Annotated in this window: 53 protein-coding genes and 2 pseudogenes (2 of these 55 running past the window's edge); 26 read left to right on the forward strand and 29 right to left on the reverse strand. The window is 73.3% G+C overall.

Going from position 1 to position 55236, the window contains the following annotated elements:
* Positions 1 to 1275 carry the 3' portion of a GntP family permease gene (locus AY578_RS06285; RefSeq protein ID WP_019522734.1) on the forward strand. 123 nt of this gene lie to the left of the window's left edge, so 1275 of the gene's 1398 nt are visible here — the last part of the coding sequence; its start codon lies beyond the left edge, outside the window; its stop codon occupies positions 1273 to 1275.
* A 110-nt stretch (positions 1276 to 1385) separates the two neighbouring features.
* Here AY578_RS06285 and AY578_RS06290 read toward each other — a convergent pair whose 3' ends face one another.
* The 4 genes from AY578_RS06290 to AY578_RS06305 form a co-directional block, all read right to left on the reverse strand.
* Positions 1386 to 2009 (reverse strand): cytochrome b/b6 domain-containing protein, encoded by a 624-nt coding sequence (locus tag AY578_RS06290; protein ID WP_215189320.1) that lies wholly within the window; start codon positions 2007 to 2009, stop codon positions 1386 to 1388.
* Positions 1993 to 2754, reverse strand: coding sequence for a molybdopterin-dependent oxidoreductase (locus AY578_RS06295; RefSeq protein WP_258902156.1), 762 nt, complete (start codon positions 2752 to 2754; stop codon positions 1993 to 1995). The genes AY578_RS06290 and AY578_RS06295 overlap by 17 nt, the downstream gene beginning before the upstream one ends.
* A gap of 82 nt (positions 2755 to 2836) precedes the next feature.
* Positions 2837 to 4378: an APC family permease gene (locus AY578_RS06300; protein WP_019522737.1), complete on the reverse strand. Its 1542-nt coding sequence runs from the start codon at positions 4376 to 4378 to the stop codon at positions 2837 to 2839.
* 53 nt (positions 4379 to 4431) lie between these two features.
* Positions 4432 to 5382, reverse strand: coding sequence for an amino acid adenylation domain-containing protein (locus AY578_RS06305; protein ID WP_019522738.1), 951 nt, complete (start codon positions 5380 to 5382; stop codon positions 4432 to 4434).
* A gap of 290 nt (positions 5383 to 5672) precedes the next feature.
* On the opposite strand from AY578_RS06305, the gene AY578_RS06310 reads away from it, so the two are divergent.
* Genes AY578_RS06310 through AY578_RS06320 form a run of 3 tightly spaced genes read left to right on the forward strand, consistent with a single transcriptional unit; the run spans position 5673 to position 6987 of the window.
* Positions 5673 to 6242 (forward strand): NUDIX hydrolase, encoded by a 570-nt coding sequence (locus tag AY578_RS06310; RefSeq protein WP_258902157.1) that lies wholly within the window; start codon positions 5673 to 5675, stop codon positions 6240 to 6242.
* A gap of 17 nt (positions 6243 to 6259) precedes the next feature.
* Positions 6260 to 6652 carry a YidH family protein gene (locus tag AY578_RS06315; RefSeq protein ID WP_026243498.1) on the forward strand — a complete coding sequence of 131 codons (393 nt, stop codon included), beginning with the start codon at positions 6260 to 6262 and terminating at the stop codon, positions 6650 to 6652.
* A complete protein-coding gene (locus AY578_RS06320) occupies positions 6649 to 6987 on the forward strand; it encodes a DUF202 domain-containing protein (protein WP_019522741.1) in 339 nt (112 codons plus the stop codon). Before AY578_RS06315 ends, AY578_RS06320 begins: the two co-directional genes overlap by 4 nt.
* Before the next feature lie 206 nt (positions 6988 to 7193).
* On the opposite strand, the gene AY578_RS06325 is transcribed toward AY578_RS06320, so the two are convergent.
* A complete protein-coding gene (locus AY578_RS06325) occupies positions 7194 to 8123 on the reverse strand; it encodes an NADP-dependent oxidoreductase (protein ID WP_019522742.1) in 930 nt (309 codons plus the stop codon).
* Between the two features lie 231 nt (positions 8124 to 8354).
* Between AY578_RS06325 and AY578_RS06330 the strand changes: the two genes are divergently transcribed.
* Both AY578_RS06330 and AY578_RS06335 read left to right on the forward strand, forming a co-directional pair.
* Positions 8355 to 9377 carry a phosphotransferase family protein gene (locus tag AY578_RS06330; protein ID WP_028961857.1) on the forward strand — a complete coding sequence of 341 codons (1023 nt, stop codon included), beginning with the start codon at positions 8355 to 8357 and terminating at the stop codon, positions 9375 to 9377.
* A gap of 6 nt (positions 9378 to 9383) precedes the next feature.
* Positions 9384 to 10598: an acyl-CoA dehydrogenase family protein gene (locus AY578_RS06335; protein WP_019522744.1), complete on the forward strand. Its 1215-nt coding sequence runs from the start codon at positions 9384 to 9386 to the stop codon at positions 10596 to 10598.
* A 55-nt stretch (positions 10599 to 10653) separates the two neighbouring features.
* On the opposite strand, the gene AY578_RS06340 is transcribed toward AY578_RS06335, so the two are convergent.
* The gene (locus AY578_RS06340; protein WP_019522745.1) at positions 10654 to 11247 is read right to left on the reverse strand and encodes a TetR/AcrR family transcriptional regulator; all 594 of its coding nucleotides are present in this window, start codon (positions 11245 to 11247) and stop codon (positions 10654 to 10656) included.
* Between the two features lie 212 nt (positions 11248 to 11459).
* Positions 11460 to 12233 (reverse strand): SDR family oxidoreductase, encoded by a 774-nt coding sequence (locus AY578_RS06345; RefSeq protein WP_019522746.1) that lies wholly within the window; start codon positions 12231 to 12233, stop codon positions 11460 to 11462.
* Positions 12234 to 12402: 169 nt separating this feature from the next.
* Between AY578_RS06345 and AY578_RS06350 the strand changes: the two genes are divergently transcribed.
* From AY578_RS06350 to AY578_RS06360, 3 genes are all read left to right on the forward strand, one after another.
* Complete coding sequence (locus AY578_RS06350; protein ID WP_258902159.1) at positions 12403 to 13656, forward strand: exo-beta-N-acetylmuramidase NamZ family protein; 1254 nt, start codon at positions 12403 to 12405, stop codon at positions 13654 to 13656.
* A gap of 463 nt (positions 13657 to 14119) precedes the next feature.
* Entirely contained in the window at positions 14120 to 14722 is a 603-nt protein-coding gene (locus tag AY578_RS06355) for a hypothetical protein (protein WP_019522748.1), read from the forward strand.
* Positions 14723 to 15005: 283 nt separating this feature from the next.
* Positions 15006 to 15653 carry a hypothetical protein gene (locus tag AY578_RS06360; RefSeq protein ID WP_234008193.1) on the forward strand — a complete coding sequence of 216 codons (648 nt, stop codon included), beginning with the start codon at positions 15006 to 15008 and terminating at the stop codon, positions 15651 to 15653.
* Positions 15654 to 15801: 148 nt separating this feature from the next.
* On the opposite strand, the gene soxR is transcribed toward AY578_RS06360, so the two are convergent.
* Positions 15802 to 16278, reverse strand: coding sequence for a redox-sensitive transcriptional activator SoxR (soxR, locus tag AY578_RS06365; protein WP_019522750.1), 477 nt, complete (start codon positions 16276 to 16278; stop codon positions 15802 to 15804).
* Between the two features lie 131 nt (positions 16279 to 16409).
* On the opposite strand from soxR, the gene AY578_RS06370 reads away from it, so the two are divergent.
* Positions 16410 to 16871 (forward strand): MaoC family dehydratase, encoded by a 462-nt coding sequence (locus tag AY578_RS06370; protein ID WP_028961860.1) that lies wholly within the window; start codon positions 16410 to 16412, stop codon positions 16869 to 16871.
* Here the strand turns inward: AY578_RS06370 and AY578_RS06375 are convergent.
* The 4 genes from AY578_RS06375 to AY578_RS06390 all read right to left on the reverse strand — a co-directional run bounded on the left by AY578_RS06375 (position 16868) and on the right by AY578_RS06390 (position 20284).
* Complete coding sequence (locus AY578_RS06375; protein ID WP_019522752.1) at positions 16868 to 17524, reverse strand: TetR/AcrR family transcriptional regulator; 657 nt, start codon at positions 17522 to 17524, stop codon at positions 16868 to 16870. The genes AY578_RS06370 and AY578_RS06375 overlap by 4 nt on opposite strands.
* Before the next feature lie 366 nt (positions 17525 to 17890).
* Positions 17891 to 18178 carry a YiaA/YiaB family inner membrane protein gene (locus AY578_RS06380; protein WP_028961862.1) on the reverse strand — a complete coding sequence of 96 codons (288 nt, stop codon included), beginning with the start codon at positions 18176 to 18178 and terminating at the stop codon, positions 17891 to 17893.
* A gap of 64 nt (positions 18179 to 18242) precedes the next feature.
* Entirely contained in the window at positions 18243 to 19013 is a 771-nt protein-coding gene (locus tag AY578_RS06385; RefSeq protein WP_215048621.1) for a maleylpyruvate isomerase family mycothiol-dependent enzyme, read from the reverse strand.
* A 119-nt stretch (positions 19014 to 19132) separates the two neighbouring features.
* The gene (locus AY578_RS06390) at positions 19133 to 20284 is read right to left on the reverse strand and encodes an acyl-CoA dehydrogenase family protein (RefSeq protein WP_028961864.1); all 1152 of its coding nucleotides are present in this window, start codon (positions 20282 to 20284) and stop codon (positions 19133 to 19135) included.
* A gap of 109 nt (positions 20285 to 20393) precedes the next feature.
* On the opposite strand from AY578_RS06390, the gene AY578_RS06395 reads away from it, so the two are divergent.
* On the forward strand, positions 20394 to 21035 hold the full coding sequence (locus tag AY578_RS06395) for a TetR/AcrR family transcriptional regulator (protein WP_019522756.1): 642 nt from the start codon (positions 20394 to 20396) through the stop codon (positions 21033 to 21035).
* Positions 21036 to 21239: 204 nt separating this feature from the next.
* Positions 21240 to 21950, forward strand: a complete 711-nt coding sequence (locus tag AY578_RS06400) for an ArsR/SmtB family transcription factor (protein WP_037778246.1) — start codon at positions 21240 to 21242, stop codon at positions 21948 to 21950.
* A 491-nt stretch (positions 21951 to 22441) separates the two neighbouring features.
* On the opposite strand, the gene AY578_RS06405 is transcribed toward AY578_RS06400, so the two are convergent.
* From AY578_RS06405 to AY578_RS06450, 9 genes and pseudogenes are all read right to left on the reverse strand, one after another.
* Entirely contained in the window at positions 22442 to 23527 is a 1086-nt protein-coding gene (locus AY578_RS06405; RefSeq protein WP_019522758.1) for a Zn-dependent alcohol dehydrogenase, read from the reverse strand.
* 16 nt (positions 23528 to 23543) lie between these two features.
* Positions 23544 to 24932, reverse strand: coding sequence for an aldehyde dehydrogenase family protein (locus tag AY578_RS06410; protein WP_258902160.1), 1389 nt, complete (start codon positions 24930 to 24932; stop codon positions 23544 to 23546).
* A gap of 91 nt (positions 24933 to 25023) precedes the next feature.
* Positions 25024 to 26413: pseudogene (locus AY578_RS06420) on the reverse strand (ABC transporter ATP-binding protein).
* Between the two features lie 221 nt (positions 26414 to 26634).
* Positions 26635 to 26841: a hypothetical protein gene (locus AY578_RS06425; protein WP_037954744.1), complete on the reverse strand. Its 207-nt coding sequence runs from the start codon at positions 26839 to 26841 to the stop codon at positions 26635 to 26637.
* Positions 26842 to 26905: 64 nt separating this feature from the next.
* On the reverse strand, positions 26906 to 28144 hold the full coding sequence (locus AY578_RS06430) for an MFS transporter (protein ID WP_028961867.1): 1239 nt from the start codon (positions 28142 to 28144) through the stop codon (positions 26906 to 26908).
* Positions 28145 to 28180: 36 nt separating this feature from the next.
* Entirely contained in the window at positions 28181 to 29617 is a 1437-nt protein-coding gene (locus tag AY578_RS06435; protein WP_028961868.1) for a CitMHS family transporter, read from the reverse strand.
* Between the two features lie 136 nt (positions 29618 to 29753).
* Positions 29754 to 32018: a molybdopterin oxidoreductase family protein gene (locus tag AY578_RS06440; RefSeq protein ID WP_258902163.1), complete on the reverse strand. Its 2265-nt coding sequence runs from the start codon at positions 32016 to 32018 to the stop codon at positions 29754 to 29756.
* A 105-nt stretch (positions 32019 to 32123) separates the two neighbouring features.
* On the reverse strand, positions 32124 to 32741 hold the full coding sequence (locus AY578_RS06445) for a TetR/AcrR family transcriptional regulator (RefSeq protein ID WP_020700013.1): 618 nt from the start codon (positions 32739 to 32741) through the stop codon (positions 32124 to 32126).
* Positions 32741 to 33313 (reverse strand): hypothetical protein, encoded by a 573-nt coding sequence (locus AY578_RS06450; protein ID WP_168713379.1) that lies wholly within the window; start codon positions 33311 to 33313, stop codon positions 32741 to 32743. The genes AY578_RS06445 and AY578_RS06450 overlap by 1 nt, the downstream gene beginning before the upstream one ends.
* Positions 33314 to 33494: 181 nt before the next feature.
* On the opposite strand from AY578_RS06450, the gene hmgA reads away from it, so the two are divergent.
* From hmgA to AY578_RS06470, 4 genes and pseudogenes are all read left to right on the forward strand, one after another.
* Positions 33495 to 34856 (forward strand): homogentisate 1,2-dioxygenase, encoded by a 1362-nt coding sequence (gene hmgA, locus AY578_RS06455; protein ID WP_161108369.1) that lies wholly within the window; start codon positions 33495 to 33497, stop codon positions 34854 to 34856.
* 27 nt (positions 34857 to 34883) lie between these two features.
* A complete protein-coding gene (locus tag AY578_RS06460; RefSeq protein ID WP_019522768.1) occupies positions 34884 to 35633 on the forward strand; it encodes a GntR family transcriptional regulator in 750 nt (249 codons plus the stop codon).
* 25 nt (positions 35634 to 35658) lie between these two features.
* On the forward strand, positions 35659 to 36828 hold the full coding sequence (locus tag AY578_RS06465; protein ID WP_258902164.1) for a type ISP restriction/modification enzyme: 1170 nt from the start codon (positions 35659 to 35661) through the stop codon (positions 36826 to 36828).
* A gap of 387 nt (positions 36829 to 37215) precedes the next feature.
* A pseudogene (locus AY578_RS06470) lies at positions 37216 to 37800 on the forward strand (ABC transporter permease); the annotation flags it as partial.
* A 179-nt stretch (positions 37801 to 37979) separates the two neighbouring features.
* Here AY578_RS06470 and AY578_RS06475 read toward each other — a convergent pair.
* The 3 genes from AY578_RS06475 to AY578_RS06485 all read right to left on the reverse strand — a co-directional run bounded on the left by AY578_RS06475 (position 37980) and on the right by AY578_RS06485 (position 39736).
* Positions 37980 to 38252 (reverse strand): hypothetical protein, encoded by a 273-nt coding sequence (locus AY578_RS06475; RefSeq protein WP_026243501.1) that lies wholly within the window; start codon positions 38250 to 38252, stop codon positions 37980 to 37982.
* A gap of 126 nt (positions 38253 to 38378) precedes the next feature.
* A complete protein-coding gene (locus tag AY578_RS06480; protein ID WP_028961873.1) occupies positions 38379 to 39197 on the reverse strand; it encodes an anti-sigma factor in 819 nt (272 codons plus the stop codon).
* Positions 39194 to 39736: a sigma-70 family RNA polymerase sigma factor gene (locus AY578_RS06485; RefSeq protein WP_028961874.1), complete on the reverse strand. Its 543-nt coding sequence runs from the start codon at positions 39734 to 39736 to the stop codon at positions 39194 to 39196. The genes AY578_RS06480 and AY578_RS06485 overlap by 4 nt, the downstream gene beginning before the upstream one ends.
* A gap of 281 nt (positions 39737 to 40017) precedes the next feature.
* On the opposite strand from AY578_RS06485, the gene AY578_RS06490 reads away from it, so the two are divergent.
* From AY578_RS06490 to AY578_RS06505, 4 genes are all read left to right on the forward strand, one after another.
* The gene (locus AY578_RS06490) at positions 40018 to 41550 is read left to right on the forward strand and encodes a DUF4331 domain-containing protein (RefSeq protein WP_258902165.1); all 1533 of its coding nucleotides are present in this window, start codon (positions 40018 to 40020) and stop codon (positions 41548 to 41550) included.
* Positions 41551 to 42305: 755 nt separating this feature from the next.
* Positions 42306 to 43739 (forward strand): tetratricopeptide repeat protein, encoded by a 1434-nt coding sequence (locus AY578_RS06495; RefSeq protein WP_258902166.1) that lies wholly within the window; start codon positions 42306 to 42308, stop codon positions 43737 to 43739.
* Positions 43736 to 45274, forward strand: a complete 1539-nt coding sequence (locus AY578_RS06500) for a HoxN/HupN/NixA family nickel/cobalt transporter (protein WP_258902167.1) — start codon at positions 43736 to 43738, stop codon at positions 45272 to 45274. Before AY578_RS06495 ends, AY578_RS06500 begins: the two co-directional genes overlap by 4 nt.
* Positions 45275 to 45313: 39 nt before the next feature.
* Complete coding sequence (locus AY578_RS06505) at positions 45314 to 46975, forward strand: protein kinase domain-containing protein (protein ID WP_019522777.1); 1662 nt, start codon at positions 45314 to 45316, stop codon at positions 46973 to 46975.
* 10 nt (positions 46976 to 46985) lie between these two features.
* On the opposite strand, the gene AY578_RS06510 is transcribed toward AY578_RS06505, so the two are convergent.
* Positions 46986 to 47792: an SGNH/GDSL hydrolase family protein gene (locus AY578_RS06510; protein ID WP_019522778.1), complete on the reverse strand. Its 807-nt coding sequence runs from the start codon at positions 47790 to 47792 to the stop codon at positions 46986 to 46988.
* Positions 47793 to 48019: 227 nt separating this feature from the next.
* On the opposite strand from AY578_RS06510, the gene AY578_RS06515 reads away from it, so the two are divergent.
* Both AY578_RS06515 and AY578_RS06520 read left to right on the forward strand, forming a co-directional pair.
* Positions 48020 to 49114, forward strand: coding sequence for a DUF5925 domain-containing protein (locus AY578_RS06515; protein ID WP_136237690.1), 1095 nt, complete (start codon positions 48020 to 48022; stop codon positions 49112 to 49114).
* A 16-nt stretch (positions 49115 to 49130) separates the two neighbouring features.
* Positions 49131 to 49931, forward strand: a complete 801-nt coding sequence (locus AY578_RS06520) for a DUF72 domain-containing protein (RefSeq protein ID WP_258902168.1) — start codon at positions 49131 to 49133, stop codon at positions 49929 to 49931.
* Between the two features lie 3 nt (positions 49932 to 49934).
* Here AY578_RS06520 and AY578_RS06525 read toward each other — a convergent pair whose 3' ends face one another.
* The gene (locus AY578_RS06525) at positions 49935 to 50303 is read right to left on the reverse strand and encodes a GntR family transcriptional regulator (protein WP_020700014.1); all 369 of its coding nucleotides are present in this window, start codon (positions 50301 to 50303) and stop codon (positions 49935 to 49937) included.
* Positions 50304 to 50399: 96 nt separating this feature from the next.
* Between AY578_RS06525 and AY578_RS06530 the strand changes: the two genes are divergently transcribed.
* Positions 50400 to 51332: a GNAT family N-acetyltransferase gene (locus AY578_RS06530; protein WP_020700015.1), complete on the forward strand. Its 933-nt coding sequence runs from the start codon at positions 50400 to 50402 to the stop codon at positions 51330 to 51332.
* Positions 51313 to 51813, forward strand: a complete 501-nt coding sequence (locus tag AY578_RS06535) for a ribonuclease FAU-1 family protein (protein ID WP_019522783.1) — start codon at positions 51313 to 51315, stop codon at positions 51811 to 51813. Before AY578_RS06530 ends, AY578_RS06535 begins: the two co-directional genes overlap by 20 nt.
* 24 nt (positions 51814 to 51837) lie before the next feature.
* Here the strand turns inward: AY578_RS06535 and AY578_RS06540 are convergent, their stop codons facing one another.
* Positions 51838 to 52458 (reverse strand): class I SAM-dependent methyltransferase, encoded by a 621-nt coding sequence (locus AY578_RS06540; protein WP_258902169.1) that lies wholly within the window; start codon positions 52456 to 52458, stop codon positions 51838 to 51840.
* Positions 52459 to 52596: 138 nt separating this feature from the next.
* On the opposite strand from AY578_RS06540, the gene AY578_RS06545 reads away from it, so the two are divergent.
* The gene (locus AY578_RS06545) at positions 52597 to 52731 is read left to right on the forward strand and encodes a hypothetical protein (protein ID WP_086020113.1); all 135 of its coding nucleotides are present in this window, start codon (positions 52597 to 52599) and stop codon (positions 52729 to 52731) included.
* A gap of 16 nt (positions 52732 to 52747) precedes the next feature.
* Here the strand turns inward: AY578_RS06545 and AY578_RS06550 are convergent, their stop codons facing one another.
* Positions 52748 to 53224 carry a GNAT family N-acetyltransferase gene (locus AY578_RS06550; RefSeq protein ID WP_019522786.1) on the reverse strand — a complete coding sequence of 159 codons (477 nt, stop codon included), beginning with the start codon at positions 53222 to 53224 and terminating at the stop codon, positions 52748 to 52750.
* A gap of 183 nt (positions 53225 to 53407) precedes the next feature.
* Here AY578_RS06550 and AY578_RS06555 point away from each other — a divergent pair, with 183 nt between their 5' ends.
* On the forward strand, positions 53408 to 54430 hold the full coding sequence (locus AY578_RS06555; protein ID WP_136237694.1) for a lytic polysaccharide monooxygenase auxiliary activity family 9 protein: 1023 nt from the start codon (positions 53408 to 53410) through the stop codon (positions 54428 to 54430).
* Positions 54431 to 54504: 74 nt separating this feature from the next.
* Here the strand turns inward: AY578_RS06555 and AY578_RS06560 are convergent, their stop codons facing one another.
* Positions 54505 to 55236, reverse strand: partial view of a lipase family alpha/beta hydrolase gene (locus tag AY578_RS06560; RefSeq protein ID WP_136237695.1) — the 3' portion only. It continues 132 nt past the right edge of the window; the window shows 732 of its 864 coding nt (coding positions 133–864); its start codon lies off the right edge, out of view; the stop codon is at positions 54505 to 54507.

A 55236-nucleotide genomic window follows, 5' to 3' on the forward strand; every position in this document is an offset into this window, starting at 1 on the left:
AAGTTCAAGCTGCACGCCTTCCTGTCGTTGACCATCGGGTCACTGGCGCTCGGCGCCTTCGCCGGAGCGCCGCTGGACAAGGTCATCACCAGCTTCAGCACCGGGCTCGGCTCCACCGTCGCCGGTGTGGGCGTGCTGATCGCCCTGGGCGCGATCCTCGGCAAGATGCTCGCCGACTCGGGCGGCGCCGACCAGATCGTCGACACCATCCTCGCCAAGGCCGGCGGCCGTTCCCTGCCGTGGGCCATGGTGCTGATCGCCTCGGTCATCGGCCTGCCGCTGTTCTTCGAGGTCGGCGTGGTGCTGCTGATCCCCGTGGTGCTGATGGTCGCCAAGCGCGGCAACTACTCGCTCATGCGCATCGGCATCCCGGCCCTCGCCGGTCTGTCCGTGATGCACGGCCTGGTGCCGCCGCACCCCGGCCCGCTGGTCGCCATCGACGCGGTCGGCGCCAACCTGGGCGTGACGCTGGCGCTCGGCGTGCTCATCGCCGTCCCGACCGTCGTGATCGCCGGTCCGGTGTTCTCCAAGTACGCAGCCCGCTGGGTGGACGTCCCGGCGCCCGAGCGGATGATCCCGCAGCGTCCCTCCGAGGACCTCGAGCGGCGCCCCGGCTTCGGCGCGACGCTGGCCACGATCCTGCTGCCGGTCGTGCTGATGCTCGCCAAGGCGCTCGTCGACATCGTGATCGACGACCCCGAGCACAACGTGCAGCGCGTCTTCGACGTGATCGGCTCCCCGCTGATCGCGCTGCTCGCCGCCGTGCTGGTCGGCATCTTCACCCTCGGCATGCCCGCCGGCTTCAGCAAGGAGCGGATCTCCTCCCTGGTGGAGAAGGGTCTCGCCCCGATCGCGGGCATCCTGCTGATCGTCGGCGCGGGCGGCGGCTTCAAGCAGACGCTGATCGACACCGGCGTGGGCCAGATGATCCTGGACATCTCCGAGGACTGGTCGATCCCGGCGCTGCTGCTGGCCTGGCTGATCGCGGTGGCGATCCGGCTGGCGACGGGCTCGGCGACCGTGGCGACCGTCTCGGCGGCCGGTCTGGTCGCGCCGCTCGCGGCCGACATGTCGACCACGCACGCCGCACTGCTGGTGCTGGCCATCGGCGCCGGTTCGCTGTTCTTCAGCCATGTGAACGACGCCGGCTTCTGGCTGGTGAAGGAGTACTTCGGTCTCAACGTCGGACAGACGATCAAGACCTGGTCGATCATGGAGACGATCATCTCGGTGGTCGCGGGGGCGCTGGTGCTCCTGCTGTCGCTGATCATCTAGCCGGATCCCGGCTCACGGCGGCCCGTCCGCCCCTCGTCGAGGGGTGGGCGGGCCGCCGTCGTATTGAGGGCGCGTGTGTTCGGGGCGCGCGTGTCCAAAGCCGTGTGCCCTCAGGGCCGCCACAGGGAGTGTTCCCGCTCGGCCCACTCCCGGCGGACCGAGCCCGTGCGCAGGCCGCGGCGGGCCTCGGGGTCGGCGAGGGCCATGCCGATGTGCCCGGCGAGGACGATGCCGGCGGTCAGCGCCAGCCAGTCGTGGACGAAGGTCGCGGCGGTGCGCCAGACCAGCGGGGTGAGGTGGGTGAACCACATCAGCAGCCCGGTGCCGAGCATCGCCAGCGTGGCCCCGGCGATCCAGGCCGCGTACAGCTTCTGCCCCGCGTTGAACTTCCCCGCCGGGCGGGACGCGGGGCGGCGGTCGCGGCGCAGGGCGGCCCGCAGCCAGACGCGGTCGTGCGGGCCGAAGCGGTTGAGCCGGCCCAGGTCGGCGCGGAACGCGCGGGAGACGAGGGCGGCCGGCACGGGGACGGGCAGGAGCAGCCCCGCCCACTGGTGGAGGGTGACGACCAGGGCACGACGGCCCACCAGCTGGGCGAGCTGGGGGACGTAGAGGCAGGCGGCGGTGGCCACGCAGACGCCCATGAGCAGGGCGACGGCGCGGTGCGCCCACCGCTGGGCGGGCGTGAAGCGCCGTACGGTCGTGGCGACGGGCGGGGCGTCAGCTCGTGGGGGCATCGTCGCGTCCGTTCGAGCGGCCGACCCAGGCGTCGACGTCGTAGCCGCGCAGTTCCCAGTAGCCCGGTTCTACGTCCTCGGTGACGGTGACGCCGGAGAGCCACTTGGCCGACTTGTAGAAGTACATGGGCGCCACGTAGAGGCGTGCCGGGCCGCCGTGGCCGTGGCCGATGTCCTCGTCCCGCATGCGCAGGGCGACCAGGACGTCCGCGCGGCGGGCCTGGTCGAGGGTGAGGCTCTCGGAGTAGGTCCCGTCGAAGCAGGTGAAGCGCACCGCGCGGGCGGTGGGGCGCACCCCGGCCGCGTCCAGCAGCCGGGACAGCCGCACGCCCTCGAACGGCGTCCCGGGCACCCGCCAGCCGGTCACGCACTGCACGTCCCGCACCAGGCGGGTCTGCGGCAGCGCCTTCAGGTCGGCGAGGGTGTAGGAGGCGGGGCGGTCGACGAGGCCGTCGACGGTGAGCCGGTAGGTGCGGGCGTCCTTGCGCGGGACGGACCCGGCGACCGAGTAGTGGCGGAAGCCGCCGCCGTTCGGGAGGAGTCCGGTCAGGCCGGTGGGGTCGCGGTCGGCGGCGCCGGCGAGGAAGGACTCCAGGCCGCGCTGGAGGGAGGGCGCGGCGGCCAGGCCGAGCGCGCCGAGGCCGAGGGTGCCGAGCAGGACGCGGCGGCCGACGGGCGTGCCGCGCGCGTCCGGGTCGTCGGCGCCCGGGACGTCCCGGTTGTGCGAGGGGTGTTCGGGTTTCACCCCCTCATTCGAGCACCCGCGGCCCCGGGGAGACCAGGGAACGCGGGTGCTCGTCAGACTTCGGTAAGCAGCGGGGCCGGCGCTACGGGGTGCGCTCGGCCTCCTTCTCCAGCTGGAACGCCTCGTTGCCCAGGCCGATGCGGGCGTGCTTCTCGGGGGCGCGGGCGCGCAGGACGGCGCCCTGGACGAGTCCGATCACGAGGGCGAGGCCGATGACGCCGGGCAGGATCCAGCGCAGCGCGGAGTCCGGGCCGGCGCCGACCAGCACGTCGAAGTCCTTGACCGTGTAGCCCGCGATCACCACGAGGGCGATCCCGGCCACCGCCGAGGTGACCAGCCGCCAGGCCTGGGCGCTCGCGGCGCCGCGCCGTACGAAGAAGACCACGACGGACAGCGAGGCGATGGCCATCAGGACGATGACGCCGAGCGCGCCGATGTTGCCGCCCCAGGTGAACAGGTGCAGCACGGGCGCGGTGGGGTCGCCGGCCGGCTTGTCGTCGGTGAGCGCGAAGGTCAGCACCAGGACGACGGCGATACCGGTCTGCAGCAGGGAGCCGGTGCCGGGGGCGCCGCTGGAGCCCGTGGTGCGGCCGAAGGCGGCGGGCAGCAGGCCTTCGCGGCCCATGGCGAAGGCGTAGCGGGCGACGACGTTGTGGAAGCTGAGCATGGCGGCGAACATGCCGGTCACGAACAGCACGTGCAGCACGTCCGTGAACGTGGCGCCGAGCCGGTCCTCGGTGAGGAAGAACAGCAGGCCCGCGCTCTGCTCCTGGGAGGTGGGGACGATCGCCGCGGGGCCGGTGGCGACGGTGAGCGCCCAGCTGCTGATCGCGAAGAAGACGGCGACGCCGGTGACGGCGAGGAACATCACGCGCGGGACCAGGACGTGCGGCTTGCTGGTCTCCTCCGCGTAGACCGGCGCCTGCTCGAAGCCGAGGAAGGCCGCGATGCAGAAGCACAGGGCGGTGCCGACGCCGGCGCCGGTGAGGGTGTCCGGGTTGAAGGCGTGCAGCGACAGGCCCTCCTTGCCGGGGTCGGCGACGGCGGCGATGTCGAAGACGACGACCAGCAGCACCTCGATGACCAGCAGGACGCCGAGCACCTTGGCGTTGACGTCGATCTTCAGCCAGCCGAGCGCGCCCACGGCGAGCGCGGCGACGAGCGCCGGTATCCACCAGGCGACCTCGAGGTCCGCGTAGGTGGCGAAGAGGCCGGAGACCTCGAAGCCGAAGATGCCGTAGATGCCGACCTGGAGGGAGTTGTAGGCGACGAGGGCGACCAGGGCCGCGCCCGCGCCGGCGGTGCCGCCGAGTCCGCGGGAGATGTACGCGTAGAAGGCGCCCGCGTTGTGGACGTGCCGGCTCATCTCGGCGTAGCCGAGGCTGAACAGCACCAGCACGGCGCCCAGGACCACGAAGAGCAGCGGCTGGCCGACGATGCCCATCACCGCGAATGTGGTGGGCATGACACCCGCGACGACCATGAGCGGGGCGGTCGCGGCGAGCACGGAGAGCAGCAGGCCCCCCGTGCCGAGGCGGTCGGCCCGCAGGGCCCTCTCCTGGCCCTTGAAGGTGCTGATCCCCTCGGCCGGGGCTCTGTTGGTGCTCGAACTGTCCGTCGTCATCTCGAGACCGTCCTTGGGTCGGTGGTGGGTGCGGGGGGCGTTCGGGGTGGGGGTCAGGCCGTGCCCAGGGCGGCGGCGCGTGCGGTACGGAAGGCGGTGAGGCCGTCCCGGTCGGGATAGGACCAGGGGGCGGGGGTGGCGTGGTCGCCGATGCGGTGGAAGAGGGCGGCGGCCTCGGCGCCCCGTCCCTCGCAGACCTTGGCGTGCGCGAGGAAGTTGAGGTCGACCAGCCGGCGCGGGTGGTCCTCGTGCTCCCACTCCAGCCACCAGTCGAAGGCGGCCTTCATCACCTGCCGGGCGCGGCGGCCGACCCAGTGGCCGGAGGCGGCCGGGTCCGCGGGCTCGTGTCCGGCGGCGGCGAGGGAGCGGTAGCGCTCGGCGTGCGCGATGACGGGCAGGATGGCCAGCGGCGAGTCGGCGGGGGCCTGTTCGGCGGCCCAGTTGGCGAAGTCGTACACCTCGTGCAGCGGGTCCGGGCCCGCCTCCACGCGGCGCTCGGCGAGCCAGCCGACGACCAGGTGGTGGGCGTGGTGGTGGTCCGCGTAGCGGGTGCGGATCTGCTCGAAGATGCGGATCACGTCGCCCTCCGCGCCCAGGGAGCACTCCAGCATCAGCAGCCCGAGCCAGGGCGTCGGGTCGTGCGGCATCAACTCGGCGGCCTTGCGGCAGGCCTCGCGGACCCGGGCCGGCTTCTCCTTGCCGCGCAGGGCGCGCCGTACCTGGGCCATCGCCAGCAGCACGGTCGCGTCACCGGAGTCGGGCTCGGCGAGCAGCCACTCGCGGGCCCACGCGGCGCAGTACGACTCCTTCGCGAGCACCGCGATCCGGTGTCCGCGGCGGTCGAAGTCGTCCCCCGTCCTGACCAGCAGCGAGCGGGTGCTCTGCCACCGCCCCTGTGCCAGTGCGGCCCGCGCGGCGACGAGTTCGGCGTCGTCGAGGGCCTCGTCGTAGGCCTGTGCCGCTCGTTTGCGGGCACGGCCGAGGGGAGGCGGGGGTGGGGACACCGCGGAACTTCCTCACGCGCTTCTCTTGTCATCCGGCTCGGGGCGAGTGGTCGGTGGCAGTGGTCGGCTGCCGATCGCCACGAGCTGATCACGGACAGCAAACCGTCAGCCAACGGATCACGTCAAGGGCACCGGGCCTGTTACACGCGTCAACCACGGTCACGAACGGGCAACTTGTGTTGCCCGTGAACGACCTCGCGGGCCTCGACGGTGCAGGTGGGCGGCGCCCGGCGCGGGACGGACGCTGCTTTGATGGCGGTATGAGCGAGAGCGGAACGAGTGGGACCGGAATGAGCGGGACCGGCGGGAGCGAGGCCGGCGGGAGCGACGCCGGCAGGAACGCGGACGAGATCCTCGACATCGTCGACGAGCACGACCGGGTGATCGGACAGGCCCCGCGCGGCGAGGCGTACGCACGGGGGCTGCGCCACCGCTGCGTCTTCGTCCTGGCACGGGACGCCGAGGACCGGATCTTCGTCCACCGCCGCACCCCGACGAAGCTGGTCTTCCCGTCGCTGTACGACATGTTCGTCGGCGGGGTGGTCGGCGCGGGCGAGTCGTACGACGAGGCGGCGCTGCGGGAGGCCGAGGAGGAACTCGGCGTGAGCGGCCTGCCCGTGCCCTCGCACCTGTTCACCTTTCTGTACGACGACGGCGACACCCGGACCTGGTGGTCGGCGGTGTACGAGGTGCGCTGCGAACTGCCGGTGCGGCCGCAGGCCGAGGAGGTGGCCTGGCACGCGTTCCTGCCCGAGGAGGAGGTGCGGCGGCGGCTCGGCGAGTGGGAGTGGGTGCCGGACGGGCTCGCGGCGTACGAGCGGTTGCGGGCGTATCAGGCGGGGCGGGCCGACCGGACCTGACGGGTAGGGTCGCCCCCGTGATCGACTTTGTACGGAACGTCCGGTTGTGGTTCGCGCCCGCCGAGGTGCGGAACGACGGGGAGACGCCCGACTACCGCTTCTCCCTTGCCAACGAGCGGACGTTCCTCGCCTGGCTGCGGACCGCGCTCGCGCTGATCGGCGGCGGGTTCGCGGTGGACCAGTTCCTGCCCGACCTGCGGTGGGGGTGGCGGGTCGGCCTGGCCCTCGCCCTGCTGGCGTCGGGGGCGCTGTGCGCGCTGCGGGCGGTCAACCACTGGGTGCGGTGCGAGCGGGCGATGCGGCGCGGGGAGGATCTGCCGGTGTCTCGCTTCCCCGCGCTGCTGGGGGTGGTGGTGGCGGGGGTGGCCGTGGTGATGGTCGTGGTGGTGCTGGTGGGGTGGGAGGGGTGACGTCGCCTTCGGCGGCCGGGGGGCGGGATCCCGGGCTGCAGCCCGAGCGGACCCGGCTGGCGTGGCGGCGGACGACGTTGGCGGGGACGGTGGTGGCTGTGCTGGCGGGCAAGGCGGGGGTCGCGGGCGGGGCCTCGGCGGGGGTGCTCGTTGCGGAAGTTGTGTGTGGTGTGGGGTGGGCGGGGGTGCTGCTGGTCGCCCATCGGCGGATTCGGGGGTTGGCGGGAGGTTCCCGGGAGCGGGGGCCTGAGCGGCTGGCGGCTCGGTGGGCGGTGGGGGTTGTGGTGTGCGTGCTGCTGACGGTGGGGGGTGGGGTGGGGGTGGTGCTGCGGTGAGGGGCTTTCGCCCCCGCCGCCCTTACTCTTCCCGACCCGGGGCTCCGACCCGGACCCTGCTCCTCAAACGCCGGAGGGGCTGATTCCAGCCCGTCCGGTGTGTGAGGACGAGGCCCGCCAGGGCCGATGCGGGGGTCTGGGGGCGCAGCCCTCAGGGACGGGAAGGGAAGGGGCGGCGGGGGCGAGAGAACCTGGCCTCAGGCGCCCTACGAGCCGACCGTCACCACGATCTTGCCGCGTACGTGCCCCTCCTCGCTGCGCCGATGCGCGTCCGCCGTCCGTTCCAGCGGGAACGTCTCCTCGACGTGGATCGTCAGCACCCCCTGGTCCGCCAGTTCCGACAGCTTTCGCAGGTCCGACGGGTCAGGCCGGACGAACCAGTACGCCCCGCCGTACCCGGTCACCCCCGGATCCACGATCGACGCCAGCCTCCCCTCCGGCACCACCAGATTCGCCGACGCCTTCAGCGCGTCCCCGCCCACCGTGTCGAAGACCGCGTCCACCCCCTCGGGGGCGAGCCCCCGGACGCGTTCGGCCAGACCCTCCCCGTAGCTCACCGGCTCCGCTCCCAGCGACCGCACGAAGTCATGGTTGCGTTCGCTCGCCGTGCCGATGACCCGGGCGCCGACATGCGCGGCCAGCTGGACCGCGATGGACCCCACCCCGCCGGCCGCCGCGTGCACCAGCACCGTCTCGCCCCGCCGGACACCCAGGACCCGGTGCAGCACCTGGTACGCCGTGAGTCCCGCGAGCGGAATGCCCGCCGCCTCCTCGAAGGAGAGACGGCCCGGCTTGGGCGCGAGGGTGCGGACCGGGGCGGCCACCAGCTCCGCGCAGGTGCCGGCGGAGAGGACGTCCTCGCGGACGTACCCGATCACCTCGTCGCCCTCGGAGAACTCGGGCACGGCGGGTCCTGGGCGGACGACGACGCCCGCGAGGTCCCAGCCGGGGATCACCGGGAAGACGGCCGGGAGGATCGCGTCGAGATGGCCCTGGCGCGCCTTCCAGTCGACCGGGTTGACGGACACCGCACGGACCTTCACGAGCACGTCGTCGGGGCCCAGCTTGGGGTCGTCGGTCTCGCCGTACTCGAGGACCTCGGGGCCGCCGTACCGTGCGTAGCTGATCGCCTTCATGCGTCGACCCTCCGGGGTCGGCCCACCGCGTGCAAGCCGAATGGCCCGATGTACGCCATTCGCGTCACCCGAGGAACCAACCCGGCGGCCGACGGGGGCCGACCGGGGCCGACCGTCAAGGATGGTTCTCCCCCTATCGTGGACCCGATCACGTTTCGCTCCCGGTCTGGACGGCATACCGACCGGTCGGCATCATGGGCGGGTACTGACCGCCTGCCCACAGGAGCGACGATGAGCCCCGATCACCCGCCCGGACTGGATCTCGACCGGCTGCGCGAGCTGCTCGAACGCGAGCGGCCCGGGCTGCTCGGCGGCCCGCTCTCCGGCCGGCTGATCGAGGGCGGCAGGTCGAACCTCACCTACACGGTCACCGACGGCGCGTCGACGTGGGTGGTGCGCCGCCCGCCGCTCGGCCATGTCCTCGCCACCGCGCACGACATGAAGCGCGAGCACCGGGTGATCAGCGCCCTGCACCCGACCAGCGTGCCGGTGCCGCGTCCGGTGCTGCTGTGGGAGGACGAGGAGGTGCTGGGCGCGCCGTTCTACGTCATGGAGTACGTCGAGGGCACCCCGTACCGCACCGCCGGGCAGCTCGCCCCGCTGGGTCCCGAGCGCACCCGGAAGGCCGTGCTGAACCTGGTCGACACGCTGGTCGACCTGCACGCCGTCGACCCCGCCGAGGTCGGGCTCGAGGACTTCGGGCGGCCCGAGGGCTTCCTGGACCGGCAGCTGCGGCGCTGGGGCAAGCAGCTCGATGCCTCCCGCAACCGGGAACTGGCCGGCATCGACGAGCTGCACGCCGCGCTCGGCCGTGAGCTGCCCGTCTCCCCCGCGCCGACCGTCGTGCACGGCGACTACCGCCTCGACAACGCGCTGATCAGCGACGACGAGTCGGTCCGCGCCGTCCTGGACTGGGAGATGTCCACGCTGGGCGACCCGCTGACGGACCTCGGTCTGCTGGTGATGTACAGCAGACCGCTGGGGATGCCGGACTCCCCCGTGTCGACCACCGCCGAGGCCCCGGGCCATCCGACGCCGGCCGAGCTGATCGAGCGGTACGCCGCGCGGTCGGGGCGGGACGTGGCGGCGGTCTCCTGGTACACGGCGTTCGCGTGGTTCAAGCTCGCCGTGATCCTGGAGGGCATCCACTACCGGTACACGCTGGGCCAGACGGTCGGGGCCGGGTTCGACCGCATCGGCGATCTGGTCCCGGTCTTCATCGAGCACGGTCTGACCACCCTTCAGGAAGGCTGACGAGACATGGACTTCGCGTTCGACGCGCGCACCGAGGAGCTGCGCGCCCGGCTCCTCGCCTTCATGGACGAGCACGTGTACCCGGCCGAGGAGGTCGCGCACGAGCAGCGGCAGCGGCTGTCGTCGCCGTGGGAGAACCCGCCGGTGGTGGAGGAGCTGAAGGAGGAGGCGCGCCGGCAGGGCCTGTGGAACCTGTTCCTGCCCGACGCCGAGTACGGCGCCGGGCTCACCAACCTGCAGTACGCGCCGCTCGCCGAGATCACCGGCCGGTCCCCGCAGCTCGCGCCGACCGCCACCAACTGCGCCGCGCCCGACACCGGGAACATGGAGGTGCTGGCGCAGTTCGGCGACGAGCGGCAGAAGAAGCAGTGGCTGGAGCCGCTGCTCGCGGGCGAGATCCGTTCGGCGTTCGCGATGACCGAGCCGGACGTGGCCTCCTCGGACGCCACCAACATCACCACGCACATCCGGCGGGAGGGCGACGAGTACGTCATCACCGGCCGCAAGTGGTACATCTCCGGGGCCATGCACCCGGACTGCACGATCTTCATCGTGATGGGCAAGACCGACCCGGACGGGCCGGACATCCGCCGCCAGCAGTCCATGGTCCTGGTCCCGCGCGACACCCCGGGCGTCACGGTCAAGCGGGCCATGCAGGTCTTCGGCTACGAGGACCACTACCACGGCGGCCACGCCGAGGTGGTCTTCGACGAGGCACGGGTGCCGGTGTCGAACCTCATCGGTGAGGAGGGCGGCGGGTTCGCCATCGCCCAGGCACGGCTCGGTCCGGGCCGGATCCACCACTGCATGCGGCTGATCGGTATGGCCGAGCGGGCGATCGAGCTGATGTGCCGGCGTGCGGTGTCGCGGGAGGCGTTCGGCAAGACGCTCGCGCAGCAGGGCGTGGTGCAGAACTGGATCGCGGACGCGCGGGTCGCGGTGGAGCAGCTGCGGCTGCTGGTGCTGAAGACGGCCTGGATGATGGACACCGTCGGCAACCGGGGCGCGCACACCGAGATCCAGGCCATCAAGATCGCCACCCCGCGCACGGTCGTCGGCATCCTCGACCGGGCGATCCAGCTGCACGGCGCGGGAGGCGTGAGCCAGGACTTCCCGCTGGCAGAGCTCTATGCGGGCGCGCGCACGCTGATGCTCGCGGACGGCCCGGACGAGGTGCACCAGCGGTCGCTGGCCCGCCGGGAGATCAAGAAGTACCTGTAGGGCCTGGAACCGGCTCGTCGGGTGCCGTGGGGCGCCCGGCGGGCCGGTGACGCGTCTACGGGCGCAGGGCGCGCAGCAGGAGGTCGGCGAGGTGGTCGGCGACCTGCTGGGGACTGAGCGGGCCGTCGGGGCGGTACCAGGTGGACAGGTGGTGCACCGAGCCGAAGTGGTAGTCGACGACCAGGTCGGCCGGGGTCGCCGTGGAGAAGACGCCCTCGCGCTGGCCCTCCTCGATCAGCGCGCGGAACCGCTCGTGGTAGCGGCGGCGCTCGGCGCGGACCTGCTTGTTCTTCTCCGGGCTGAGGTGGTGCATGGAGCGGAAGAAGATCGACGCGTCGTCGAGGTTCTCGATGGTGGTGACGACGACGTCGGCGGCCGCGCCCCGCAGCCGCTTCTCGATGGGCTCGTCGGCGTCGGCGAACTGGTCCAGGCGCTCCTGCTGGAGGCGCAGGACGCGCGCGTAGACCTCGTGCAGCAGGTCGTCCTTGGAGCCGAAGTAGTGGTACAGCGCCCCCTTGGTGACGCCGGCCGCCTCGACGATCTCCTGCACCGAGGTGCGGTCGTAACCCTGCTCGGCGAAGAGCCGGGTGGCGGCGGCCAGCAGCCGCTGCGGTACGGGGGTCCCGTCACCGTCCGTCGTTCTGGGCACTGCCGCCACCCGCCTTTCCGTGTTGCTGTCGGTCGTCGTGCGTCCAGGGAACGCCGTCCCCGCCGGGAGATCTTCCCACTTCACGGCACCGCCGCTCGGGGCACCGCCTCCCCGCACAGTTTCTCCCCCGGTACGAGGGGAGGTGCGGGCGGGTCCGCGCCGGAACGCGCCCCGTGGGGGCGGGCGGGTTGCGCCGCGGGTGCCGGCGGGTGTCAGCGGGTGGACTCCCACTGCCGCTGGACGCGGTTCATGCCGCCGAGCCAGCGTTCGGGGTCGGTCGCGCGGGCGCGGTAGTACTCGGCGACCTCGGGGTGCGGCAGGATCAGGAAGCGGTCCTGCTCGATGCCGTCGAACAGGGCGTCGGCCACGTCGTCCGGCTCGATCGCGGTGGGCTTGAGCACCAGGTCGCCGGCGCTGCCGCTGGCGTCGAGCATGTCGGTGCGCACGCCCTGCGGGCAGATGGCGTGCACCCTCACGCCGCGGTGCCGGTACGTGAGCGACAGCCACTCGGCGAAGGCGTAGGCGCCGTGCTTGGTGACGCTGTAGGGGGCGGTGCCGATCATGGTGAGCAGTCCGGCGGCGGAGACGGTGGAGACGAAGCGGCCGCTGCCGCGCTCCAGCCATTCGGGGAGCAGCGCGTGCGCCGCGCGGACGTGCGCCATCACGTTGACGTCCCAGGACAGCGCCCAGTCCTCCTCGCGCAGCGGCTCGCCGGGCTCACCCCCGTCGCGGCCGACGCCGGCGTTGGCGCACCAGACGTCGACCGTCCCGCCGAGGGCGTCGCGGGCCTCGTCGACGATCGAGGAGGCGTCTCCCGCCACCGCGTGGCCGCCGATCTCCTCGGCGACGGCCTTGGCGCGGGCGGCATCCAGGTCGTTGACCACGACCCGCGCCCCCTGCGCGGCGAAACGGCGGGCGAGCGCCGCTCCGATGCCGCCCCCCGCTCCCGTGACGACCACCTTCGCACCCTGCACGGCTTGCACCATCGGTCTCCTCCGACGTGGCTCACGAACGTCCGACCGCGCCAGACTAACCGGTCGGTATGCCGGGAGGAAGGGGCGTTCCGCGCTGCGTCGGTCCGGCTCGTTCCCCGGGGCGGTCAGGCGCGCTAGCGTGCGTGGTCATGACATGTACCGCGATCACGGAGGTCACCGCATGAGGCTGTCCCGACGGAGCCTGCTCGCCACCACCACGGCCGCGGTCGCGGCCTCCGCCGCCCCGGCCGCCGCTGCGGGGCCGGGGTCCGGGCAGGGCGGCGGACGCACGCTGCGCACCGGGTTCGAACGGCTCGCGGCGGACGGCTACGCACTGCTCGACGGCCGCCGGGTGGGCGTGGTCACCAACCCGACCGGCATCACCAGGGACGTGCGGCACATCGTCGACGTCATGCACGCCGACGACAGAGTGGACCTGACCGCGGTGTTCGGCCCCGAGCACGGTTTCAGAGGCACCGCGCAGGCGGGCGGCTCGGAGGGCCGCTACGACGACCCGGCGACGGGCCTGCCCGTCTACGACACGTACCTGAAGAGCGGTCAGGCCCTCGCCGACGTCTTCACGGCGTCCGGCGTGGACACGGTCGTCTTCGACATCCAGGACGCCGGCGCCCGCTTCTACACGTACATCTGGACGCTGTACGACTGTATGGAGGCGGCCCAGCTCGCGGGCCTGTCGTTCGTGGTCCTGGACCGCCCGAACCCGGTGTCGGGGCGGGCGGCGCTGGGTCCGGTGCTGCACAAGGAGTTCGCGACATTCGTCGGGCGGCAGCCGATCTCTCAGGCGCACGGGATGACGGTGGCGGAGCTGGCGCTGCTGTTCAACGCGGAGTTCCTCCAGACGCCCGTCGCGCTGGAGACGGTGAAGATGTCGGGCTGGAAGCGGTCGGACTTCTACGACGCGTCCGGGCTGCCGTGGGTGCCGCCGAGCCCGAACATGCCGACGCCGGAGACGGCGCTGGTGTACTCGGGGACATGCCTGTTCGAGGGCACGAACCTGTCGGAGGGGCGCGGCACGACCCGGCCGTTCGAACTGCTGGGCGCGGAGGGCATCGACGGGCGCTGGGCGGCCGCGGCGAACGAGCTGGAGCTGCCGGGTGTGCGGTTCCGTGAGGCGTACTTCGCGCCGACGTTCTCCAAATTCCAGGGCAAGACCGTCGGGGGCGTGCAGCTGCATGTGCACGACCGGGAGCGGTTCGATCCGGTGCGGACCGGGATCGGCCTGCTGGTCACGGCGAAGCGGTCGTGGGACGGCTTCGCCTGGCGCGCGGACAACTGGATCGACAAGCTCACCGGCTCCACCCAGGTGCGCACGATGATCGACGCGGGCGCGGACACCGACGAGGTGGTGGCGGGCTGGCAGAGCGAGCTGGCGGCGTTCCGCCGGAGGCGGCGGGAGCACCTGCTGTATCGGTGAACCACGACCGGTTGAGCACGAAAACGGCGGCGGATCGCGGGACGGCGATCCGCCGCCGTCGTGTTCACGCCCCCTTTCCCGCCCCACCCGCCCCCGTGACCTGCGTGTTCACCGCCCTGCGCCGTGCGATGCGGGGTTTATCGGCCGACGGACCGGTGATCGGTGTGCATATCGGCGGAGCGTTCAGGAACCCGTGGAAGCCGCGGGGAGTTCTCAGAGCGTCGGGAAAGGGCCGCTCCTCCGCCGGGAGGGACAGGAGGCCCGTTACCGCCGGTATCCCCGCGACGACGACAACTGAGATGCGGGCCACGGGAGTTGGCCCGGCGTTCCCGCGGCCGGCTGAGGGGGCCATCGGAAAAAGGATGGAGCCGAATCGCGTGCCGACACGTCTATTCGACGACGTCCGTTCGACGACGCCGAAGTGACCGGATTACAGGTGCAGGTGTGACGGAGGTGCAGGACGATGGCCGGTTTCCGGAGTCTGGCGAGACAGGTCCGAGATCCCCGGTGCGATCTGGCGCTGCGGCGCTACTCGCTGCGCAAGTGCCTGGAGCGGTTCGCTCCGTACGGGCACCGCGCGACCTGGGACCACTTGTGCTCGCGGGCCGGGTTCGATCCCGAGGACCGCTCCGTCGACCCGGCGCGGCTCGTGGCCGCACTGGACGAGCTGGAGGAGGCCCGGGCGGTCTGGCTGGCGTACGAGGTGGAGTTCGCCGAGCGCCGCAGGAAGGAGAAGCACGACGGTCTGCGCAGGCCGGGCAGTGTGGACGACTGGCACCGGATGACCTGGGGAGGTTTCGGGGTCGCCTGGTGCGACGACCCCAAGGTGCACCCGAGGGAGCCCCTGGCGGAGGTGCTGCGGCGGCTGATCGCCGCGCTGGAGCGTGAGCCGGGTGCGTGCTGCCCCGTGTGCGGGGGCGAGCGGCTCGTCTGGCGCCACGACCTGGATCACGAGCCCTCGTCGGGCCCGGTGTGCACGGAGTGCGGCATCCTGGTCCCGCGTCCCGTGCTGACCCCGGCGGCCCTCGCGGAGTCCCGCCGCGCGAGGCTGCTGGTCTCCGCCTGACCCGGCGGACGACGAGGACGACAGCAACGACGAGAACGGCAAGCACGACAAGCACGGAAACGGCGACGACAGCGACGACCGACAGCCGACGGCGCTGACGAGCGACCGCGGCAACGGGGGCCAAGGGGGTGCGCGCCAGGGACGCCGCACCCCCGGCGCCCCGGGACGGTAGCGGGCGACCGTCCAGGCGATCGCGTGGTCCCTGCACGGCTTCCGGAGTGTCCTGATCGGAGGGAAGCGGTGCGAGGATCGTAGAGCGGAGATGTCGAGTCAAGGACACATTGTGTGCGGCGAGCTGTTGTCGGACCTGGGCCCCCTCCAGCAGCGTGTGGCTGCCGTCCTGGCCCTGTGGCCGTGGCGTGCGCCCGTGCTCGCGTTCGAACTCGATGCGGAGTGGGGCGTCGAGCGGGCTGCGCTGGAGTCGCTGTTCGAACTGGCAGCCACACCCCCTGGTGACCAGTCGGATCGTGCACTCCGGCGGGCGATCGCCGATCTGTGCACGGCCCCGCTTTTCACGTCCGAAGTCGAACCGGACACGATTCAGCTCTTTCAGCTGGAGACCATCAGCGGCCTGCTGACCTTCGGAGAATTGCTGGACACGCCCAGTGCGGATGTGGCGGAGAGGGTGATCGAGGGATCGGCCGGCCTGGCGGCCTACCTCGACGACCTCGTCGAGGGCTCGCTCCATTCGCACCCAGCGGAGAAGACCCATCGTGAGTACCTCGCGAACCTGGCGGGCACGGTGGCCGAGGGGTACTTCGCGTCACGCAACTCGGCCGTCGAATCTGCCGGCCACCGCCTCGTCCGGGCTTCTCCCGATACCGCTGGGCTGCTCGACTCATCCGCGGGTCGCGAGTTGCTCGCGCGCTGCGAGGATCTCGGCGAGGAGTTCGTGACGACGATGCGGTGGCTCCGCGTCACTGGTCACTAGCGTCGCGTCGTGAGCCGGACGCCGTGTGCGGCAGCCGTGGCGTACGCGCCGGACGGGCGTGGGGCGGCGCGCACGACAGCGAGCGCATGCCTGACCCGACCGGCGGCCGGTGGAGTGGCCGGCAGAGCGGGCGGGAGCCCGCCCCCCTTCATTCGCCGGGCTTCTTCTTGCCGCTCTCCGCCATGAGCCGGGAGCCGGTGAGGCGTTCGCCGAAGACGTCGTCGGGGTTGGAGAGCACGCAGCCCTCCAGGGAGAGACAGCCGCAGCCGATGCAGTCGGTGAGGTGGTCGCGCAGCCGGTTCAGCTGCCGGATGCGCTCGTCGAGTTCGGAGCGCCACGCCTCGGAGAGCCGCGCCCAGTCGTCTCGGGTGGGTGTGCGCTCCTCGGGCAGCTCGGCGAGGGCCTCGCGGATCGTGGCGAGGGGGATGCCGACGCGCTGGGCGGCGCGGATGAAGGCGACCCGGCGCAGGGTGTCGCGGGTGTAGCGGCGCTGGTTGCCGGAGGTGCGCCGGCTGCGGATCAGTCCCTTGGCCTCGTAGAAGTGCAGGGCCGACACGGCGGCGCCGCTGCGGGCGGAGAGCTGGCCGACCGTGAGCTCGTGGATCTTCTCTGGAATCCGGTGCACTCCTCGAAGCCTACCGACCGCGTCCGGCGGCCTGTCCGTTGACAGAGGGCTCACCGCCGACCATGCTAAGCAGTTGCTTAGGCATGAGCAGGCGCATACGCCTGCGACTACGTGACGCGAGAGGCCGGGACATGGCAGAGCCGAGGATCTTCACGTCCGTCGACGACCTGAAGGCGGCGGTGGGCGAGCAGCTGGGGTACACCGACTGGCTGGAGATCGACCAGAAGCGGATCGACCTGTTCGCCGAGGCCACCGGTGACCACCAGTGGATCCACGTGGACCCGGAGAAGGCCGCGGCGGGCCCGTTCGGCACGACCATCGCGCACGGCTATCTGACACTGTCGCTGCTGCCGCTGTTCGGCCCGCAGCTGCTGTCCGTCGAGGGCGTGAAGATGGGCGTCAACTACGGCACGAACAAGGTCCGCTTCCCCGCTCCTGTGCCGGTCGGCTCGCGGCTGCGCGCCACGGCGAGGATCAGCGCCGTGGACGAGGTGCCGGGCGGCGTGCAGGTGGCGACCGCCTTCACCGTGGAGCGCGAGGGCGGGGACAAGCCGGTGTGCGTGGCGGAGTCGGTGGCCCGGTACTACCTCTAGGCGGACCGGTCCGGCTGGACGTCGCCGGCGTTCTTGGCCCCCACCATGCGGAGCACGAGGTCGGCGTAGAGCGCGCCGACCTCCTCCGGGGTGCGGGGGCCGTCGACGTTGAACCAGCGGGCCACGTCGATGCACAGGGACAGCACGGCGAGGGTGGTGCCCGGCACGTCCGGGACGTCGAACTCGCCGGAGCGGACGCCGTCCTCGATGATGCCGCGCACCTCGGCGTCGACCTGGCGGCGCAGGCCGACGATCTCCGCGCGGGCGTCGGGGCCGAGGGAGTCGAGTTCGTACTGCACGACGCGGGCGGTGGTGCGGCCGCGGGCGTGCCAGCGGACGAAGGAGCTGACCGCGTCGGCGAGGCGCTCGGTCGCGGTGCCCTCGCCGCGGGACGCGGTGCGCAGGATGTCCAGCGCCTTCTCGTGTCCGATGCGGCTGATGCGGTGGAGCAGCTCTTCCTTGGTCTTGTAGTGGATGTAGAGCGCGGCCGGGCTCATGCCGGCACGGCCCGCGATGTCGCGGGTCGTCGTGGCGTGGTAGCCGCGCTCCGCGAAGGCCTCCACGGCGGCGAGCAGCAGCCGCCGGGCCGCGTCGGGCGTGACCTCACCCCACGGCTGCGTGTCACCGCCGGCCGTCTCCTCCGCCGTACTCATCACTCACCCCATTCGCTGGCAGGATGGCCATCCTACCGGGAAGGGTGAGCGGGCGCTTAGCGCGGGCTGAGGGCGTTTTCGGGGCGCGTGATTTGTGACGCGGCCCGGGGGCGGGGACGGGGGTGTTCTCGCACCCCGGTGCGTACGAGGTGCCCGGCGTTGGTGCGGGCCGGGGGGTGTGGGCAAACCTCGGCGCCAACGAGGTGCCGCTGCCCACCCGTGCCGCCCCTGTCGACACGACTGCCCGCAGCCAGGGCGGCGGCGCCTGGTCGGCGGGCCGTGGCGGAACCACCCTTAACGGGTGGGCGCGGGGAACTGCGCGATCAGCCACCGGTCACCCGCACCCGGCACCGCACAGGCGCCCCCTCACAGCTTCTGCAGGGGATCGTAATCCGCCAGCATCTTCTCCAGGCGCGCCTGGTCCACCCTGTTGATGATCTGGCCCGCCTCCTGGCGGTCACGGATGACCTTGGCCAAGGTGAACGCCGACGTCACCAGATAGAGAACCGCGATGCTCAGAAAGCCGCGGACCCACGCATCGGTCTCCAGGTTGTAGATGCCGACGGCGGTGGCCCCGAGGGCCAGGGCGAAGGACGCGACGGCCTGACCGTAGAAGGCCGCCGTACTCTGCTGCTTGACCGGTGTCTCGCTCATGCCGACAAGAATCGGCGGATGTGGCCGCGACCACATCCGCCCGCGTACTCAGGCGGTACTCAGTTCAAGGCGCGACGAACAGCGCAGGAAAGCGAGGTGCGAGCCACGGCTTGCGCCCCCACGCGAACACGGCCCCGCGCGCAATGGCCTGCCACGGCCCCATCCGTCCCAGCGCCATCAGAAGAAACGCGACCGGCTCGGTCACGATCGTGCAGTCCGCCCCCTCCGGCACATCGGGCAGCACCTCGACCGCACCGTCGGTGAACGTGACGCCGAAGGCCGACCCGCCCCGGACGCGCAGGGCGTAACGGGCCGTCAGCGTGGAGGCGGCGGCGACCCTCGGCATCGCCACCCGCAGGAACGGCAGGCACAGCTCCACCCGCCCCGCGTCGATCATGTGCGGGCGGCCCAGTCCGCGGGCGAGGTCGTAGCCGTGGCCCAGCATGTGGGTCAGCAGGTACGAGGCGAACGTGGCGCCGTCCATGGGGCCGAGCGGGGTCACGAACGTCCGCCCCTCGTCCTGCCTCCCCAGCGCGTCCACGAACCTGTCGGCCTGCTCCACGATCATCGCGGCCAGCGGTCCCGCCGCGCGTTCGGGGAACTCGGCGAGGCTCCGCGCGTTGGCCTCGGCGAGACTCTGCGGCGTGCCGTCCCCGTAACCGCGTTCCTCGCCGGACGCGAGGTCGGCCATCAGGCCGTTGGCCAGGGCCAGGTGGGCGGCCGTCTCGCCGACGGTCCACTCCAGCCCCGGCACGGGACGGGCCGTGTCCGTCGCGCCGGCCAGGAGCACGGCTATGTCACCGGCCGTCCCCCGTATCGCCTGACCGATCGCCACTCGCGTCTCCTCGCGTCCGTCTGATCACCCACTCGTTCCGCGGCACGAAAGCAGACCCACCGGTCAGGAGCAAGGGGTGTGCCGGGGGCGAACACCCGGCCGGGGAGGACGAGCCGCTCTCAGAACGCCGAAACCCCCGTCAACGCCCGCCCGATGACCAGCTTCTGTATCTGGCTGGTGCCTTCGTACAACGTCATCACGCGCGCGTCGCGCAGCAGCTTGCCCGCCGGGTACTCGTCGATGTAGCCGTACCCGCCGTACACCTGCAGCGCGTTGTTCGCGGCCCGTACCGCCGCCTCCGACGCGAACAGCTTCGCCTTGGACGACTCCACGGCGAACGGCTTCCCCCGGTCGATCAGATCGGCGACCCGCCAGGTGAGCAGCCGGGCCGCGTCCACGTCGACGGCGATGTCGCTGATCAGCTCCTGGACCAGCTGGTGTCCCGCGATCGGCTTGCCGAACTGCTCCCGCTCCCCCGCGTAGGCGACGGCCGCGTCCAGCGCGGCCTGGGCGATGCCGACGCAGCCCGCCGCGACCGACATCCGCCCCTTGGCCAGGGCGGACATGGCGACCGAGAAGCCTTTGCCCTCCTCGCCCAGCATCGCGGACGCGGGCACCCGTACTCCGTCCAGCACCAGTTCGGCCGTGGCCTGGCCGCGCAGACCGAGCTTGCCGTGGACCGCGCGGCGCGTCAGACCGGGGGTGTCCGTGGGCACGAGGAACGCGGAGACCCCCTTGTGCCCGGGCGCGTCCGTGGAGCGCGCGAACAGCAGCACCACGTCCGCCCACGTCCCGTTGGTGATGAACATCTTCGAGCCGTCGATGACGTACTCGTCGCCGTCCCGCACCGCCCGCGTGGCGAGGTTGCCCGCGTCGGAGCCGGTGCCGGGCTCGGTCAGGCCGAAGCAGCCGACGTACGCGCCGGAGGTCAGCCCCGGCAGCCAGGTCCGCTTCTGCTCCTCGCTCCCCCACGCGGCGATCGTCTTGGCGACCAGCCCGAGGGAGACGGAGACGATGCCGCGCACGGAGGAGTCGCCCCGCCCCAGCTCCTCGGTGACCAGGCAGTACGCGAGATGGTCGCCGCCGGAGCCGCCGTACTCCTCGTCGATCGTCAGCCCGAGGAAGCCGACCTCGCCGAGCTTCTTCACGATGCCCCGGTCGACCTCCTCGGCGCGGTCCCAGGCGGCGGCGTACGGCGTGACCTCGCGCCGCACGAAGTCCCGGGCGAGCCGACGGACCGCCTCCTGCTCGTCACTCAGCTCCAGGTCCATCCCGAGTCACCCCATGTGAATGTGAGACGCGCGTGATCGTGCGGTCGAGTAATCGTGTACGGGTAAATTAGCACTGCTAGTTTCCGACCGCAGCCCTACTATGTGCGCCATGGCCCGACCGCGCAAGCCCTTGCTCAGCACCGACCGGATCGTGGAGACGGCGCGTGCGCTGGTGGACGCGGAGGGGCTGGCGGCGGTCTCCACGCGCCGCCTCGCCGCCGAGCTGGGGGTGAGCGGACCGTCGCTCTACAACCACTTCCGCACCAAGGACGAGATCCTGGAGGCGGTGGCGGACTCGGTGAGCGCGCAGGTCGACCTGTCGATGTTCGAGGACGGCCGGGACTGGCGGACGGCGCTGCACGACTGGGCGGTGTCGTACCGCAACGCGCTGCGTGACCACCCCAACATCGTCCCGGTGCTGGCCCGCGGCCCCGGCCGGCGCCCCGCGGCGCTGCGGCTGGCCGACGCGGCCTACGGGGCGATGGTCGAGGCGGGCTGGCCGCCCGCTCAGGCCACGTCCATCGGCGCGCTGATGCGGTACTTCATCATGGGCTCGGCGCTCGGCTCGTTCGCCGGCGGCTTCGTGGACGACGCGAGCGCCTACGACCCCGCGGACTATCCGCACCTCGGCCAGGCGCATCTCCTCGCCGAACAGCAGGAGAAGATCGACGAACGCGCCTTCGAGACCGGTCTGACGGCCCTGCTGGACGGGCTCGCCTTGCAGTACGAGCAGGTACGGCAGCACGCCTGACGGCGCCTGGTGCCGCACTTGAGGCAAGGCGGACGCGCCACCCGCCGTGCCATGCGGGGCCGTACGCAGCGCCGTACGGCCCGGTGGGGGCTGCTCGCGCGGTTCCCCGCGCCCCTGGGGGCGATCCCGGCACCGCGCCCCGCACCTGAACCGACCCGGACACTTCGGTGAGCGCCGAACCGTTCCTGCCGCATGCTGGAGGGCATGACCTTCAAGGACCCCAGGGCCGGCGCGCTGGCGCGGCTGGCCTCGCTGGCCGCGGACGAGACGCGGGCCGCGTGTCTGCTCGCCCTGCTGGACGGGCGGGCCTGGACGGCGGGTGAGCTGGCGCGGCACTGCGGGGTCGCCGCGTCCACGCTGAGCGAGCACCTGGGCAAGCTGGTCGGCGGCGGGCTGCTCGCCGAGGAGCGGCAGGGGCGGCACCGGTACGTGCGCATCGCGGACGCCCGGGTCGCCCAGCTCGTGGAGGACCTCACGGCGCACATCGCCCCGGACGCCGCCGAACGGCCGCGCGGGCTGCGGCAGTCGGGCGCGGACTCCGCGATGGCGCGCGGCCGCACCTGCTACGACCATCTCGCCGGGCGGCTCGGGATCGCCGTCACCGACGCCCTCACCGCGCACGGGTTCCTGCGCCAGGACACCGGGTTCGCGCTCACCGACGCGGGGCTGGACTGGTTCGGCGCGCTCGGCGTGGACCTCGACCGGCGGGGCCGGCGTCCGCTCGCCCGCGCCTGCCTGGACTGGACGGAACGCCGCCCGCACCTGGCCGGAGCGGCGGGCGCGGCCCTGTGCCGGCACCTCCTCGACCAGGGCTGGTGCGTACGGATCGGCTCGAGCCGCGCCGTGAAGGTGACCGGCGCCGGGGAACGGGCGCTCGCCGAGCTCCTGGGCGTCGACACGGCGTCGCTGCGGTGAGGCTGTGGCTGCGGTGAGGCTTCGGGACATCCGTCCGACGGTCGGTCCAGGGCGTGCGCCTTGCATGTGCGCAGGATCTCGTCGGACAGCTCCGGCTCGACATGCCGTACCGCCCGCGCCAGCACCATCGCGCCGACCGTCCGGCTGAGCAGCAGCACCGTCCGCTCCCGCGCCTCCTCCGCGGCGGCGGACGGCGGCCGTGCCGCGCCGTGGGGGTTGCTCGCGCAGTTCCCCGCGCCCCTGAGGCGCGTATCCGCACGCGACCACGACACGCACCCCACGGGCGGCGAACGACGGCCCGTGCCGCGCCGTCGGGGTTGCTCGCGCAGTTCCCCGCGCCCCTGAGGCGCGTATCCGCACGCGACCACGACACGCACTGTCGGTCTCGCGAACGACGGGGGTTGCTCGCGCAGGTCCCCGCGCCCCTGGGGCGGCTTGTCCGTACGCGACCGGGACAGCGGCCGTCGGTGCCGCCCTCGCGCCCCTGGGGGTCAGAAGGTCACCAGGGCTCGGGCTCCCTTGCCGGCGGTCATCGTGTCGAAGGCCGCCGGGATGCCGTCCAGGGTGATGCGGTCCGTGACCAGGGCGCCCAGGTCGAAGGCGCCGGAGCGGATGTGGGCGGCGAGGACCGGGAGGTCGCGGGCGGGGTCGGAGTTGCCGTAGACGCAGCCGGCGAGGGTGCGGCCCCAGTGGAAGATCTCCAGGGCGTTGAAGGTGACCTGCTCGTGCTTGCCGCCGATGCCGACGACCGTGGTGCGTCCGCCGCGCCGGGTGGACTCCCAGGCGGTGCGGATGGTGCTCGCACGGCCGACGCACTCCACCGCCACGTCCACGCCCTGCTTCCCGGTGAGGCCGCGGATCTCGCGGGCGGTGGTGTCGGAGGCGACGACGTACTCCGTGGCGCCGGCCGCGCGGGCCAGTTCCTCCTTCTCCGGGGAGACGTCCACGGCGACGATCGTGGAGGCGCCCGCGATGCGGGCCGACTGGAGCGCGGCGAGGCCGACCCCTCCGACGCCGAAGACGGCGACGGTCTCGCCCTCGCGGACGCGGGCGGAGTGGTGGACCGCGCCGTAGCCGGTGAGGACGGCGCAGCCCAGCAGGGCGGCGTCGGCGAGGGGGACGCCGTCCGGGGCGGGCAGCACGCAGGCGCCGGGCACCACGGTCTCCTCGGCGAACGCGGCCACGTTCAGACCCGGGTGCAGGGCGGTGCCGTCGTCGGCGCGGTGGGCGTGCACGCGGGCGGCGCCGTCCAGGGCGTGCGCGCACAGCCACACCTCGCCGCGCCCGCAGGCGGGGCAGGATCCGCAGGAGGGCGCCCAGTTGAGGACGACGCCGTCGCCCGGCGCGACATGGGTGACGTCCTCGCCGACGGCGACGACGGTGCCGGCGCCCTCGTGGCCGAGGATCGCCGGGACGGGCACGCGCATGGTGCCGTCGGACAGGGACAGGTCGGAGTGGCACACCCCGGCGGCGGCGAGGCGGACGCGCACCTCGCCGGGTCCGGGGTCGGGCAGATCGACGCCGGTGATCTCCAGCGGGGCGCCGACGGCGGGCAGAACGGCGGCTCGTACGGCCATGAGGGTTTCGACTCCCCTAGAACTGGAGGGACTTGGTCTGGAGGTACTCGGTCAGGCCGTGGACGCCGAGTTCACGGCCCACGCCCGACTGCTTGTAACCGCCGAACGGGGCCAGCGGGTTGAACCGGCCGCCGTTGATGTCGACCTGGCCGGTGTCCATACGGCGGGCGAAGGCGACGGCTTCGGCCTCGTCACCGGCCCAGACGGCGCCGGCGAGGCCGTAGACGGTGCCGTTGGCGATGCGGAGGGCGTCCTCATCGTCCTCGTAGGGCAGGACGCACAGCACGGGGCCGAAGATCTCCTCCTGCGCTACGGTCATCTCCGGGGTGACGTCGGCGAGGACGGTCGGGCTGACGTACCAGCCCTGGGGGCGTGGCGCCTCGGGGCCGCCCGCGACGAGGCGGGCGCCCTCGGCGACGCCCTTCTCGATGTAGCCGCGCACGCGGTCCCGCTGGCGGGCGCTGACCAGGGGGCCGATGCGGTCGCCGTACTTGGCGGCGGCGGCCGCGGCCAGTTCGACGGCCTCGTCGTATTGGTCGCGGTGCACCAGCATGCGGGTCCAGGCGCTGCAGGTCTGGCCGGAGTTGGACATCACGTTGGCGACGCCGACGTTGACGGCGCGGGCCAGGTCGGCGCTGGGCAGAATGACGTTGGCGGACTTGCCGCCGAGTTCCAGGGCGACCCGCTTCACCATGCCGGCGGCGATCGCGCCGATCCGGCGGCCGACGGCGGTGGAGCCGGTGAAGGACAGCAGGTCGACGTCGGGGTGTTCGGCGAGCGCCTGTCCGGCCACCGGGCCGAGGCCGGTGACCAGGTTGAACACGCCCGCCGGTACGCCCGCCTCGTGCACGCACTCGGCGAAGATCCGGGCGACCAGCGGGGTGTTCTCGGCGGGCTTCACCACGATCGTGCAGCCGGCGGCGAGGGCGGGGGCGGCCTTGGCGACGATCTGGTGCAGCGGATAGTTCCACGGGGTGATCGCGCCGACCACGCCGACCGGTTCGTGGAACACGGTCGAGTTGCCGGTCTTCTCCTCGAACTCGTACGTCGACGCCAGCTCGGCGTACGAGCCGGCGACCGCGACGGGCACGCCGGCGTGAACCGTCTGGGAGAGCCTCTCGGGCGCGCCGAGTTCGGCGGTGACCGTCGCGGCGATCTCGTCCCGGCGGGCGTGCAACTGGTCGCGCAGCGCGGCGAGGCGGGCCGCGCGCTCGGCGGGCGGGGTGGCCGCCCAGGCGGGGAGGGCGGCGCGGGCGGCGCGCACGGCGGCGTCGACGTCCTCCACGGTGCCCGCGGGGACGGTGGCGATCACCTGCTCGTCCGCCGGGCCGACGACCTCGATCACGTCCCGCCCGGCGGCGGGGCGCCAGGCGCCGTCGATGTACATGCCGTCGTAAGCCTTCATCGCGGTTCCTCCGGAGCGGGGGCGTCCTGTCCGGCTCCTAAACTAGCGATGTTAGTTTTTCCGCGCCAGGGGTTCGGCCGCGTGCCGCCGCTCACTCCTCCAGGTCGGGCAGCCGTTCCGGGCTGGGGCAGATCCGCCGGCCGTGCTGGTCGAAGACGAAGAGGTGGGCGAGGTCGACCAGGAGCGGCACCTGCATGCCGTGCCGGAGGCGGATGTCGGGCGTGGTGCGGACGATGAGGTCACCGGGGAGCCGGGGTTCGGCGGAGGCGGAGGCGGACGACACGGCGGTGAGGTCCGGCCGGCCGGGGCCGTCCAGCGTGGCCACGGCGCCCGCGCGCTCGGGGGCCGTACGCTCGGCGCCCGCGCGGAGCGCCGGCGCGTTCCCGGAGGCGTTCCAGCACCGTGCCGCCCTCGCGGCGGCGGCGCCGGACGCCCGGGCGGGCGGGGGCCGGGCGGGGGGCCTCCAGCTCGGGGACGACAGCGGGGCGGGAGCCGGTGTTGAAGTGCACCAGCACCTCGTGACCCTGGAACTCCAGGTGTTCCACCAGACCGGTGAGGGGCATCTCGCCGGGGCGCGCGGCGGACGGCTTGGCGATCCGCACGGCCTCGGAGCGCAGGCCCACGATGACCTCGCGGCCCTGCTGCACCCGGAGCAACTGGTGGTCCAGGGACAGCGGTTCGGGCAGCCGCAGGAACTGCTTGCCGAGGCTGATGGTCATCGCGCCGTCCAGCGGGGCGCGGACCAGGCCGCGCAGCAGGTTGATGCGCGGGGTGCCGATGAACGCGGCGACGAAGACGTTCTCGGGGAGGGAGTACACCGCGCGGGGCGTGCCGACCTGTTGGAGGACGCCGCCGCGCAGCACGGCGACCCGGTCGCCGAGCGACATGGCCTCCGACTGGTCGTGGGTGACGTAGACGGTGGTGACGCCCAGCTTCCGGGTGAGCTGGGAGATCTCTGCGCGCACATGGTTGCGGAGCTTGGCGTCGAGGTTGGACAGCGGCTCGTCCATCAGAAAGGCGGAGGGGTGGCGGGCGATGGCCCGGCCCATCGCGACGCGCTGGCGTTCACCGCCGGAGAGCTGGGCGGGGAACCGGTCGAGAAGGTCCTCGATGCCCAGCATCCGGGCGGTGGCGTCCACCTTGGGCGACGGGTCGTCACCGGGGGCCTCGATGCGGAGCGGGAAGCCGATGTTGTCCCGGCTGGTCATGCTCGGATACAGGGCGAAGTTCTGGAACACCATCGCCATGTCCCGCTCGGACGGCGGGAGTTCGTTGGCGTACTCGCCGTCGAGGAACAGGCTGCCCTCGTCGATCTCCTCCAGCCCGGCGATCATCCGCAGCACGGTGGACTTGCCGCAGCCCGACGGGCCGAGCAGGACGAGGAACTCGCCGGGGGTGATGGCCAGCGACAGCCGGTCGACCACGCGAGCACCTCGCGTGTAGGACTTGCTCACGTCGTGCAGGGTGATGGCGCGTGTCATGAAAGTGCCCCCGGGGGCTCATCAGGGCGCTGCGGCTCCGCGGTCGGACGCCTCGTGCGGGTCGTACGGGGCGTGTGAGTCACGGAAGCTAACGGAAAGTAGGCGGCCGGGGAAGACAACGGACGCGATCGGGGGCGTTCCGTCCGCCTGGTGAGAAACCGGAAGGAAGTATTCGGCGCGGGGGCTCGTGCGGGGGCCCTCCAGGGCCCGCGGCCCGGTCCTCAGTCCGACCCGCCGTCGTCGGAGTCCGAGCCGCTTCGCGTGCCCGAGCGGCCGGGGCGGAGAAGGGTGCTCGCCAGGTGGCCGGCGGCAACGGTCGCCTTCGCCACCGCGTGGGTCCAGCGGGGGCCGCCGCGTGCGGCCCAGAGGACGCAGGCGTAGCCGGCGAGGACGAGAAGCAGGACGGCGATCAGGACGGTCAGGATCATGCGGGCCCCCTCGGACGTGCGGACCGTTACGGGCCCGGCTGAGACGGGGGTCATCCTGCCAGGCTCACCGCGGCTTACGGGCCTCGCACCGGGGCTTCCCGTACGGGGCGGGCGCGTCCTCCGCGACCCCCTCCGGCGCCGGCCCCGCCGGTGTCCGTACCGCCACCCCCGCCGACGCCAGCAGCAACGCGCCCAGCGCCACGAACGGGGCCGCCACGCCCGCCACTCCGGCGATCAGGCCCGCCGTCGCGGGGGCCGCGACCTGGCCCAGACGGTTGCCGGTCAGGCGGAGGGCCAGGGCGGTGGAGCGGGCGGCGGCGGGGGCGGCCTGGACGACCGTCGTCATGGAGAGCGGCTGGCCCACGCCCAGGCAGAAGCCGAGGGCGGCGAGGACGAGTGCCAGGACCGGCACCGGCAGCGGCAGCGCGACCGCCGCGCACAGCAGTGCTCCCAGCAGGCACGTCACCGTGAGCAGGGCCCTGCGGCCGAGGAGTCGCAGCAAGGGCGTGAGGACCAGCCGGCAGGCGATCGTCGCCGCCGCGCGCAGGCTGAGCAGCAGGCCGACGACGGCCGGGTCGATCCCCCGGTGCTCGCCGACCACCGGCAGGTACGCGGTGAGGATGTCGGTCGTCGACAGCACCGCCACGCTGATCAGCATCCCCGCCGGCACGCCCCGCGCCCGCAGGATGCCCCGTACCGGCACCCGGTCGCCGCGCGCCGTACGGGGCTTCACGGCCCCCGGTTTCTCGATACGCCACAGCGAGGTGAGCGCGACCGCCCCGCCCGCGCCCGCCGCGAGCAGCGCGACCGCACTGGTGCGGGCCATGTCCGCGCCGATCAGCGCGCCCGCCGCGATCGGTCCGGCGAGCTGCCCCAGCGAGGCGCCGATGGTGAAGTGCCCGAAGTTGCGGTCCTGTTCGTGGGGCGCGGACTGGCGGGCGACGAGCGACTGCGCGCCGATCACGAAGCACAGGTGCCCGAGGCCCATCACCCCGCTCCACAGCGCCATGGTCCACAGCGACCCGGCCACGCCGCTGAGCGCGCAGCCCGCCGAGATCAGCACCACGCCCGTCGGCAGCAGCGGGGCGCAGCGGCCGTGGTCGGTGCGCCGGCCGAGCGGCACGGCGGCGAACAGCGGCAGCAGCGCGTAGACGCCGGCGATGACGCCGACCGCCCGCTCGTCGGCGCCGAGGGCCAGCGCCCGGTAGGAGACGGCGGGCCGGGCCATCGACACCGCTGCCTGCGCGAAGCCGAAGGCGATGACGAGCCGGAGCAGCCAGCCGCGGTTCCCGCCGGGCGTCATGACGTTGTTCCTTTCGCAGTCGCAGGGGTCGCGCGGTCAGATCGTGCCGAACAGCATTCCGGCCGCGAGGATCAACAGGCAGGTCAGCGCCGCCCACTTGACCACGAACCGCGTGTGGTCGCCGAATTCGACCCGGGCCATGCCGACGAGGACGTACACCGCCGGAACCAGCGGGCTCGACATGTGCAGCGGCTGGCCCACGAGGGAGGCGCGGGCCATCTCCAGCGGGGTGACTCCGTGCGCCGCCCCGGCCTCGGCGAGCACGGGGAGGACGCCGAAGTAGAAGCCGTCGTTGGACATGAAGTAGGTGAGCGGCAGGCTCAGCACACCGGTGACGAGCGCCATGTGCGGGCCGAGGCCCTCCGGGACGGTGTCGACCAGCCAACCCGCCATGCTGTCGACCATGCCGGTGCCCTGGAGAACGCCGGTGAAGACGGCGGCGGCGAAGACCATGCCGGAGACGTTCAGGACGTTGTCGGCGTGGGCCGCGATACGGGCCTTCTGGTCGGGCAGGCGGGGGTAGTTCACGGAGAGGGCCAGCGCGGCGCCGAGCAGGAACAGCACCGGGATGGGCAGCAGTTCCAGGATCATCGCCGTGATCAGCGTGCCGGTGAGCAGCGCGTTGAACCAGTACAGGCGTGGCCGCAGGGTGGGCCGGTTCGGGTCGAGGCCCTTGAGGAGGTCCCCGTCGTCGTCACGGTCGTTTTCGTCACCGTCGTTTTCGTCACCGTCCACGGCGTCCGTGCCCCCGGCGCCCCCGACGGGCCGCTTCTCGGGACGCCCGCCGCCGGCACCCGCACCCGCACCGACCAGCACCGCTTCCTTCGTCTCCACCGACTCTTCGTCCGCGAGCCGCAGCGCCCCCAGCCGCCTCCGCTCCCGCAGCCCCAGCACATACGCGAGCCCGAGCACACCCAGCAGGCCGACCAGCAGCGCGGGGATCATCGGGACGAAGATGTCCGCGGCGTCGAGCTTCAGCGCGGTGGCCGCGCGGGCCGTGGGGCCGCCCCAGGGGACGGTGTTCATGACGCCGTTGGCCATGGCGGCGACGCCGGTCATCACGACCAGGCTCATGCCCAGCCGCTTGTACAGCGGGTACATCGCCGAGACGGTGATCATGAAGGTGGTGGAGCCGTCGCCGTCCAGCGACACGATCGCGGCGAGCACGGCGGTGCCCACGACGACCCGCATCGGGTCGGCCTTGCAGAAGCGGAGGATTCCGCGCACGACCGGGTCGAAGAGCCCGACGTCGATCATGACGCCGAAGTAGACGATCGCGAACATCAGCATCGCCGCCGTGGGGGCGAGGCTGGACACTCCGTCGATGACGTAGTCGCCGAGGTGGGCGCCCTTGCCGACGGCCACACAGAACAGCGCGGGAATCAGCACGAGCGCCGCGATCGGCGACATCTTCTTCGTCATGATCAGGACCAGGAAGGTCGCGATCATGGCGAAGCCGAGGATGGTCAGCATGAATGGGACACCTAACGTTCGCCCTTGAACATCCGGCGCGGGGCCGGCGGTGTGACGACGTTAGGTACGTCCGGACGGCGTCAACAAGACGTCAGACCGTGAGCAATAAGCGCAAAACCCCAGGTCAGACGTTTGCTCAGGTCAGCGCCGTGACCGATTCCAGCTCCTCGGCGTGCTCCGGGGCCACCTCGACGGGCACGCCGTTGAGCACCGCGTTGCCGGACAGCGGGTCGAGCAGACTGCCGTCGAGGAGCTGGTTGACGTTGACGCCGGGGTTGGCGGAGGCGTGCCGGGTGCGGGTGCCGGGCCGGTCGTGGCCCCAGCCGTGCGGCAGGCTCACCACCCCGCGGCGCACGGCGTCGGTGACCTCGGCGGGGACGGTCACCTCTCCCCCGGCGCCCTTGATCCGCACAGGCTGCCCGTCCCGTACGCCGAGGCGTTCGGCGTCGTCGGGGTGGAGGTGCAGGGTGCAGCGGTTGGAGCCGCCGGTGAGGGCGGGGACGTTGTGCAGCCAGCTGTTGTTGGAGCGCAGATGGCGGCGGCCGACGAGGACGAGTCCGTCGGGGCGTTCGCGCAGGGCGGCCCGCAGCCGGGGCAGGTCGGCGGCGATCGGGGCGGGCAGCAGCTCCACCTTGCCGCTGCGGGTCTTCAGCGGCTGGGGCAGGCGGGGGAGCAGCGGGCCGAGGTCGATGCCGTGCGGGTGGGCGAGGAGCTTCTCCAGGGTGAGCCCGTCGGGGTCGGCGCCGAAGCCGTCGCCGTAGGGGCCGAGGCGGAGCATCATGTCGAGGCGCTTCTCGGGGCCGTTGTCGCCGGTGAGCAGGCCGGCGAGTTCCTTCGGGTCGCGGCCGTGCACCGGGGAGTGCGGTTCGGTGACGGCCTTGCCGAGGGTCTGCCGGACGACCAGGTCGTCCACGGCGGACGGGTCGGCGCCGTGCATGCCGGTGGCGGCGAGGACGAGCCGGGCGAGGATCTCGGTCTCGGCGATGCGGCCGGGTTCGAGGGGCACGGCGGGGCGGGTGTAGCGGACCTGGTTGCGCACGGCGAGGGTGTTGAAGGCGAAGTCGTGGTGCGGGCTCTGCGACGGCGGGGGCGGCGGCAGGACGACGTGCGCGTGCCGGGAGGTCTCGTTGAGGTACGGGTCGACGCTCACCATGAAGTCGAGGGAGGCGAGCGCCTTGTCCAGCCGGTCGCCGTCGGGCGCGGAGAGCACCGGGTTGGCGCCCACCGCGACGACGGCGCGGACCGGGGCGCCTTCCTCGGTGGGGGTGTCGATCTCCTCGGCGAGGGCGGACAGCGGCAGTTCGCCCTTCGCCTCGGGGTGGCGGCCGACGCGCGAGTGCCAGCGGCCCAGGGCGAAGCCGCGGCCGGGTCCGGCGGGGCGCGGTGTCTTGTCGGTGGCGGCCTGCGGGAAGAGCGCGCCGCCCGGCCGGTCGAGGTTGCCGGTGAGGGCGTTGAGGACGTCGACGAGCCAGCTGGCGAGGGTGCCGTGCGGGACGGTGCAGCTGCCGATACGGGCGTAGACGGCGGCGGTGGGCGCGGCGGCGAGTTCGCGGGCCAGGGTGCGGATGACGTCGGCGTCGACGTCGCAGGCGTCCGCGACGGCCTCGGGGGTGAAGCCGGCGAGGGCGTCGGAGAGTTCGGCGACGCCCTCGATGTGCGGGGCGGCGGCGCCGAGGTCGACGAGGTCCTCGTCGAGGAGGGTGCGGGCGATCGCGGCGAGCAGCAGCGCGTCGGTGCCGGGGCGGACGGCGAGGTGCCGGTCGGCGAGGCGGGCGGTGCGGGTGCGGCGCGGGTCGACGACGGTGAGGGTGCCGCCGCGTGCCTTGAGCGCCTTGAGCCGGCCGGGGAAGTCGGGCGCGGTGCACAGACTGCCGTTGGACTCGAGCGGGTTGGCGCCGATGAGCAGCAGATGGTCGGTGCGGTCCAGGTCGGGCACGGGGATGAGGTTGGCGTCGCCGTAGAGGAGCCCGCTGGAGACGTGCTTGGGCATCTGGTCGACGGTGGACGCGGTGAAGAGGCTGTGGGTGCCGAGCCCGCCGACGAGCAGGGGCGGGTAGAGGGCGCCGGCCATGGTGTGGACGTTGGGGTTGCCGAGGACGACGCCGACCGCGTGCGGGCCGTGCCGTTCGACGACGCCGCGCAGTCCGGCGGCGACGGCGTCGAAGGCCTCCTCCCAGGTGGCCTCGCGCAGTTCCCCGTCGACGCGGACGAGCGGGGTGCGCAGCCGGTCGGGGTCGGAGTCCACCTCCGGGAAGGCGGCGCCCTTGGGGCAGACGAAGCCCTTGCTGAACACGTCGTCGCGGTCGCCGCGGGCGCCGGTGACCTTGCCGTCGTCGACGGTGAGGACCAGGCCGCAGGTGGCCTCGCACAGGGGGCAGATACGCAGGGCGGTGCGGGACACGGGTCCTCCCGGTACGGCGGCGGTGACGCACGGACGGGCCGAGCATACCGACCGGTAGGCATGGAGGGGAGGGCGTGCGGGAAACCGGGCGGGAACCGGGGGGGTTCAGTCCAGGACGCGGGCCAGATACGCCCTCAGCAGCGCGCGCAGTTCGGCGATGACCTTCTCGTCGCCCTCGGGCGCCACCCGGAACGCCAGGTCGACCAGGGCGTCGGCGGTCTCCACGGCGACCAGGAAGGTGCGGCGCAGGTCGTCGTCGGCCGGGCGGCCGAGGTAACCGGAGAGCATCGCCGTGAGCCGGTCGGCGACCCGGTGGTTGGGCTCGGCGCGGCGCGCGCCGACGGGGATCTGGTTGCCGAAGTCGACGAGGGAGAAGCCGGGGGCGGTGCGCTTCATGTCCAGGTACGTGTCGAGCACGACGTCCATGGCGTGCCGCCAGCCGCGGTCGCCGGCGGCGGTCAGCCGGTCGGTGACGCGGTCGGTGAAGCGCTCCAGGTTGCGCTCGGCGAGCGCGTCGGCCATCTGGCGTTTGTTGGAGAAGAAGCGGTAGACGGAGCCGATGGGCACCCCGGCGCGCTCGGCGACGGCGCGGGTGGACAGGTCGTCGTAGCCGACCTCGTCGAGGAGGCCGGCGCAGGCGTCGAGGATCCTGGCCAGCCGTTCGGCGCTGCGCCGCTGCACCGGCGCCCGGCGGAGCGATGGCGTGTGGGACACGGCCCTCATCATGCCTGCCCGGGCCCGCCGGGTGAACCGGGCCCCTCGGCGAGCGGCGCCACGCTCGGCTCGGCGGTCGGCTCCTGCCCGGAGACGGTGATGTCGGCGGTGCTCTCCACGGGCTCGCCGTCGACGGCCCACACGGACCCGTCGTCGGCGTACAGCCGCGCGGTGACCTGGTGGGTGCCGCGCGGGAAGGCGCCGGGGGCGAGGTGGTACTCGGGGGTGCGCAGCACAGTGACGCGGCGGCCGTTCACCTCCAGGTGCGCCAGGCCCCGGCCGGCCTCGGCGCGGCGGCCGGTGCCGTCGGGCGAGAAGCGGAAGTTGCGCACCCGCAGCCGTACGTCCCAGCCGCCGTCGGCGTCGGGGGCGACCTCCACGGTGACCTGGGGCGCGCCCTCCTCGCCGACCTCCCGGTAGGGGCTGCCGTCCTCGGCGCGCTCGTCGAGGAGCCGGCCCACGGGTGAGGACGACACCTCGTCCGCGCCCTGGCCGCCCGCGGAGTCGCAGCCCGTGGATCCGGCCAGCACGACGACACAGACCGCGAGTGCAGGGATGACCGTCGTCCGCCTCCTCGTCATGCCGAGGAGCGTAGAACAGGGGTCCGAACGCGCGAATCCCCCTGGAGTCTGGTTCCTGGTCCTCCGTGAAGGGGAGGGGAGGTCCGGCCCCGGAAGGAGACCGCGCGGCACCCTTGCGCCCCGGTAACCGCAATCCTACGGTGTCCCATAGGAATCGGCTCGGTGCAAGGGAGCAGCGGACATGAGCGACGGGGCCACCGCCCGCGGGAGCGCGACGGAGCGCGAGGAGGCGCGCAAGATCGCCGAGGGGCTGGAGCACCTCTCCGGCTTCGGCAACGAGCACAGCTCGGAGGCGGTCCCGGGGGCTCTGCCCGTGGGCCGCAACTCCCCGCAGCGCGCGCCGCTCGGGCTGTACGCGGAGCAGCTGAGCGGGTCGGCCTTCACCGAGCCGCGCGCCCACAACCGCCGCTCGTGGCTGTACCGGATCCGCCCGTCGGCCGCACACCCGGCGTTCACCCGCACCGGCAACGGCGCGCTGCGCTCGGCGCCCTTCACCCAGACCGTGCCGGACCCCAACCGGCTGCGCTGGAATCCGCTGCCGGAGCCGGCCGAGGACACCGACTTCCTGGCCGGCCTGTGGACCCTGGGCGGCAACGGCGACGTGACCCAGCGCAGCGGCATGGCGGTGCACCTGTACCACGCCAACGCCTCGATGCGGCGGCTGTTCAGCAGCGCCGACGGTGAACTGCTGATCGTGCCTGAGCGCGGCGGACTGCTGCTGCGCACGGAGTTCGGCCTGCTGCATGTGGAGCCGGGACACATCGCGCTGATCCCGCGTGGGGTGCGGTTCCGTGTGGAGCTGCTGGACGAGACGGCCCGCGGTTATGTGTGCGAGAACTATGGTGCGCCGTTCCGGCTGCCCGACCTCGGTCCGATCGGGGCCAACGGGCTCGCGAACGCCCGGGACTTCCGCGCCCCGGTCGCCGCGTACGAGGACGTCGAGGGTCCGGTGGAGGTGGTGAACAAGTTCTGCGGCAACCTGTGGTCGGCCACCTACGACCACTCCCCGCTGGATGTCGTCGCCTGGCACGGCAACCATGTGCCGTACGCCTACGACCTGCGCCGCTTCAATGTGATGGGCACCATCTCGTACGACCACCCGGACCCGTCGATCTTCACCGTGCTGACCTCCCCGAGCGACACCCCGGGTCTCGCGGGCGTGGACTTCGTGGTGTTCGCGCCGCGCTGGCTGGTCGGCGAGGACACGTTCCGGCCGCCGTACTTCCACCGGAACGTGATGAGCGAGTACATGGGCCTGATCGAGGGCGCGTACGACGCGAAGACGGCCGGGGAGGGGGGCTTCGTGCCGGGCGGCGGCTCGCTGCACAACATGATGTCGGCGCACGGCCCGGACCGGGAGACGTTCGACCGGGCGAGCGCGGCGGAGCTGAGGCCGCAGAAGATCGACGACGGGCTTGCCTTCATGTTCGAGACCCGCTGGCCGGTGTCCCTCACCCCCCAGGCGGCACGCGCGGAGCACCTGCAACAGGGCTACGACGACGTGTGGCAGGGCCTCGAGCGTCACTTCCGGCCATTGCACTGACCGTTCTCCGACCGGTACGGATAGCGCGTGACCTCCTTCGCTCCGGACTCGATCGTCCTCAACCGCAAGCTGCCGCTCTGGTATCAGGTGTCGCAGTCGCTGCGCGCCTCGATCCTCGGCCGCTCGCCCCACGACCCGCTGCGCCTGCCCACCGAGGAGCAGTTGGCCGGGCACTACGGGGTGAGCGTGCTGACCATGCGGCAGGCGCTGAAGGAGCTGGAGGACGAGGGGCTGATCACCCGGCACCGACGGCGGGGCACGTTCATCGAGCCGGACGCCAGGCGGGGCGCGCCGGTGCGGCTGCTGGGCTCGGTCGACGCGATCGTGGCCCAGCAGTCCGGCATGGCGACGGAGCTGCTGGAGCACGGCCCGGCGCCGGTGCCGTCCGAACTCGCCGAGTATTTCCCAGATCTGGCGGAGACGTCCGCCTACCACCGGCTGCGCAGCGACGAGAAGACGGGCGAGCCGACCAACCATGCCCGCAACTACGTCCGTCCGGAGCTGGCCGGCCTGATCGATCCGCAGGATCTGGTGCGATGGCCGATGACGAAAGTGCTGCGGGATGTGGTGGGCGCGGACATCAGCCGCATCACGGACACCGTGGAGGCGCGGCTCGCGGACCCGGAGACGGCGCGGCTGCTCCGGGTCCCGCTGCTCAGCCCGATCCTGCACTACACGGGCGTCACCTACGACTCCGCGGGAAAGGCGCTGGACGTGGCCGTCATCCACTACCGCGGGGACCGTTTCTCCTTCACGGTGACCCTGGACGCCACCTGATCCGCGCCCGCCGTCAGGTCGTACGATGCCCAGCGTGACGCACGACGACGCTCCGCTGCTGGCGGACCTCATGCCGTGGTCCGTCGCACCGCCGCGGCTCGGCCGGGGGTGGCCGGCGGCCCCCGACGCGGCGTCCCTGAAGGCCCGTTGGGATGTCCTGGTGAAGGCCGAGGGCCGGGACCGCGAGGCCCTCTTCCAGCCCACCCGGTCCCGTACGCCGCACACGGCGGTCGGGCAGCTCCCCGGGCAGGACGGCGGCACGGAGCGGCTGGCCCGCGCCTCGGGGCCGTGCCCGGAGCCGGTGCGGGTGCTGCGCGGGCCGTTCGACGAGCAGTGGCTGATCCCCGACCGGCGGCTGATCGACGCGCCCCGGCCCGAGTTGTGGCGGGTGGCGGACGAGCACCAGATCTTCGCCGTGGAGACGTCCGGCGAAGTGCCGCCGCTGCTGGCGACCTCCCTCTTCCCGGTCCTGCGCACGGGCCGGATCCGCCCCCTGTACCGCCGGCCGGGCGCCGCCGAGCCCAATGTGGCCCCGGGTCTGACGGACCACCTCGCCGCCCTGCTGGGGGTGGAGGTCTCCCCCGTCGACGTCCTCGCCTGGGCGACGGCCGTGGCGCGTCCCGCGCCGGACGGGCCCGCCGTGCCGCTCACCGGCGACCCCGATGCCTGGCAGCGGGGTGTGGCGCTGGGCCGCCGCATGCTGTGGCTGATGCGCCGGGACGGGGAACGCCCCAAACTCCCCGGCGGCCGCCGCCCGTACGTCCGCGCCCCGCTGCCGTCCCGCCCGGCCGCGATGGCCTACGACCGCGACGAGGAGGCACTGCTGCTGGGGGAAGGCCGTATCTCCCCGGTGCCGGCTGAGGCATGGGAGTTCGAGTCGGGCGGGGTGCGGGTGCTGGAGGCGTGGTTCGCGTCCCGGACGGACCCGGCCGAGCCGGGCACCCTGGAGGCGATCCGCCCCGGCGCCTGGCCGCAGACCTGGACGTCGGAGCTGCTGGAACTGGTCACGGTCCTCACCCTCCTCGCCGAAACGCGGTCGCTCCGCGAGGAACTGGTGACCGATGTCCCGTCACCGGTCACCCCGGCCGGCCTGCGCGCGGCGGGCGTCCTGCCGGTCCCGCTCTGGGCCCGGCGTCCTGCCTCGGTCCTGGACGCCCACGAGGAGGGACCGGAGGGGCAGTTGGCCCTGCTCTGAGTGGAGGGGCTCCGTCCGGCGCGGGGTGCGACGCGCGGGGGCGCCCCCGTCCGGCGCGGGGTGCGCGACGCGCGGGGGCGCCCCTGTCCGGCACGGCGTGCGACGCGGCACGGGCGACTCGGCGCCGCGTTCGGGGCCGCCCAACCCGAACCACCAGGCCAGGGCGCCGGCCCCGTGCGGAAGCGGGCCCGCACCCGCGAGTCACGCCGCCCCAAGACGGCGGGCTCGGGGCGTTCGCCCAACCCGAACCACCAGGCCAGGGCGCCGCCCCCGTGCGGAAGCCGGCCCGCACCCGCGAGTCACGCCGCCCCAAGGCCGCGGGGCCACGGGGCCGGCCACCGGGGCGCCCGGCTCACAGGGCTCACGTCTCCGGGTCGAAGCCGTCCAGCGGCGGCGGGCGGGGTGATGACGGGGATGTTCCAGTCGGCGCAGGACGTGCACCGCGGGGTGACGGACCGGTTCCGCACGTTGCCGATGAGCCGGGCGGCCGTGCCGGCGGGGCAGGCGGTCGCGGACGTGCTGGTGACGGCGGCCGGGGCGGTGCCGTTCCTGCTGGTCGGGCTCGCTGTGGGCTGGCGGGTGGAGGGCGGCGCGCTCGCGGCGGCGGGCGGCTTCGGCCTGCTGCTGCTGTTCCGGTTCGCGTGCGTGTGGGCCGGGATCTGGCTGGGGCTGCTGACGCGGAACGAGGAGGCGGCCGGGCAGTTGGGCGGGGCGACCTTCCTGCTGCCGCTGCTGTCGAGCGCGTACATCCCGACGGCGGGGCTTCCGGACGGGGTGCGCACGGCGGCGGAGTGGAATCCGGTCAGCGCGGTGGCGACGGCGCTGCGGGACCTGTTCGGCAACGCGCCGGTGCCGGAGGGCGCGGCCTGGCCGATGGCGCATCCGGTGGCGGGGTCCCTGGCCTGGTGCGCGGTTTTGCTGGCGGTGTTCGTGCCGCTGGCGGTGCGGCAGTACGCGAAGCGTGAGCGGTAGGCGAATCGAGACTCGGCAGGGGCGAGCGGGGTGGAGGTGCCCCTGCCGGGGCGCCGGGTGGGATCGGGGTCGGCGCGGTGAGGGCCGGTGCGCGGGCCGACGGGGTAGGGCCGTGTGCCGTGGGGACGACGGGCGGGCGGGCGCCGCGCCGGGACGGGTGGGACCGTCCGGCGCGGACGCTACCGGCTGCCGAACAGGGAGCGGCGCAGTCGGCGCAGTGGGGCGAAGAGCGAGACGCGGCTCGCGCGGGCCCGTGCGCCCCTGGTGCCGTGGTGCGCGCTGTCACGCGCGGTCAGCTCGCGCATGAGCGACGTGGCCTCGACCGTCTCGCGCTGCGGGACGGCCGGTCCCGCGAGGACCGAGAGGTGGCGGTCGAGGCGCGAACTGCTCGCGCTGCTGCCGCAGGTGATCGCAGGGACCCTGGCCCTGCTGCGCACTGTTATCTGTTCCATGTCACTCCCCACCCGTACGACTCCACCCGGCCCGGGCAGGGTAACCCTATCGCCCCGTACGGGCACCCGTGTATCGACGTCACAGGATTCACCTTCCCCGTAAGGGTGTTGACGAACACGCGACGATTACTCTCCGAATCCGACCGTTTTCAGGGCGAGTTGGACGATGGGCTGGCCGGTGGGTTGTGGAGAGCCGCCGTCCGGTTCGACGGTCACGGCGAGTGACGTCGACGCGGGACCGAGACCGGACGCCACCAAGGGCGTGTCGCCCTCGAAGAGCCCGAGGGAGCGGGGCCGGCCCTCCTGGTCCATGAGCCAGAGCTGACGCACCCGGCCCTCCGGAGGGTCGTCGTATCCGCTCAGAGTGACGACCGCCCCGCGGGCCGAAACGGAGGCGATCACTCCGATCGTGCGGCCGCGGGCGTCCCGGCCGCTGCTCGCACGGGCGTCCGGCGCGGCCAGAACGTGGGCGATCTCACGTGCCCGGTCGCGCTCGGCGGCGAGTTCGTCCTGCGTGCGGTTCGCCTGGACGGCGAACAGCGAGGCGACGACGAGCGCCGCGGCGGCGGTGGCCGTCGCGAACGGCACGAGCAGCGCCGCCCGGCGGCGCTCCCGCACGCGCGGCGGGGGCGCGGTTCCCCAGACGTGGGGCGGCAGTTGGGAGTCACGGGCGCGCGCGCCCCGCTGCGGGGCGGGTTCCTGGGCGGTGGTGCGCACGGCGGCCAGGACCCGGTCGCGCAGGGCGGGTGGGGCGGGCGCGGCGGTGGACCAGGCAAGACGGACGGCGTCCTCGGCGAGATCGCGTACCTCGGCGGCGCACCGGTCGCAGGACTTCAGGTGCCTCTCGAAGCGGACCCGCTCGGCGGGCTCCAGCGCGTCGAGGGCGTAGGGGGCGGCCAGCGAGTGCGGGTCGTCGCGGGAGAACAGCCGGCGGAACACGCTCATGCCGCGCCTCCCAGGCAGTCGCGCAGGCGGGTGAGCCCGTCCCGCATACGGGTCTTGACGGTGCCCAGCGGCAGTCTGAGCCGCTCGGCCACCTCACGGTAGGTGTAACCGTCGTAGTAGGCGAGGGTGACCGACTGGCGCTGGAGCGCGGTGAGGCGGTCCAGGCAGCGGCGCACCCATTCGCGTTCGAGGCCGGCCTCGACCTCCTCGGCGACCTGGTCGAAGGCGGGTCCGTGGCCGCGCCGCGCCTCCCGCTGCTCGCGCTCGCCTGCCGCGCGGGCGCTGCGCACCCGGTCGACGGCCCTGCGGTGGGCGAGGGTGAGCACCCAGGACAGGGCGCTGCCCCGGCCGGGGTCGAACCGGGCGGCGGAGCGCCACAGTTCGAGCAGCACCTCCTGGGCGACCTCCTCGGACTGGGCCGGGTCGCGCACCACGCGCCGCACCAGTCCGTAGACCGGCCCCGAGACCAGTCCGTACAGGTCCTCGAAGGCCTTCTGGTCGCCTCCGGCCACGCGGATCAGCAGCTGGTCCGCCTCCAACGCTCGTCCCCCTCTCCCGGCCCTGCCGGGCCGTCCGGTCGCACAAGGCATGCGCAGCGAGCGCGCCTCCGGACGGGAAGTACGGATCACCGGGCCGAAAACGCGGGTCGGCGCGGAGAAAAGCTGGGCGGGGACCAGCCGTTGAGGACCGGCCGGAACCCGGCCCCGGCGGGGCGGGGTGCGGGGGCGCGGGAGAATTCTTCCGCGCTTCGACCAATCCGGTGGGCGGAACGCTCCGAATCCCCGTGCGTCAAGGCAAGTCGGCACTGAGGACGGACGGCATGACTACTGACTCCAGGACCGGTTCGGGGCGCAGGAGCCTCGCGACCCTGATCTGCGGTGCGCTGGCCGCCGGGGGGCTCGCGGCCGCCGGGGCGTCCGCGCTGGAACCCGAGGCGGCCTCGGCCTCCTCCCACCGGGAGGCCCCGCTGATCTCGGGCACCCCGCAGTTCGACAACACGGACCTGTACGCGTTCGTCAGCCCCGACAAGCCGGACACGACGACGATCATCGCGAACTGGATCCCGTTCGAGGAGCCCGCCGGCGGGCCGAACTTCTTCACGTTCGCCGAGGACGCGCAGTACGACATCCACATCGACAACAACGGCGATGCGCAGGGCGAACTGCTGTTCCGCTACACCTTCAAGACGCACGTCAAGAACGAGAAGACGTTCCTCTACAACACCGGTCCGGTCACCAGCCTCGACGACCCGGACCTCAACGTCACGCAGACGTACGACATCGAGATGCTGAAGCTGAAGGACCAGCACGAGGTGTCCCGCACGAAGATCGCGGACGACGTGCCGGTGGCGCCGTCGAACGTCGGCAAGGCGTCCATGCCGCACTACGGCACGCTCCGCAAGCAGGCGGTGCACGAACTGGCGGGCGGCGTCACGACCTTCGCCGGGCAGGCCGACGACCCGTTCTTCCTGGACCTGCGCGTCTTCGACCTGCTGTACGGCGGGAACCTCTCGGAGGTCGGCAACGACACGCTCAAGGGCTACAACGTCAACTCCGTGGCGCTGCAATTGCCGACGCATCTCATCACGGAGTCCGCTGAGCAGCCGGTCGTCGGCATCTGGTCCACGACCCGGCGCAAGAACGCCGAGGGACACTTCGTACAGGTGTCGCGGCTGGGCATGCCACTGGTGAACGAGGTCGTCAACCCGGTCGGCGACAAGGATGCCTTCAACGCGTCCGCGCCGTGGGACGACGCGCAGTTCCTGAAGAACGTCACCGAGCCGGAACTGCCGAAGCTGATCGAGGCGATCTACAAGATCCCGGCGCCGAAGGAGCCGCGGAACGACCTGGTCGACGTGTTCCTCAAGGGCGTCGAGGGCCTCAACCAGCCGCCGCACGTGCGCCCCTCGGAGATGCTGCGCCTCAACACCTCGATCGCGCCGGCCGCGAAGCCGAAGCGTCTCGGCGTCCTGGACGGCGACACCGCCAGCTTCCCCAACGGACGCCGGCTGACGGACGACGTGGTGGACGCCGCGCTCCAGGTGGTCGAGGGTGAGCTGGTCGGAGCCAAGAACGACCTGGGCGACGCGGTCGACAAGAACGACAAGAAGTTCGGCGCGTCCTTCCCGTACCTGGCGAACCCGACGGAGGGCTCGCGCGGCCCGCTCGCCAAGGGCGTCGACAGCGGCAACGACGTGCGCAGCCAGCTCGGTGACGCGCTGCGGCCCGCCGGGGCGGACGGCGCCGGCGACACCACCCTGATCGCCGCGTCCGCGGGCGCGGGAGCGGGCGGACTGCTGCTGATCGGCGTGGCGCTCATGTGGTGGCGCCGCATGCGCCGTCGCGCCTACTGACCCACCCGGCGGCCGGCGCCCCCGGCCGCCCCACCGACCGGCGCGGCCCTCCCTTCCCGTCCCCCACGGCAGGGCCGCGCCCCCACCGACGAAGGAGCCCCATGTCCCCGCGCACGAACGACAGCACCCGCGGGAGCGGGCCGGAGGCGACGACGCCCGCCGAGGCGGCGGGTACGGAGGTGACACGGCCTGCCGACGCGCCGTCGGGTGCGGAGGCGATACCGCCCGCCGACGCACCGCCGGGCACGAAGACGGCACAACCCGCCGACGCACCGTCGGGTGCGGACGCGATACCGCCCGCCGACGCGCCACCGGGCACGAAGACGGCACAACCCGTCGCTGCGCCGCCGCGTGCGGAGGCGACACCACCCGCCGACGCGCCACCGGGCACGAAGACGGCACAACCCGCCGACGCACCGTCGGGTGCGGACGCGATACCGCCCGCCGACGCACCACCGGGCACGAAGACGGCACAACCCGCCGACGCGCCGCCGCGTGCGGAGGCGACACCACCCGCCGACGCACCACCGGGCACAAAGACGGCACAACCCGCCGACGCACCGCCGGGCACAGAAGCGACGCGGCCCGCCGACGCGCTGTCAGGCACGGAGACGACACGGACCGCCGAAGCACCGGCCTCCGCGAAGGCGCCGGCGGCCTTGACGGTGCCTTCGGCCGCTGAGGCACCGTCGGCCGCAGAGGCACCGACGGACGTAGAGCCACCGACGGCCGCAGGGCCACCGTCAGCCGCAGAGGTGCCGAGGGCCACGGAGGCGACGGCGGCCGCGGCGGCCCCGCGGACGGCGTCCCCCGCCGAACGCGTCGACGCCCTCCGTCGGTTCGCCGCCGCCGTCCGCCGTGGCCGGGGGCTGCATGTCGCGTCGTGCGCCGTGCTGCTGGCCGTGGCGATGACCGCCGGGGCCGTCGCCGTGGGCGGTGACGGGCAGGACGCGGCACGGGCCCTGCCCGGAGTGTCCCGGGCGGTGAACGCGGACGTACTGGTCCGGGGGGACCTGGATACGGCGATCCGGTCGTTGCAGGAACACGTGCGCCGGCAGCCACGGGACTCCGGGGCCTGGGCCACCCTCGGGCTCGCGCAGGTCGAGCGGGCGCGGACCGACGGGGACCCCTCCCGCTACGACCAGGCCGAACGCGCCCTCGCCCGGTCCCTCGCCCTGCGTCCCGGCAACGACCAGGCGCTCGCCGGACAGGCCGCCCTCGCCGCCGCGCGCCACCACTTCGCCGCCGCGCTGGACCACGCCGACCGCGCCCTGGAGCGGAACCCGTACAGCGAACGCGCCCTCTGCTCCCGGATCGACGCCCTGGTCGAGCTCGGCCGGTACGCGGAAGCCGCGGAGGCGGCCACCCTCGCCGACCGCAGGCGTCCGGGCGTCCCGGTGTTCACGCGGTACGCCTACGTCCACGAGCTGCGCGGCGACGTGCGCACCGCCCGCCGGGTGCTGCACCAGGCCCTCGCCAGTGCGGCCGGCCCGGCCGACGTGGCGTACGTGGCGACCGCGCTCGGCAACCTCGAACGCGGCCGGGGCCGTTACGGCACCGCCCTGCGCCACTACGCCCGCGCGCTCGCCGCGGACGACACCTACCTCCCCGCCCTGGAGGGCCGGGCCCGCGCCCAGGCGGCGGACGGCGACCGCGCGGGCGCGATCGTGACGCTGGAGCAGGTCGTCGCCCGCTCCCCGCTGCCCGGCCCGCTGGTCGCCCTCGGCGAGCTGTACGAGGACCGGGACGCCCCCGGCGACCGTGCGAAGGCCCGCGAGCAGTACGCCCTCGTCGACGCCTGGACCGCGCTGGCCCGGGCCGGCGGCGTGGACGTGGACCTCGACACCGCGCTCGCCGCGGCCGACCACGGGGACACCGCCGAGGCGCTCCGCGCGGCCCGCGCCGAGTGGGGCCGGCGGCGGACCGTGCACACGGCGGACGCACTCGCCTGGGCCCTGCACCGGGCGGGCCGTTCCGCGGAGGCCCTGCCGTACGCCCGACGGGCCACGGCCACCGGCTACCGCGACGCCACGTTCCTCTACCACCGGGGCCTGATCGAGAAGGCCGCCGGGCGCGACCGCGCCGCCCGCGCCTCCCTCACCGCCGCCCTGCAGCTGAACCCGGGCTTCTCCCCGCTCGGCGCCCGCGCGGCACGGGCCGCCCTGAAGGACGTGGAGGCGGCACGTTGAACCCCCTCCGTCCCGCCGCGCTCCTCGTCACCGCGACCGCACTCGCTGTGGTCCCGGTCGCGGAGGCGAGCGCGCACCCGCTCGGCAACTTCACCGTCAACCGGTACGACGGCCTGGTGGCGGCGCCCGGCGAGCTGCGCGTGCACCACGTCGAGGACCTCGCCGAGATCCCCGCCACCCAGGCCGCACCGGACCTCGCCGGCCTGGGCCGCGCCGCCTGGGCCCGGCAGCGGTGCGCGACGGCCGCCCGGGAGAGCGCGGTCCGGGCCGACCGGCGTCCGGCGCCGCTCACCGTGCGCGCGGCCCGCGTCCAGGTGCGTCCGGGGCAGGCGGGACTGGACACGCTGCGCGTGGAGTGCCGGCTGACCGCGCCCCTCCCCCAGGGCCGCACGGTCGCCGTGGACTTCCGCGCGGCGGGCGACGAGTCCGGTCCCGGCTGGCGGGAGATCACCGCGCAGGGGGACCGTACGACGCTCGCCGAATCGGACGTGCCGGAGGCGTCCCTCTCCGCCCGGCTGACCCGCTACCCGGAGGCCGAGCTCGCGTCCCCGCCCGACGCCCGGACCGCGTCCCTGCGTGTCCGCCCCGGCGGCCCCGCGCTGGCGGCGGGCGGGACGGACGAGGCGGACGCGCCCGCCTCCGCGCTCCTGCCCCCGGGCGCCGACCGCTGGACGCGGGCCCTGGACGACCTGGTCGCCCGGCACGACCTGACCGTCGGGTTCGCCGCGCTCGCCCTGCTGCTCGCGGTGTTCCTCGGCGCGATGCACGCGCTCGCGCCGGGCCACGGCAAGACCCTGATGGCCGCGACCGCGGCGGCGCGCGGCGGCCGGGCGCGGATGCGGGACGTGCTGCCGATGGCCGCCTCCGTCACGGTCACCCACACCCTCGGCGTGCTCGCCCTGGGCCTGCTGGTCACGGCCGGCTCCGCCGCCGCGCCCTCCGTCGTCGCCTGGCTGGGCATCGCCAGCGGCGTCCTGGTCACCCTGGCCGGCGCCCAGCTCGTACGCCGGGCGCTGCGGCAGCGCGGCCGCCCCACGCATCCGCACCCCCACGAGCACGAGCACACCCCCGACCACGGCCACGAGCGCCCGCACGACCATCCCCACCCGCACGACCACGACCACCCGCACCCCCACGACCTCACCCACACCCACACCCACGGCGGCCGTACCCACACCCACACCGCCGCGCCCACGCTGCGCGGCACGGTCCTGCTGGGGTTCGCGGGCGGTCTGGTGCCCAGTCCGTCCGCCGTGGTGGTGCTGGTCGGGGCCGCCGCCCTGGGGCACGCCTGGTTCGGGCTGCTGCTGGTCGTCGCGTACGGCGTGGGCCTGGCGCTCACCCTCACCGCCGCCGGGTACGCGGTGGTGAGGGCGGGCGGGGGCGTGTCGCGGCTGCTCGCCCGGCGCCCGCGCTGGACGAGCGCGCCGTGGGCGGCGCTGGTGCGCCGGAGCGCGCCTCTCGGGTCGGCGTGCGTGGTGCTGGTCCTGGGGGCCGGATTGGTGTTCAGGGGGGCCGCATCCGCACTCGGCTGAGCTACTTTCATGAGGAAAGGGCGAATTCGCCCCGACGCGATGGGGGGCGCCGTGTCCGAAGAACCGGGCGGTGAGCGGGTGATCGCGGGACGCTACCGGCTGCTGTCGCCGCTGGGCGAGGGCGGCATGGGCACCGTGTGGCGGGCCCGGGACGAGGTGCTGCACCGCGAGGTCGCGGTGAAGGAGGTCCGCGCCCCGGCGGGGCTGCCGGCGTCCGACGTGGAGCGGATGTACGCACGCCTGGAGCGGGAGGCGTGGGCGGCGGCCCGTATCGCCGACCGCAATGTGGTGACGGTGTACGACGTGGCCACGGAGGACGGGCGGCCGTGGATCGTGATGGAGCTGGTGCGCGGTCTGTCGCTGGCGGAGGTGCTGGACGCGGAGGGCCCGATGGCCCCGCAGCGGGCCGCGCGGATCGGCGCCGAGGTGCTGGGCGCGCTGCGCTCCGCCCACGCGGCCGGGGTGCTGCACCGGGACGTGAAGCCCGCCAACGTGCTGATCGCGAACGACGGCCGGGTGGTGCTCACCGACTTCGGGATCGCCACGGTGGAGGGCAGTTCGGCGCTGACGATGACCGGGGAGGTCGTCGGCTCGCCCGAGTTCCTGGCGCCGGAGCGGGCGTTGGGCCGGACCCCCGGTCCGGAGTCGGACCTGTGGTCGCTGGGCGTGCTGCTGTACGCGGCGGTCGAGGGCCACTCCCCGTTCCGGCAGGACACGCCGCTGTCCACGCTGCGGGCGATCGTGGACGAGGAGCTGCCGCCGCCGCGCCGGGCGGGCCCGCTCGCGCCGGTGATCGAGGGGCTGCTGCGCAAGGACCCGGCCGAACGGCTGTCCGCGGACCGCGTGTCGGAGGACCTGCGCGTGGTCGCCGCCGGGGGCGCACCGGGCGCGGACCCGGCGCCTACGGCCTCCGCGTACGCGCCCACGGTGGCCGCGGTCCCCGTGCCGCCGCCGACCGGCCCGTACCAGCCGCCCGTGACCGCCCGTCAGCCGCCCGGCGGAGCGCCCACCGCCCCCACGGCGACGACCCCGCCCCCGCGCGGCCGGAGCGGCGCCGCGCTGCTGATCGCGGGGCTGGTGCTGCTGGCGCTCGCGCTGGCCGGGCTGACGTACGCGCTGCTGAACCGGGACGGCGGTGAGCCGGAGGCGGGGAACGGCGGGGCGAGCTCCCCGGCCACGACGGGCGACAAGGGCGCCGGAGGGGCGGCGGAGACGGAGGACGCCCCGTCAGGTTCCCCCTCGGCGACGGACGGCGCGACCGAGGACGAGGGCGACGACGGCGGGCACGAGGAGCAGCCACCCGCGCTCACCGTGACGGTCACGGTGACCGGCACGCACACGGAGTACTCCGGCGCCTGCCCGCCCGCGCACGACGAGGCGCCCTCGTTCACGGCGACGTTCACGGTGAACCGGCTGCCGGCCGAGGTGCGCTACCGCTGGGCGGCCGAGGACGGCTCGGCGGCGGACCGGAGCTGGCGCACCCTGTCGTTCCCCGCGGACGGCGGCCGGACCAGGCAGGACACGGTGGCGGTGACGACGTACTCGGAGAGCGGGGAGCTGCACGGCCGGATCGGTGTGGAGGTGCGGGAGCCGGTGCGCGCGACGTCGGAGACCGTGCCGTTCTCCGTGGTGTGCGAGACGGAGACCCCGTCGGGCGGGGCCTCCGCTTCCGCTTCCGGTGCGGACCGGGACGGCTACTGAACCACGGGGGTCAGGCCGCCGAGTTGAACACCGGGAGGTAGCCGCCCGACTGCCCGGCGGCCTTCGGGTGGTACGAGTTGCCGATGTTCAGCCAGTCCACGCTGTGCAGCCAGGCGTCGCCGGAGCAGAGCTCGTGGCCGGTGAACGTGGTGCGGACGTCGCCGAACGTGTAGCCGTACGCGCGGGCGCGTGCGGCGGTGACGTTGTTCAGGAGGTCGGCGGCGTCGTTGATGGCCTTCCGCTTGGTCTCGGAGAGGCCGATGCAGGTGGTGCCGAGCCGGTAGAAGCGGGGGTAGCCGAGCACCACGACACGGGCGTTGGGCGCCCGGTCCCGGATCGCCGTGTAGACGCCGTCGAGCCTGCCGGGCAGCGTCGAGTCGACGAAGGCCCGGGCGGTGGCGATGCGGGAGAGGCAGGAGCTGTCGGACTGGAGCACACAGGTCGTCATGACGTCGGAGAACCCGGCGTCGTTGCCGCCGATGCTGATGGAGACGAGGGCGGTGCTCGCGGAGAGCGGGCCGAGCTGCCCGGAGAGAACATCACCCGTACGGGCGCCCGAGCAGGCCGTGAAGGAGAAGGACGAGGGTGAGTTCGCGGCCGCCCAGAGGTACGGGTAGGCCTTCGTGCTGCGCTTGCAGTCGCCGCTGGAGGAGATGTAGCTGCCGGCGCCGACACCCGAGGAGTAGGAGTCGCCCAGGGCCACGTACGGGCCGGGAGCCGCCTGTGAGGACGCGTGCGCCGCGGTCGCCCCGGTGAGGGCGGCGGTGACGGCGAGGACCAGGGTGGTGAGGAAGAGGACAAGTCGGGAACGTCTCATGGAACCTCCCTTTAGCAGGATCTCTGCCTCAACCGTCGTACCAACTACGCATGTTGAGCGGAAGTGTTCATGTCAAAACTATTACCGTTGAGTACCGGACAAAATCCTGGACGGTACGACTTTCCGACACTTCACGCGGAGAACCGGACAGGGGAGCGACGCGACGCGCGCGGGCGCACCCGGCAAATCGGGTGCACGGGGGGCTCGCGTGACCGATCATGGGCGGCATGTCCGCGCACCCGCACGACGCCCTGCCGATCCGGCTCAACGTCGACGACAACGACTCCCCGTCCGACGTCGTCGACGCGCTGTTCCTCGGCCGCTTCGCGACGGGCGAGCAGCCCTACTCGCACGCCGTCAACATCGAGCGCGTCCGCTCCGGTGCGACGCTCCTGCCCGCGGACGCGCGGGTGCTGCGGCTCGCCAAGGACGACGACCGCAGCGCCACCCTGGCCGAGGGGGACGGCTGGACGCTGCTGATCTCCCGCTGGAGCCGGGGCGCCGACGTCACGGTGACCGCGACCAGCGCCGACCTGGCGAAGCGGATCCTGGAGGAGGCCACCGACGGCGCGGCCGACGAGCCCGAACCGCAGCCGGAGAACGTCACCATGGGGTTCTGGTACGTCTCCCCGCGGCGCGGCCCGCACCGCACCACCCGGCAGATCACGGCCGGCACCTGGGAGGAGATCCGCCCCAACTACACCGCCCCGGTCGCGGACGCGATGGACCGTCTGATGAAGACCACCCCCGAGGACATCTCGGGGCGGCTGCTCCTGCTGCACGGCCCGCCGGGCACCGGCAAGACCTCCGCGCTGCGCACGCTCGCCCGGTCCTGGCGCGACTGGTGCCAGGTCGACTGCGTCCTCGACCCCGAGCGGCTCTTCTCCGACGTCGGCTATCTGATGGACATCGCGATCGGCGAGGAGGACGCGTCCGGCAAGAACCGCTGGCGGCTGCTGCTCCTGGAGGACTGCGACGAACTGATCCGCGGCGAGGCCAAGCACACGGCCGGCCAGGCGCTGTCGCGGCTGCTGAACCTCACCGACGGCCTGCTCGGCCAGGGGCGCAACGTCCTGGTGGGCGTCACCACCAACGAGGACCTGGAGCGGCTGCACCCCGCCGTGGTGCGTCCGGGCCGCTGCCTGGCGCGGATCGAGGTGGGGCCGCTGACCCGCACGGAGGCGGTGAACTGGCTGGGCCGCGAGGAGGGCGTCGGACGCGAGGGCGCCACCCTGGCCGAGCTGTACGCCCTGCGCCGGGGCACCTCCCCGACCTCTCTGCCGGAGCCGCGCGGCGACGCGGACGCGGGCCTGTACCTGTAGAGGCCGGGAGAGCCGCATGCCGCTGCTGGTCGGGACCTCGGGATGGCAGTACAAGGACTGGCGCGGCGTGCTGTACCCGCCCGGCCTTCCGGTACGGCTGTGGCTGGAGGAGTACGCGGCCGCCTTCCCCACCGTCGAGGTGAACAACGCGTTCTACCGGCTCCCCTCCCGGGAGACCTTCGCGTCCTGGCGGGAGCGCACCCCGCCGGGGTTCGTCGCCGCGGTCAAGGCGAGCCGGTACCTGACGCACGTCAAGCGGCTGCGGGATCCCGAGGAGCCGGTGGAGCGCCTGATGAGCCGCGCCACCGCCCTCGGCGACCGCCTGGGCCCGGTCCTCCTCCAGCTCCCGCCGACCCTCCAGGCCGACCCCGCCCTCCTGGACGCCTGCCTGCGCTGCTTCCCGGAGTCCACCCGGGTGGCCGTCGAACCCCGCCACCCGTCCTGGTGGACCCCGGACGTCCGCGCGGTCCTGGAGTCACGCGGCGCGGCCCTCTGCTGGGCGGACATCCTCTCCCGCCCGGTCACCCCCCTGTGGCGCACCACGGACTGGGGCTACGTCCGCTTCCACCAGGGCAGAGCCCGCCCCTGGCCCAACTACGGCCGCCAGTCCCTCCACACCTGGCTGCACCGCATCACCACGACCTGGCCCCAAGAGGCGGACGTCTACGCCTACTTCAACAACGACCCGAACGCGGCAGCGGTCCACAACGCCAGAACACTGACCCACATGTGGAACCTGGAAAGGGGGCGCACCCAACGCCCTCAGGGGCGCGGGGAACTGCGCGACCAGCCAAAACGAACCCGCAGTGGACACTGAACGTCACTCAAAAACCGCCCGTAGGGCGTCCCGCACCGCGTCCAACGCAACCTCTTCCCCCACCCCCAGCCGCCGAGCCCGCTCCGCGAAAGCCGCCGCCGCCGCGGCAACCTCCTTCTCCGCCGCCGACCCGGCGGCAGCGACCACCGTTCCGTTGCGCCCCCGCGTCTCGATCACCCCGTCCGCCTCCAGCGCCCGGTACGCCTTGGCGACCGTGTTCGCCGCGAGGCCCAGCGTCTCGGCCAGCCCCCGCACGGTCGGCAGCCGGTACCCCACCGGCAGTTCCCCCGACCGCGCCTGCTCGGCGATCTGCGCCCGCACCTGCTCGTACGGCGGTGTCGTTCCGTCCTCGATGTGGATCCGTACAGTCACGCGGCGATTCTCGCGCACCCCCGGCCCTCGGGCCGCATTCCCGCCTCCGGAAAAATGGGAGGCACCCCGCCGCACCACCTCGTAGCGTGCCCTCACATGACAGTGACCGTCCGCGACCTGCGCCCCGACGCCCCCGCCGACCTGGAGGGTTTCGCCCGCGTACGCCACGCGGCCCTGCCGTTCATCCTGGTCACCCCCGAGTCCCTGGCCCACGACCTCACCGAGATGCATCCCGACGCGCACTACCGCCCGTTCGTGGCGGTGGACGACGACGGGGAGGTGATCGGCACGGCCCAGGTGCACCTGGCGCACGACAGCGCCGTGCCCGGTCAGGGCAACGTCAACATCTACGTGCACCCCCGGCACACACGCCGGGGCGCGGGGACGCTGCTGCTGCGCGCCGCCGAGGAGCATCTGACCGCGCACGGGGCGACCCGGCTGCTGGCCTGGGTGCTGGACGAGCCCGGCAACCGCGCCTTCGCCGAGCGGCACGGCTTCCGGGCGAGCCGCTCCGCGCACTTCCTCCGTCTGGACCTGGCGCACCGCGAACTGCCCCCGCTGCAGGGCCCGCCGCCCGGGGTGGAGCTGCGTCCGGGGTCCGCGTACGCTGACGACCCGCGCCCGCTGTTCGAGCTGGACGCGGAGACCACGGCGGACGAACCGAGCGACGTGGACTTCGAGTTCACCGACTACGAGGCGTGGCTCAGGGAGACCTGGCAGCACCCGCTGTTCGACGCGGAGCTGACCACGGTGGCCGTGGCCGACGGCCGGCCGGCGGCGTTCACGGCGGCCCGCACGGACGGCGCCACGCGCTACGCGACGGGCATGACCGGCACGGCCCGCGCCTTCCGCGGCCGGGGCCTGGCGAAGCTCGCGAAGAACGACTCGCTGCACCGGGCCCGCGCGGCCGGGTACACGGAGGCCTTCACGGGCAACGACACCGGGAACGAGCCGATGATCGCGATCAACAAGTGGTTCGGCTACGAGCTGTGCGGGACGGAGGTACGGTATGTCCGCGAACTCGGCTGACGGACCGGCGACGGTCGAGGTGGTCCTGGTCAAGGCGGGCCGCACGAAGATCAGTTACCCGGCGGAGCTGCTCGCCGACGACGGCACCCGGGTGAGCGTGCGCGCCCCCTGGGCGGGCGAGGGCGTACGGGACTTCGGCTTCGTGCGGTTCGAGCCCGGGGACGTCTTCACGGAGCACTACTGGCGGGACCGCTGGTACTCCGTGAAGGAGGTGCGCGCCTCCGGGGGCGCGCTCAAGGGCCACTACTGCGACATCACCCGTCCGGCCGAGCTGTCCGGGGGCCGCCTGGTCGTGGAGGACCTCGACCTGGACCTGTGGGTCTCCGCCGACGGCACGGACGTACGACGGCTGGACGAGGACGAGTTCGCGGCGAGCGGGCTGTCAGGCCGGGACCCCGAGGCGGCGGCGGCCGCGGTGGCCGCCCTCGACGAGCTGGACGCCCTGGCCCGCGGGGCGGGCCTGGGCACCCTGCTCGACTGAGAGGCGCCCTTCGGCGACCTGGGTTCACTCCCGCAAGGCCACCACCGCGTACCGCTCGTCGTCGACCTCCCGTCCCCACAGCTCCGGGTCGCCGGACAGCCGCTCCACGCGCACCTGGGCGGTGAGCGGGGCGAGGAGGGCGGTGAGCAGGTCCGCGGATATGCCGACCGGGCTCTCCGTGCCCCACACGCCCTCGACCAGCACCAGCCGTCCGCCCGGCCGCAGCAGGTCGCGCCAGCGGCGCAGCACCCGGTCCGGCTCGGGCAGCGTCCACAGCACGTGCCGGACGAGGACGGCGTCGTACCGCTCGCCGTCGACCGGCGGGTGGGCCGCGTCGCCGGTGAGGAACACCGCGTGCCGCCCGGCGAGCTTCTGCCGGGCCAGCTCCACCATGGCCAGGGACCGGTCCACGCCGGTGACCCGGTGGCCCTGCTCGGCGGCGAGGAGGGAGAGGCTGCCGGTGCCGCAGCCGAGGTCGAGGACGTCGCCGGGCCGGCCGGGCAGCCAGTCCTTCAGCCGCGCGGCCCAGGCGGCGCGCACGCCGGGGTCACGCAGGCCGTGGTCCGGCTCCTCGTCGAAGGTGGCCGCCCGCGCGTCCCAGTAGGCGCCGCTCGCGTCCGTCCCGTCACCGTGCTGTGTGGTCATGGGCTCAGGGTGACACCTGCCACTGACAATCGATTCGTGACCGGGGCCACAGACACGAGGGGACGGATGAGGAACTCTCCCCCGGAAGGTTCACCGCCGTGGGAACGGGTGACCCGGTGGGCCTTCGAGGAGGCAGCCATGCGCCGCGTCACCGTGCAGAAGCCCTCGAGGAGGACGGACGCCCGACGGGTCCGTGAGGAGGCCGAGGAGCGCCCCGCGGAGCGCCCCGAGGTCCGCGAGGACATCGCCCGCACCTGGTGGCCCGACGGCTGAACGCCCCGCGCGGGGCTCAGCCCAGCCGCTTGCGGTAGTGGATCCGGTCGTACGGGCCGGTCACCCGGCGCTCGACGGTCTCGTAGCCGAGCCTGGGGTAGATCTTCTGGTTCTCCCACATCATGGCGTTCGTGAACAGCCGGATCTCGGGCAGTCCGAGCTCCCGCGCCCGGTCCTCCGCGAACTCCAGCAGCAGCCGTCCCAGCCCGGCGCCCTGCGCGTCGGGGTGGACGGCGACGGTGTCCAGATACAGGTGGTCCGCGCGCGGCTCCAGCACGACGAGGCCGGCCACGCGCGCGGTCCCGGCCCCACCGTCGTCGTGCAGTTCCGCCACGAACACCCGGCCCTCGGCCACGTTCGCCGCGTGGTCCGCCTCCATGGGCACCGGGACCACGCCGATGCGGGCGACGTAGGGCCGGAAGGCCGCGTCGACCACCGCCCTCACGTCCGGTACGTCGGCGTCGACGGCCGCCCTGATCCGCGCGTTCGTCATGCGCGCACGCTCCCTACCTGATCCCAGTCCGAACGCTCCCTTAAAGCGACCATAAGGATCTCCCCGCACCGCCCTCACCGGGCGATTTCCGGCTTTCCCGGGGCTAGGTTCTGAGCCACCCCCACGGGATCCCCCCGGGGTCTCCCCCATGAGATCCGTTGTTCGTCGAGGAGTTGCTGCCCCATGTCCGCACGCCGCAAGGCCGCTGTCGCCGCCATAGCTCTCGGCCCGCTCGCCGTCACCGGACTGTCCGCCGCCCCGGCGGCCGCCCACGGTTCGATGGGCGACCCGGTCAGCCGGGTCTTCCAGTGCTTCGGCGAGGGGCCGGAGAGCCCGAAATCGGAGGCGTGCAAGGCGGCCGTCGCGGCCGGCGGCACCCAGGCGCTGTACGACTGGAACGGCGTCCGCATCGGTGACGCGGGCGGCCGCCACCAGGAGCTGATCCCGGACGGCAAGCTGTGCAGCGCCGGCAACGAGGCGTTCAAGGGTCTCGACCTGGCGCGCGCCGACTGGCCGGCGACGAGCGTGTCCGGCGGCGAGCACACCTTCAAGTACCGGGTGACGGCCCCGCACAAGGGCACCTTCACGGTGTACATCACCAAGCCCGGCTACGACCCGTCCCAGCCGCTGGCCTGGGACGACCTGGACCTGGCCAACCCGGTGGCGACCGCCACCGACCCGGCCGCGGCCGACGGCTTCTACACCTTCTCCGGCACGCTCCCGGAGCGCTCCGGCCAGCAGCTGCTGTACGCGATCTGGCAGCGGTCGGACAGCCCGGAGGCCTTCTACTCCTGCTCGGACGTCACCTTCGGCGGCGCGCAGGCGGGCGGCGGGACGAAGGACGACGGCGGCGAGACGGACAAGGGCGAGGACGCCACCACCGACGAGAGCCCGAAGGAGGCGCCCGCCCCGGCGCCGTCCGCCTCCGCCCCGTCCCAGGAGCAGATCGAGGCCGGCGCCGGGAAGTCGACGGTCGAGAACCACGGGCACGGTGACGACGACCCCGCGACCACGGCCGACCCGGTCGCGGCGGACACGGGCAACCAGGTGAAGGCGGCCGGCGGCACGCAGGACCTGGCGGAGACCGGCGGCGACGACAGCACGCCGTACCTGATGGTCGGCGGCGCCGCGGCGCTGGCCCTCGGCTCGGCCGCGTTGTTCGCCTCCGCGCGGCGGCGCACGGCGACCGGACGCCACGGGCGCTGAACCGGCGGCGGGTCCCTGTCCGGCGGCTCAGGCCGGACAGGGACCCGCTGCTTCTCACTTTCCGATGACACGTGTCAGCTGAACACCGAGGCGCAGGTGGTGCGTTGCGCGTGGTCCGGGTCGAGGGCGTTCGCCACCTCGTGGAAGGCGATCCGGTCGAGCAGAGCGATGGCCAGGTGCTCGGACAGGTCGACCGCGCAGAGGTCCTGGAGGACGACGTTGCGGACGTTCGGCCCGGTCAGGAAGGCGCTGCGGTACGGGGTGACGACCTCGTCGTACTTGGTGGCGATGACGGTGTAGCGGACGCCGGGGACGGTGTCGCCGCCCGCGTTGAGCTTGGTGAGGAAGGCGGAGCCGGCGATCTGGTCGGCGAGGGCGGGGGTGGCCGCGCTCAGCAGGTCCTCGGCGCCGGGGAAGTACGGCAGCAGCGCGGTGAGACCGCCGAGTGTGGTGCCGTGGTTGCTGGGGGCGATGCCGATCAGGGCGTTCACCTCGGCGGCGCCGCCGAGGAACTTGAGGTAGTAGCGGGGCATCATGCCGCCCTGGGAGTGGCCGACGATGTCGACCTTCGCGGCGCCGGTCGCGGCGCGCACCCGGTCGACGTAGGCGTCGAGCTGTTCGGCGGACTTGTCGACGGGACCGAGGCCGTGGAAGAGCGGGACGCCGGGGAGCTGGCCGTAGTCCAGGGAGAAGACGCAGTAGCCGCGGCTCTTCAAGTAGGGCGCGAGGCCCAGCCAGTTGTCGACGGAGTTGCCGAAGGTGCCGTGGACCAGGACGACGGGTCGGGGGTGGGCGGCGGAGGGCTT

The sequence above is a fragment of the Streptomyces thermocarboxydus genome (assembly GCF_024760485.1).
In the GTDB taxonomy this organism is placed as follows: domain Bacteria; phylum Actinomycetota; class Actinomycetes; order Streptomycetales; family Streptomycetaceae; genus Streptomyces; species Streptomyces cellulosae.

Coding starts and splice junctions, on each gene's coding strand:
- AY578_RS06290 (WP_215189320.1), bottom strand. CDS start 2,009: ATGCCCCCACGAGCTGACGCCCCGCCCGTCGCCACGACCGTACGGCGC.
- AY578_RS06300 (WP_019522737.1), bottom strand. CDS start 4,378: ATGACGACGGACAGTTCGAGCACCAACAGAGCCCCGGCCGAGGGGATC.
- AY578_RS06310 (WP_258902157.1), top strand. CDS start 5,673: ATGAGCGGGACCGGCGGGAGCGAGGCCGGCGGGAGCGACGCCGGCAGG.
- AY578_RS06325 (WP_019522742.1), bottom strand. CDS start 8,123: ATGAAGGCGATCAGCTACGCACGGTACGGCGGCCCCGAGGTCCTCGAG.
- AY578_RS06330 (WP_028961857.1), top strand. CDS start 8,355: ATGAGCCCCGATCACCCGCCCGGACTGGATCTCGACCGGCTGCGCGAG.
- AY578_RS06335 (WP_019522744.1), top strand. CDS start 9,384: ATGGACTTCGCGTTCGACGCGCGCACCGAGGAGCTGCGCGCCCGGCTC.
- AY578_RS06345 (WP_019522746.1), bottom strand. CDS start 12,233: ATGGTGCAAGCCGTGCAGGGTGCGAAGGTGGTCGTCACGGGAGCGGGG.
- AY578_RS06350 (WP_258902159.1), top strand. CDS start 12,403: ATGAGGCTGTCCCGACGGAGCCTGCTCGCCACCACCACGGCCGCGGTC.
- AY578_RS06355 (WP_019522748.1), top strand. CDS start 14,120: ATGGCCGGTTTCCGGAGTCTGGCGAGACAGGTCCGAGATCCCCGGTGC.
- AY578_RS06370 (WP_028961860.1), top strand. CDS start 16,410: ATGGCAGAGCCGAGGATCTTCACGTCCGTCGACGACCTGAAGGCGGCG.
- AY578_RS06375 (WP_019522752.1), bottom strand. CDS start 17,524: ATGAGTACGGCGGAGGAGACGGCCGGCGGTGACACGCAGCCGTGGGGT.
- AY578_RS06380 (WP_028961862.1), bottom strand. CDS start 18,178: ATGAGCGAGACACCGGTCAAGCAGCAGAGTACGGCGGCCTTCTACGGT.
- AY578_RS06390 (WP_028961864.1), bottom strand. CDS start 20,284: ATGGACCTGGAGCTGAGTGACGAGCAGGAGGCGGTCCGTCGGCTCGCC.
- AY578_RS06395 (WP_019522756.1), top strand. CDS start 20,394: ATGGCCCGACCGCGCAAGCCCTTGCTCAGCACCGACCGGATCGTGGAG.
- AY578_RS06400 (WP_037778246.1), top strand. CDS start 21,240: ATGACCTTCAAGGACCCCAGGGCCGGCGCGCTGGCGCGGCTGGCCTCG.
- AY578_RS06405 (WP_019522758.1), bottom strand. CDS start 23,527: ATGGCCGTACGAGCCGCCGTTCTGCCCGCCGTCGGCGCCCCGCTGGAG.
- AY578_RS06410 (WP_258902160.1), bottom strand. CDS start 24,932: ATGAAGGCTTACGACGGCATGTACATCGACGGCGCCTGGCGCCCCGCC.
- AY578_RS06425 (WP_037954744.1), bottom strand. CDS start 26,841: ATGATCCTGACCGTCCTGATCGCCGTCCTGCTTCTCGTCCTCGCCGGC.
- AY578_RS06430 (WP_028961867.1), bottom strand. CDS start 28,144: ATGACGCCCGGCGGGAACCGCGGCTGGCTGCTCCGGCTCGTCATCGCC.
- AY578_RS06435 (WP_028961868.1), bottom strand. CDS start 29,617: ATGCTGACCATCCTCGGCTTCGCCATGATCGCGACCTTCCTGGTCCTG.
- AY578_RS06445 (WP_020700013.1), bottom strand. CDS start 32,741: ATGAGGGCCGTGTCCCACACGCCATCGCTCCGCCGGGCGCCGGTGCAG.
- AY578_RS06450 (WP_168713379.1), bottom strand. CDS start 33,313: ATGACGAGGAGGCGGACGACGGTCATCCCTGCACTCGCGGTCTGTGTC.
- hmgA (WP_161108369.1), top strand. CDS start 33,495: ATGAGCGACGGGGCCACCGCCCGCGGGAGCGCGACGGAGCGCGAGGAG.
- AY578_RS06465 (WP_258902164.1), top strand. CDS start 35,659: ATGCCCAGCGTGACGCACGACGACGCTCCGCTGCTGGCGGACCTCATG.
- AY578_RS06475 (WP_026243501.1), bottom strand. CDS start 38,252: ATGGAACAGATAACAGTGCGCAGCAGGGCCAGGGTCCCTGCGATCACC.
- AY578_RS06480 (WP_028961873.1), bottom strand. CDS start 39,197: ATGAGCGTGTTCCGCCGGCTGTTCTCCCGCGACGACCCGCACTCGCTG.
- AY578_RS06490 (WP_258902165.1), top strand. CDS start 40,018: ATGACTACTGACTCCAGGACCGGTTCGGGGCGCAGGAGCCTCGCGACC.
- AY578_RS06505 (WP_019522777.1), top strand. CDS start 45,314: ATGGGGGGCGCCGTGTCCGAAGAACCGGGCGGTGAGCGGGTGATCGCG.
- AY578_RS06510 (WP_019522778.1), bottom strand. CDS start 47,792: ATGAGACGTTCCCGACTTGTCCTCTTCCTCACCACCCTGGTCCTCGCC.
- AY578_RS06515 (WP_136237690.1), top strand. CDS start 48,020: ATGTCCGCGCACCCGCACGACGCCCTGCCGATCCGGCTCAACGTCGAC.
- AY578_RS06520 (WP_258902168.1), top strand. CDS start 49,131: ATGCCGCTGCTGGTCGGGACCTCGGGATGGCAGTACAAGGACTGGCGC.
- AY578_RS06530 (WP_020700015.1), top strand. CDS start 50,400: ATGACAGTGACCGTCCGCGACCTGCGCCCCGACGCCCCCGCCGACCTG.
- AY578_RS06535 (WP_019522783.1), top strand. CDS start 51,313: ATGTCCGCGAACTCGGCTGACGGACCGGCGACGGTCGAGGTGGTCCTG.
- AY578_RS06540 (WP_258902169.1), bottom strand. CDS start 52,458: ATGACCACACAGCACGGTGACGGGACGGACGCGAGCGGCGCCTACTGG.
- AY578_RS06545 (WP_086020113.1), top strand. CDS start 52,597: ATGCGCCGCGTCACCGTGCAGAAGCCCTCGAGGAGGACGGACGCCCGA.
- AY578_RS06550 (WP_019522786.1), bottom strand. CDS start 53,224: ATGACGAACGCGCGGATCAGGGCGGCCGTCGACGCCGACGTACCGGAC.
- AY578_RS06555 (WP_136237694.1), top strand. CDS start 53,408: ATGTCCGCACGCCGCAAGGCCGCTGTCGCCGCCATAGCTCTCGGCCCG.